This window comes from Caldisalinibacter kiritimatiensis, assembly GCF_000387765.1.
Taxonomy (GTDB): domain Bacteria; phylum Bacillota; class Clostridia; order Tissierellales; family Caldisalinibacteraceae; genus Caldisalinibacter; species Caldisalinibacter kiritimatiensis.
Map to the genome: position 1 here is coordinate 1 of NZ_ARZA01000268.1, position 46,106 is coordinate 46,106.

The following is a 46,106-nucleotide window of genomic DNA, read 5'->3' on the forward strand; positions in this document are numbered from 1 at the left end:
GGTTAATTATTTCACAACTTGTACTGAAGAGTCAATATTTATACTTATATATGAATATTTTTTAATATATTTAAAAAAACAGAAAGAGAATTTTCATAATTACAATCAAAACCTTAATAATTCTGAATTTTATCTAAATATAAAAAACATCCAAAATTTTGACATGCAAATATTTTCGGACGACAAATTATACCTCTATTAATAAAAAATATATAGGTGAGAGGAATGACAAATTGTTTGAATATTACAAAAGCATTACAAATTCAAAATTTACTTGCAATACTGACGTTTTTCCATTATACTATAGTGGAAGAAAAAATTACCGTTATAAGGAGGTCGTGTTAATGATTTTATTAAGATTTGTATTTAGTAATAGAAGCGAAAGTATCATTAAATTAAATAAATATAGTGCACGACCTGTGTCTTATAGGTGTAATATGTCTTTATAGAAGTTAATTTACTTAGTATATAAGCCATAGGTATGTGTGCGTATCTATGGCTTTTTTATATGATATTATTTTATAGAGTTGGAAAATAAACTTTTATTGTTCATTGTAAAAGCCATAGGTATGTATACCTATGGCTTTTTTAATTAACTTTTTATTAAAAAATTATAGGGAGGTATTTAAATGTTAAATGTTATTCAGAAGAAACTAAATAGGCAAAGAGAGGAGCTGATAGTTAATGATTTTGGATGAAGGAGTAAAGTATAGGATTTAAATAATAGTTTAATATGAAAGCGAGGGAAAGGTTATGAATCCTTTAAGATTATTATGGAAATTTATGAAGGGAAATAGACTTATATATTTAGGAGCAGTAATAAGTATAGGTTTAGCTATATTCTTTTCAATACTAAATCCTTTAGTATTAAGGGTTACAATAGATTCTATTATAGGAAATGAACCATTAGATGTACCAGAGTGGATAGAGAATATTATCTACAATTTAGGAGGAAAAACAGTTTTAATGCATAATCTTTGGATTTGTGCTGCTTGTTTAGTATTTTTAACGCTTTTGCGTGGAGTGTTTCTATATTACAAAGGAAAATGGTCAGCTAAAGCATCAGAATCAATTACGAAAAATATAAGAGAAACTTTATATAATCATATTCAGCATTTACCATATGATTATCATGTGAAAGCTGAAACTGGAGACTTGATTCAAAGATGTACTTCTGATGTAGATACAATAAGACGCTTTCTAGCAGTACAGCTTGTTGAAATAGGTAGAGCAATATTTATGATTTCAATTGCATCGATTATTATGTTTTCACTAAATGTTAAAATGGCCTTTATAGCATTAACTGTTGTACCAATAATATTTGTATTTTCAGCTGTATTTTTTATGAAGGTTCAGAAGGCTTTTAAGATTTCAGATGAAGCAGAGGCAAGAATGTCAACAGTACTTCAAGAAAACTTTAATGGTGTAAGAGTAGTTAGAGCTTTTGGTAGACAGAAGTATGAAATTGACAAATTTGATGAAAGAAATAGTGAATATAAGAAAGTAACATATAGACTAATAAAACTTTTAGCATATTACTGGTCTTTATCAGATGTATTATGTTTATCTCAGATAGGATTAGTAGTTGTTCTAGGAACATATTGGGCAGCTACAGGAACTATTACTATGGGAACTTTAGTAGTATTTACTTCTTATGAAGGAATGCTACTTTGGCCAGTTAGACAATTAGGTCGTATTTTATCTGATTTAGGAAAGATGATGGTTTCATTAAGACGTATTGATGAGATATTGAGTGAACCTGTAGAAAAGCCTAAAAAATGCGAAATTAAGCCTAACATTGAAGGAAACATTAGTTTTAAAAATGTATCTTTTGAATATGAAGAAGGTAGACCTGTTCTTAAGAATATATCTTTTGATGTTAAGAAGGGGCAAACTGTTGCGCTAATGGGCCAAACAGGTTCAGGTAAATCTTCTTTGATTCATTTATTAGCAAGATTATACGACTATCAAAGTGGTTCTATAAAGATTGATGGAGTTGAATTAAAAAATATCGATAAAAAATGGATTAGAAAAAACATAGGTATAGTGTTACAGGAACCATTTTTGTTTTCACGTACTATAAAAGAGAACATTAGTTTAGCAAGACATGAAGCAGATGAAACCGAGGTCATTGAAGCAGCTCGAGTTGCTGCAATTCATGATGTAATATTAGATTATGATAAAGGATATGAAACTCCAGTTGGAGAACGAGGGGTGACATTATCGGGAGGACAAAAACAGAGAATAGCAATAGCTAGAACAATTATAAACGATAGTCCTATTTTAATATTTGATGATTCATTAAGTGCAGTTGATACTGAAACAGATGCAGCTATTAGAAAAGCTTTAAAAGAGCGTAAAAAAGATGTTACTACCTTTATTATTTCTCATAGAGTTTCTACATTGTCTGAAGCTGATTTAATAATCGTTTTAGATAAAGGTAAGATTGTACAATCAGGAACTCACGATGAGTTAATTGAACAACCAGGGTTATATAAAAGAGTATGGGCTATACAAAATGCCTTAGAAGAAGATTTTGAGCAAGAATTGAATAATATTGTGTAATAAAAAATTCCTAACCATTGATGTATTAATACATCAATGGTTAGGACTATAGAAAGTTATAAGTGAGAGGAATGATAATTATGAATTCATATAAAGAACAAGAATTCAGTAAAAACTTTGATTTTAGTTTGTGGAGAAGATTATTTAAATATATGAAACCATATAAGAAATTATTGGGACTATTAGCGTTTGTAATGATTGGAGTTGCAGGGATAGATGTAGTGTTTCCATGGATGACTAAATATGCTATTGACAACTTTGTAGTTAATCAAAGCTTAGAAGGATTAGGTAGATATAGTTTAATATATGGTTTATTAGTGGTATTACAGTCATTCAATATATGGTTGTTTATTTCTTTAGCAGGAAAAGTAGAAATGGGATTAGCATATGATATTAGAAAGATAGGTTTCAAAAGACTCCAAGAACTTTCTTTTTCTTATTATGACCGTACTCCTGTAGGCTGGTTGATGGCTCGAATGACCTCAGATATTCGTAGGCTTAGTGAAGTAATATCCTGGGGACTAGTAGATACTGCATGGGGTTTAACCATGATGATAGGTTTTGCGGCTGTAATGTTTTATTATAATTGGAAATTGACACTGTTATCCTTATCGGTGGTACCAATTCTTATGATAATAAGTATATACTTTCAAAAGAAAATATTGAAAGCATATAGACAAGTAAGAAAAACTAATTCTAAGATAACAGCATCATTTAGTGAAGGGATTTCTGGTGCTAAAACCACTAAAACATTAGTAAGAGAAGAAGAAAATTTAAAAGAGTTTGAGCAGATAACAGGAAAAATGAAATATTCGTCTGTGAGAGCCGCTATATTTTCTGCGTTGTTTCTACCTATAGTAATGACATTAGGTAGTATAGGTACAGGTTTAGCTTTATGGTTTGGAGGAAAAGGTGTTTTGATGGAAACTATAAGTTATGGTACTTTAGTTTTATTCTTGTCCTATACAGTTCAGTTTTTTGAGCCTGTACGTGAATTAGCACGAATTTTTGCAGAATTACAGGCAGCTCAAGCATCAGCGGAAAGAGTTTTATCAATGATTGAAACAGAACCGGATATTATGGATACCGAGGACGTAATTGAAAAATATGGCGATGCCTTCTATCCCAAGAAAGAAAATTGGCCAGAAATGAAGGGAAATGTAACATTTAAAAATGTAAGCTTTGAATATAAAGAGGGAGAAAAGGTACTAGATAATTTTAATTTAGAGGTTAAGGCTGGTGAAACTATAGCTTTAGTTGGTGAAACAGGTTCAGGAAAAAGTACCATTGTAAATTTAGCTTGTAGATTTTATGAGCCAACTAGTGGGAAAATACTAATAGATGGAGTTGATTATAAAGAAAGGCCATTGGCGTGGCTTCATCATAGTCTAGGATATGTATTGCAGACTCCTCATCTTTTTAGTGGAACGATTAAAGAAAATATACGTTATGGTAAATTGGATGCAACGGAAATGGATATAATTAGAGCAGCTAAGTTAGTAAATTCCCATGATTTTATAATGAATCTTGAAAAGGGATACGATACAGAGGTTGGTGAAGGTGGGGGTAAGCTGTCCACTGGGGAGAAGCAGCTTATTTCCTTTGCTAGAGCAGTAGTAGCTAACCCTAAAATATTTGTTCTTGACGAGGCCACTTCATCTATAGATACAGAAACAGAGAAAAAAATTCAACACGCTATACAGAAGGTATTAGAAGGAAGAACTAGTTTTATAATTGCCCATAGATTGTCAACAATAGTGTCCGCTGATAGAATATTAGTTATAAGAAAGGGGAAAGTTGTTGAAGAAGGAACTCATCAGCAATTGCTAAAAAAGAGGGGATATTACTACAGACTTTATACTAACCAATTCAAAGAAGAAAAGCAAACAGAAATTCTCATGTAATAAAAGAGTTGTTAGCCTTGAGCTAACAACCTTTTTTAAGTTTTATATAATGCATTAACATATTTTATTTGGATATACTACTTTAGAGGTGATATCAGATGGGTAGAATTATAGGTTTTGGTTTTATATTAGTAGGTTTATTAGGTCTATTATTACCTATATTGCCAGGATGGCTCATTTTGTTATTAGGATTTAACTTATTTTTTAGAAAAAGAATAACTTTAAAGTAGATGGGTTACTAAGGGTGAGTATATGGAAGTATTAAGTTATGTACCAGGACGAATAAGAATTAAAGAAGATAAATTATATAAAAATGAAGAAAAGGCACAATTAATCGAATTTTGTTTAAAAGATATATCGGGAATAAAAAAGTGTAATGTAAATCCAATACTAGGAACTATAGTGGTTAAATATGATGTTAATAAAATGAAACCTAATATATTAAATAGAAAAATAAAAAAGCTTTTAAATGCTAATACCCCTTATTTAGAATATATTAATGAACACTATAAGGAGTACATAGAAGAAGAAGCTAAACTAAAGCGTGCAAAGAAGAAAATGTTAGTTTTTGGAGGTATTTATATACTATATAAAATAAAGCAGTTCTTCTTTGGAAAGTTTTATTTAAGCAGAAGTTTTCCTGTATTAACTATGGCTTCCATTATAACTATTACAAAAGGTTACCCAACAATCAGGAATATTTACAATAAATTGGGGCAATATTTTCCTACGAATTCAGATAAATTACTTGTATTAGTAGGTGCATCTTTTACATTGATGAGAGAAGGAAATAAGGGTACTATGCTCTTATTCTTAAAAGCATTTACAGATGCTCTACAATCATATACAGAATTAGAATATAAGAAACAGTTACTAAGAAATAATCCAAATCCAGCTAAATTAGTATGGTATTGTTATGAAGATAAAGAGTATTTAATTCCTTTAAAGGCACTAGAAAAAGGGGATACTGTAGTATTTAATGAAAATGAAGTGATTCCAGTAGTTGGAGGAATTATAGAAGGAAATGCATTAGTTAATTATATGTACTATACTGGACAGCCGGAGGTAAGGTACTTACGAAAAAATGATAAAGTTTATGAAGGTATGGTTATAACTTCAGGAAAAATAAAGATAAGAATTAATAAAGTACCAGAAATAAGACCAAAACCCGATTTAGCTTTAAAGGAACTTGATTTAAAACAAAGATTATCTAAATATAGGAAAAGACAAATATATAGAGCAACTACAATGGCTGCAGCAAGCTATTTAATAACTGGAACTATCTTAAGTCCATTGTCAGTATTATTAGTTATGAGTCCATCTGCGTCAAAAGTAGCTTTTAATGCAGGAATGAGTAATACATTAAAACTTTTGTTAAAGCACAAAATTATATTGAGAAATATAAATACGATTGAAAGAATAATTAATGCAAAATCTATTGTATTTGACAAAACAGGGACTTTAACTAAAGGTAGGTTAAGAATTTCTAAAGTAGATGTTTATGATGAAAGATATACTGAAGAGCAATTGTTGGAAATCTGTGCATCCTGTGAATCAAATATACATCATCCAGTAGCATATACTTTGACTAGTGATGTAAAAGATAACAATAGTTCAGAAGATATTATATATATACCTTCTAAAGGAGTTATTTCTAACTATAAAGGACATAGAGTCGTAATAGGAAATGAGAGTTTAATCAAGGAAGAGAATATAGAATTAAGTAAAGATGTAACAGATGAAAACGGTAATATATATTATTTACCTATTTATGTAGCAATAGATAACAAATTATGTGGAAAAATAAGTATGATAGAGGAATTAGAAAATAATGCTTTAGAAGTAGTTAATGGTTTAAGAAAAAGAAGAATATACGATATATCTATAATAAGTGGTGACCTACAAGATAATGTATCCTATATAGGAGATAAATTAAATATTTCAAACTGTCATGGAGAATTTTCAATACAGGATAAACAAGAATACATAAAACAGAAGAAAAGGCATGGACCAGTTTTAATGGTCGGAGATGGTGTAAATGATACATATGCAATGAAGGTAGCTGATGTGAGTATATCCTATAATACTCAATCGTCTGAGCAAGCAGTGCAGCAGTCTGACTGTATATTAGCTGAAAAGGAAATGAAACTTATTCTAGATTTACTTGATTTAACTCAAAAGAGCTATTCTAGAATTGAAAGAAACATAATTTTTAGCCAAAGCTACAATTTTATATTTGGTATATTAAGTATGCTAGGATATATAAATCCATTTAAAGCTAAGACAATAAATACAATGAATTCCATTATATCTATGATTAATAGTGGAAAAATAAATAAATTAAAAACTAAAAATAGGGAAAATTAATAAAAGAGAGGTGTATTCGATGAGAAATCCTTTTAAACCATTTACTGGTGAAAGTTTATTGGTAGCATTGGGATTAACTTTGATAACTTCTTTAGTATTACCTATAATAAAAGAGCTTGTAACTTCTGATGAAAAAAGAGAAAAAGGTATGTTTAATTTAGATGAAAAAAATGAAGAACATTTTTTAATTGATAAAAGTGAACTTAATAGTTAACAACAAAAAGTGTCCAATTCTAGGACACTTTTGTTGTTAAAGAAGATATATTATATTTAGTATTCAAAAAGAGTTAAAATGATATTAATTACTAACTAATAGATTGACGAAGCTGATTTTACTAATATTACTATGTCATTAATTATAAATAGGACTCAAGATGCATATATATTAGATATAACTTAACATCATATTAATTACATTCAGGTATAAATATATTAGAATGTAGTTAATAGTACAAGTACTTTTATAACTAAATGATTGACGTTAGGAGGCGTAAATTTGAAAAAAATTTATGTTTTAGACACGAGTGTTTTACTTGATGACCCTAACGCTATATATGCATTTGAAGACAACGAGGTTGTTATCCCTACTGTAGTGTTAGAGGAAATTGACAGCAAAAAAAGGCTTGGAGATGACTTAGGAAGAAATGCCCGGAGAATATCAAGAACACTAGATAAGTTCAGAGAGTATGGAAACCTAAACAAAGGAATTCATCTTGAGACCGGGGGAACATTAAGAATTGAGATAAATCATAGAAATTTGAAGCAGGTTAGGCACTATTTTCACGAAGTGAATAATGATAATTTAATTTTAGCAGTAGCATTGAATTTGCAATTAGAAGAAAAAGAAAAGGAAAGTCCTAAAGAAGTGATTTTGGTAAGCAAAGACATCCTTGTAAGAATAAAAGCAGATACATTAGGGGTTGCTGCACAAGACTATCTTTCTGATAAAATAGTTCGTTTTGATGATATGTATAGAGGTTATGAAATAATTAATGTACCTACTTTGATTATAGATAAATTTTACAATGATGGATTTCTTGATACTACTATTTCTCCTTTCAATAAGTATATATTTTATCCTCACCAATTTCTAATCTTAAAGGATGAATTGGGCTCATCTAAATCTGCAATTGTATACTATGATTCACACATGAGAAAATTATTCCCACTACATTCAGGAGACAAGGCTATATGGGGTATATATCCAAGAAATGCACAGCAAAAAATGGCTTTAGAGCTTTTGTTAGATGACAATATTCCTCTTGTAACTCTTACAGGAAGAGCAGGTACAGGAAAAACATTATTAGCTTTAGTGGCTGGATTATATAAAACTGAGGAGTTAAGTTTATATAGAAAACTTTTAGTTGCAAGACCAGTTGTGCCATTAGGGAAAGATATAGGATATTTACCAGGCGATAAAGAAGAAAAGTTAAGACCATGGATGCAGCCAATTTATGATAATTTAGAATTTATTTTTAATAAACACGAGGGTAATGATATAGAGGATATTGTTGCTGGAATAAGGGGGTTAGAAGTAGAAGCACTAACATTTATTAGAGGTAGGTCAATACCAAATGAATTTATTATTATAGATGAAGCGCAAAATTTAACTAAGCATGAAGTCAAAACTATAGTTTCAAGGGTTGGAGAAAATAGTAAAATTGTATTAGTAGGAGACCCAGAGCAGATAGATCATCCATATTTGGATTCAACTAACAATGGTTTAACATATGTAATAGAAAAGTTTAAAGATTACGAGGAAGCAGGTCATGTGATGTTTGAAAAAGGAGAAAGGTCTAGACTTGCTGAACTAGCAGCTAAAATTTTATAAAAATGTTTTTGATAACGGCGAGAAATTCTCGCCGTTAATTTAGTTTCAAGTCACTATCTATTGTATTGCTAAGTTGCTAATATCTAGTAGCTAATAGCTGGAGGTGACGAAGTCGTCTTTTTTTGTTTAACAAGTTGAGCTGCTTGTTCTTTAATATAATCTAATCTTCCAATGTAACTAGACATAAATAATATGAATGACCAATCAACTAAGTTAAGTGGACTAGTTCCAAAGAATCCTCTTAATCCAGGAATATATATAGTTGCTAACAGTAAAGCTGATGAAATAGCTACAGATGGTAAAACATAATTATTTTTTGCTAATGGAGCTGTTCTACAGTCAAATACATGAAACATTTGACAGCTTACTAAGTTTGCATAAGCTAATGTACGAGCACGCATGAGATTACCTGTTAATAAATATGTGGTAGTATAAGCGAGTAAAGTACTTACACCCATCATAAAGCCTCTAGCTAGTATTTTATTTGATAAACCTCTATCGAATATACTTTTATTTGCATCTCTAGGTTTGTCATTCATTATATCTTCATCAGGTGGATCTACTCCAAGTGATAAAGCAGGTATACCTTCAGTAATCAGATTTACCATTAGAATTTGACTAGCAATAAGTGGAGTTGGTAATCCCATTAAAGATGCAACAAAGATTGCTAAAACTTCGCCAATGTTTCCTGATAGAACATATCTCATAAATTTTTTTACATTGTTGCTTATACCTCTACCTTCTTCTATTGCACTTACAATAGTTATAAAGTTATCATCAGCAAGTATCATAGATGAAGATTCTCTTGTTACATTAGTACCATTTTGGCCCATAGCTATTCCTACATCAGATTCTTTGATAGCAGGAGCATCATTAACCCCGTCTCCAGTCATTGCAACTATATGACCTTTTTGCTTTAATGCCTTTACTATTCGTAGTTTTTGATGAGGTGATGTTCTAGCAAAAATGGATACTTTGTTAATTATTTTTGACAATTCTTCATCCGATAATTTATCTAGTTCCTGACCTGTAAGAATTATATCACCTTTATCAAGTAAGTTTATTTCTTTGCCAATTGCTTCTGCAGTTTTCTTATGGTCACCTGTAATCATAACAACTTTAACTCCAGCTTTTTTACATTTTTTAATAGCTGTGTCAACTAAAGGTCTAGGAGGGTCAATTATACCAGCTAATCCTACGAATATTAAATCACTTTCGATTACACTATCATCATCTACATAGTGTGCCATATCTTTATAAGCAAATCCTATGACTCTGAGAGCACGACTTGCCATTTCATCAATTGACTCGTTAAGTTTATCAATGTCTTTTTGAGTTAAATTTCTTACATTGTCACCATCAAATATTTTAGTACATTTTGATAAAACAACATCAGGAGCACCTTTCATATTTACAGTATGCTTCCCAAGTTCATCTGTACAAACAACAGTCATTTTCTTTATTTCTGAGTCAAAGGTTATTTCTTTTACTCTAGTATAACAGTCGAAATCCTCAATTTTTATATCGCTTTTTAAAACAGTAGATAACAATGCTTTTTCTGTAGGTGTTCCTAAAATTTCAGTAGTACTATCATCTTTTTTATTGTATGATGCATTATTACAAAGTGTACTTATAGTTAATAGTTTATTAAGGGGTTTTATTTTACTGGGTTGTATGATTGTATTATTGTACATGAACTTACCATTAGTTGAACTTCTTTCGTTTGTTATCTTAAATCTTTTGTTTAAAGTATATATGTCAGTAACAGTCATTTCTCCTGTTGTAAGAGTACCAGTTTTGTCAGTACATATAACATCTACGCAACTTAAAGATTCAACTGATGGAAGTTTTTTAATTATAGCTTTTCTCTTTGCCATCCTTTGAACGCCAAAGGCTAGTGAAATAGTCAAAATAGTAGTTAAACCTTCAGGAATTGCTCCAATAGCTAAACTAACTCCAGTTCTTAACATGTGAAACAATGGTTGACCACCTATAATTCCACTAACCATGATACCACAGCATATTCCCAGACATCCCCAAGTAATAAACTTAGCAAGTCTTTCTAAGTCTTTTTGTAATGGAGTAAGTTCTGTTTTGCTATTATTTATCATTTTAGCAATGGTACCCATTTCTGTATTGGAACCTGTTTGCACAACTACAGCCATTCCTGTTCCTTTAACTACAGTTGTGCCCATATATACCATATTTTTTCTGTCGGCTAATGGAACAGGAGAAGTATAGTTAACTTTATGTGATTTAGAAACAGGTTCTGATTCTCCAGTTAATGACGCTTCATCAACATTAAGCTCACAGCTTTCTATTAATCTACAGTCAGCAGGTACAATATCTCCTGATTCTAGCTTAATAATATCACCAGGAACAAGTTTTTTAGAAGGGATTTTTTGTAAGTTTCCATCCCTCATTACTTTAGAAGTTGAAGCTGAATACTCTTTAAGGGCTTCTATAGATTTTTCTGCTTTATAATTTTGCCATACACCTAATATTGCCTCCACTACAACAATAACTATTATTGTTGCTGCGTCTCCTATTTGTCCTAGAAATGCAGAAACAGCACTTGCACCAAGTAAAAGCTTGATAATAAAACCATCAAATTGCTCAAGGAACATAGAAATTAATGACTTTTTTTGCTTTTTTTCAAATTCATTAAATCCAATTTGTTGCAAAATAGTAGCAGCTTGTTTAGAAGATAAACCATTTTTTATATCTGTATTTAATATATCTGTGATTTGTTGAGAACTCATTAAATGCCATTTATCTTTTATATTCTTGACATTTTCAGTTTTTATAGTTAATGCTTTATAATGAGGATTCAATTTATTAATGCTACTTTCATACCATTGTTTTGATAAAATATTTTTAGTTTTAACAAATTCATTGGTAGATAAAGGTTTAGTTGAAGACATATCCTCTGATACAGAAATAAATCGCTTAGTTTTCTTAGAATTTTCATATGATAATTTTTTGTAATTATTAAGAAAATAATAGAGCTTTTTTTCTAAAGCTGAATAAGATATTTTTTTAGTATCATATATAACCAATAGCGATTTGCTATATATATTTGTATCAGCTTTATATACTCCATCTATATTTCTTAAATAATTACTTAATCTTTTAGCAAATAATGAGTTTTTATAAAGGGGCTTAACTTTATATCGGATTCTGCCTGGAATTCCAGCTGCTAAGGATATTTTAGTGTTATTTTTTAGGTCACTTACTACCATTTATGCTCCTCCTTTGTGTCTTTTCAAAAACTTATTACTATAGTATGAATATTTGAATTATTTATTATTCAAGAAAATTTACACAGATTTAACAATAGTTTAATAAACATCCAACATTAAAAAAATAACATTAAAAGTGTATGTAAAATTAGTACAAGTAGGTGTTTATATGCTAAATTATGTTGATTTGAATTACACAATTGAAAAAGTTATTAAGTTTATAGAAAGTGAAATAAACAGTTACTTTGTGGATTTAGAGAAAAATATTAATAATTGGTTAGAAAATAAAGCTAATATTTATGATATTAGAAAAGAACAGCTAATAAGTAAGATAGTGTATGAAAATCAATTTGAAGCTTTTCTAGAAGAATTAAAGAGAAAAGTAAGACAAGCTATAGCTATAAACATAGATAATTTTTACTTTGATATAGATATTAATAAAATAGTGGACATTAAGTGGAATAAATCTTTGCAAAGAAGCTATTATCATACACACTTTTTGTCGGGACAAGCTGAGAAAAATATAGACAAGCTTCTAGATAAGTTTTTTTATGATAGAATATCTAATAAAGTATTGAAGTACTTAACATCTAAAGGTTCACTTGGGGAACAAATTTTTTATTGTACAGGAATATCTTCAAAACAAATTAATGAACGACATAAAGAACAGATTAATAAACGAATAATAGGTATTATTACAAATATAAGATATAGATTGATAAGAGAAGTTGAAAAACAGATATATGAAAATATTAATAACGTTAAGGAAAAAACTGCATAGAATATTTCAATTTAACTTTGGGTACTCTTAATTGAGTACTCAAAGTTTTTTTTGTATATTTATTTGAAGTTTGCTCATACTATTTTTTGTTAAATGTATGTTAAACAACAAAAAAACTAAAGGTTTAGGAGGGGTTATCAGTGGAGCCTTTGGGTATTGTATATGGGGTCTTGACCTTTTATGGAATTAAAGGATTAAAAAAGCCTATGAGAAAAGCAGCGGTTTTTACAACTAGTCAATTATTTAAAGCGCTAGATAAGACAAAGGAGACTGCTTACAACGTAAAGGAAGGATTTGAAGATATTATAGCTGAAGCTCATTATGAAAATATGAAAAGGAATAAAAGTATTATGAGTGATTATTTTGAAGAAGGGGGTGAAGAGTAATGAAAACTTTGTTAAGAATACTATTAGTTGGAGCAGTTTTTGTATTTACTTCTAATCTTTTAAATATAATTATGACAATATAATTAATGTTTTTAGAGGAAGTGTAACTCTATGGAAACAGATACAATAAGAACAGTATTTCATATACCAGGTAGACTGAGAATAAAAATAAATGATATTTATAAAAATCATCAACTAAGTGAACATATTTTAGAGGAAATTGTAAAACTAAGACAAGTATATAGAGTTGAAGCGAATGTTTATACATCTAATATTTTGATTATTTATGATTGCAGAGAGTTTTCAGTTAAAGAATTAATAAATATAGTACAAAAAGCTGTTGAGTATAAGAACTTAATACAAAGAGCACATACAACATTTAAAGCAAAATTAAATAAAAAAATAAATAAGGTTAGTAAAATTAGATATAAGTTTATAATGGTAGGTAGCTTTCTTACTTTTGTATTGCTCGGAGAAGGGAGTTTAGCTTTAACTGTAATAAGCTTAGGATATTTAGGAAAGCTTATAGATAAATTACTAGCAAGAAATTTAGATAAGAAAGTAAGATTACATAATAAAAATAATAGGCTAGAAAATTTAGAGGAATTCAAAGGAATTGATTATTACAGTTTTGATAAAATGGATTCACAAAAAAGGGTTGAAAAAATTAACAAGTTTTTTGTTCCAGTAGCTATTTCAGCAGGAGCTATAACTTACTTGTTAAATAAAAATCTTTTATCTTTAATTTCTATTTTAATTTTAACTTACTATAATCCAGTGCATTTAGCTACAATATTAACAAGTATTACGACATTTCACAGCAACTTGAAAAATAAGGTATTGATAAAAAAAATGGATGCAATTGAAAAACTGTCGAATGTTGAGAGTGTAATTTTAGACCAAGATATTGCAAATGAAAAAATATTTGAGGACTTAGTTGAAGATTTAAGATATAGAGGAATTTTAGATATTAAAGTAGTAACAAGTGATGCTCAAGAATACGACTCTAAAAAAATAGGAGTTAAATGTGTAAAACGAAATGATTTAGTAAAATTGATTAATAACTCACGAAAAAATTCTATAGCTTATATCCATGAAGGAGAAAGAGAAGATTTTAATATAGGAAGTTGTCTTGACATAAGAGTAAGTTCCACAGAAAATATTAAGTACTTAAGAAATACAGATGCAGATGTAATAATTAACTCTAATAATTCAAATAGAATAGGAGAAACTATTGATGAAGCTAAATTTACTATGGAGAACATATATCAAAGTCAGATTGTATCAATTTGGACAAATATCGCTGGTGTTATTTTATCAATAGCTGGAGTATTAACACCTATTTGGACCTGGATATTGTCTAACTTAAATAAGAGTTTTATATATTATAACTCGGGAAGACTTCTAAAGTATAAAGCACATTATGTTTAGGTAGGTGATAGGATTGGAAGAAAAAGAAGTAATAGAGGAAAAATTAAAAGAAGCTTACAGTATTTTAATTAATAATCTAGATGAAAGCTTTCAATATATAAGTTCTCATCCAGATGAAAAGAAAGAAACAATAAAAATATGGAGTAATTTTATAAGACAATTTATGAGAGATGCTATAAAATTAAGCGAAAAAAATAATGAAAAGGATTTAATTAAAACAGTTACTAAAGCTATAATGTTTGGAAGATAGGAGGGAAATAATGAAAATATTAAAGCCATTTGGAACACAAAGTTTTGTTATAGGTGTAGGGATTGCAGCTCTTAGTTACTTGTTTGGTCCTACAATTAAGAAAGGGGCAAGAGAAGTAACAGTAAAGGGTATGCAAGGTGCATTATTAGCAGGAGAAGCTGCTTCAAATGCTGTAGATGAAGGTAAGAAAAAGATGTCTAATGTAATTAATAACATGAAAAAACCAATGGATAAAAATGAAGGAATAGAACTTAAAAATTCACATATTGTTCAACAGCTAGTAAATGAATTGCAAGCAGAAAGACAGCAAAATAGAGAAATGTTTGAAAGTTTAATGAATACTGTGAAAGATTTACAGAATGAAATGTCATCCTTGAAGGAAGATAACGATATAGAAGAAGATAATGAATTAAATTAAAATTGATTATAACTAACATAATAAAAAGCGGTCTATCATAGTAGACCGCTTTAAGACTTATTTTGTTCCGAATAGTCTATCTCCGGCATCTCCTAGGCCTGGAACAATGTATCCGTGTTCATTTAATTTTTCATCTATTGCAGCTGTATAAATATCTACGTCAGGATGTTCATTAGTTACGACTTCAAGACCTTGTTTTGAGCAAACTAAGCACATTAATCTAATATTTTTAGCTCCTCTTTTCTTAAGTAAAGTAATGGCATCTGATGATGAACCTCCAGTAGCTAACATCGGTTCTGTAATAATTACTTCTCTTTCAGCTATGTCTTGAGGCAACTTACAATAGTACTCTACTGGTTTTAAAGTTTCTTCATTTCTGTAAAGCCCTATATGTCCAACCTTAGCTGCTGGAATAAGTTTTAACATTCCATCTACCATTCCTAGGCCAGCTCTTAAAATTGGTACTATGGCAACTTTTTTACCAGTTAACATTTTCCCAGTTGCTTTACATATTGGCGTTTCAATCTCAACATTTTCTAGCTGGAAGTCTCGAGTTACTTCATAACCCATAAGCATTGCTATTTCGTTAACAAGCTCTCTAAAATCTTTAGCTCCAGTCTTCTTATCCCTTAATAAGGTAAGTTTGTGTTGAATTAGTGGATGGTCTATTAAAGTCACTTTACTCATATAATATCTTCCTCCTTAAATTATAATACCGCCCGAAGCCAAAATGACTCTTTATTATTATCTATTATTAAATATATATTGTCAACTTTCTATCTTGTGAGAAAATAATATAATTAATTCAATAATAACCACATATAAGAAAAGCTTTAAAATATATTAAACATAACTTGAAATGAGAATTATTATCATGTATATTTTAATTGAGAAGAATTTTCAATTATATGAATGTTAATGGCTATCATATATAACTCTTGTTTTCTCTCAAAGGTTTTAAAGTCCTGCTGAGAGTATATTTTATAAGAGAAATTGAGAATTGTTATCAATACATTTAGAGGAGGCTTAAAAATGTCATCAAAATGTTGTTCTATGAATAGAAAATGGTATCAAAAATTATTTAATGTGTTGCTAGGTATTTCAGAGCACGACGGAGAAGTTGTTCAAAACACTGAAGGTTTAGAAAAAATAGCTCTTGTAGGTAGCCCTAATGTAGGCAAAAGTGTTTTATTTAATATATTAACTGGTGCTTATGTAACTGTATCTAATTACCCTGGAACTACTGTTGAAGTTTCTAGAGGTAGAGGGAGAATTGGTAATGAGGAATATGAAATAATTGATACACCTGGACTTTATTCTCTTATGTGTATAACAGAAGAAGAAAAAGTTACTAGAGATTTATTATTTAGAGAAAGGCCAAAGGCTGTAATACATGTTATTGATGCTAAAAACATACAAAGAATGTTACCATTGACAATGCAATTAATAGAAGGTGGTATGCCAGTAATATTAGTACTTAATATAATGGATGAAGCTGAAAGAATGGGACTTAAAATAAATATTGAACAATTAGAGAGAGAGTTAGGTATACCTGTAATATCAACTATTGCAGCATTGAATAAAGGAATAGAACAACTAAAAGAGAGGGTAGATAAATATGTCAAAGCAGCTTAGCGTATCAAATAGCTTTAATATTACCTATGACGATATTATTGAGAATTCAATAAGAAAAATTGTTAACATTTTAACTGGTGAATATATGCTTTCAAAAAGAGCTGTAGCTCTTTTATTATTACAAGAAGACGAAGATATAATTGAAAAAGTAAAAAAAGAAGAAGGAATTAATTATAATAAAATAAATGATATTATAGAGGCAACAAAACAACATTATGATAGGCCTCTCAACTATGTAATATCTGTATGGAGACAAAAATCTATTGAAAAGTTGACAAATAGAGTTGTTACTAAGGAAGAGAAAGGTAGTAAAAATATTTCTGATGTACTTAATCGCCTAACTATGAATCCGATAACTGGAATACCTATATTATTGCTAGTTGTTTATTTTGGATTATATAAATTTGTAGGTGTTTTTGGTGCAGGAACAGTTGTGGATTTTTTAGAAGCTAATATTTTTGAAGGGTATATCAATCCATGGATAAACAATACAGTTAATACATTTATTCCTTGGAAATGGCTTCAGGATTTATTAGCTAATGATTATGGTATCTTAACATTAGGTTTTAGATATGCAATTGCTATAGTATTACCAATAGTAGGTGCATTTTTCTTTATGTTTTCTATTATCGAAGACAGTGGTTATTTACCAAGATTAGCAATGTTGGTTGATAGAGTATTTAAAAAGATAGGATTAAATGGACGAGCTGTTATACCTATGGTTTTAGGTTTCGGATGCGATACTATGGCTACAATGGTAAGTAGAACATTAGAAACGAAAAGAGAAAGAATAATTTCAACCTTATTATTAGCTTTAGCAATTCCATGTTCAGCACAGTTGGGAGTTATATTATCACTATTATCAGGCATTCCTAAAGCATTATTGGTATGGATGTTATTTATGGTAGTAGTATTTTTATTCATTGGATATTTAACAGCAAAAGTAATGCCTGGAAAAAAACCAAGCTTTTATATGGAAGTACCACCTCTTAGATTACCTAAGCTAACGAATGTACTTTCTAAAACTTATGCTAGAATGCAGTGGTATTTGATAGAGGTAATTCCTTTATTTGTGTTTGCAAGTGTGTTAATATGGTTTGGACATATAACTGGATTATTTCAATTATTAATAAGTTTGATAGAGCCTTTAGTTAATTTAATAGGCCTACCAAGTGAAACTGCTGAAGTATTTTTATTTGGATTCTTTAGAAGAGATTACGGAGCAGCGGGATTATTTGACTTACAAAAGACAGGGGTTTTATCTCCTAGACAATTAGTAGTAGCAGCGGCTACATTAACTTTATTTGTTCCTTGTGTTGCACAATTTGCTATGATGATAAAAGAAAGAGGAGCTAAAACTGCTTTTGCTATGGGATTATTTATTCTTGTATTTTCATTTGCAGCAGGCTTTGTTCTTAATTGGTTGCTTATTAGTTTAGGAGTGTTATTATGATAAAGTGTAGTTTTTGTGGTTATGAATTTAATGAAGATGAAGCTGCGAAAGGATGTAAAAGTTGTCCGATGAGTAAGGCTTGTAATAAATATAAATGTCCTAATTGTGGTTTTGAAATACCGAAGGAACCTAAATTTATTCAATTAATCAAGAAGTGGGGTAGAAAAAATGGTAAGAACTGATAGAGTAAATATAACAGAGTTAAAAAAAGGAGAAGAAGGGGTTATTGCTGAGTTAAATACTAACGATAAAAGCATCTTAAGAAAACTTATGTCAATGGGAATTTTGCCAGGAATGAACGTAAAAATTATACAAACATTTCCTTCGTATGTTTTTCAGGTAGGTTATACTCAAGTGGCTGTTGATAAAGAAATAGCATCAGTTATTTTAGTAACAAAATAAATATTAAAACGAATTAATGTTAGTACCCAAAAGGTGGCCATATTATGGCCCCTTTTTTATTCTTCTTTTTTATTCTTTTAGTATTTCGTAAATAGCTTTTATCTTTTTTAGTTGATTTTTTAAATTGATATTATCTTCGATTTGTGTTTCATCTATTTTTTTAGAAATGGTTTCTATAATTATATCTATATTATCAGATTCAGAGACTTGTTCATTTGAGTTAATTTTATGTTTGTTTATAGCCTCATTTATTTCTTTCATTAAGTTAAATGAATTTTCCAAGGTCTGTAATATATATTGATTCTTAATTTCTAAGTTATTACTAGCTCTTTTTAATATACTTAATCTTTTCTCTATTTCTTTAAGCATTTCATCTATGTACTTTCTATTTTTCTGCTTATTGTCTACCATTTAATCACTCCTAAATCGTTGCTATTAATATATTACTTTTTTATGTATGTACATGTGACTATTATTAATCATTTGCCAAGTATTTGAAATTGAAATCAAATTTTTTAAACTTTGGATAAAATATAATTTCCGCTATGTGTTTGAAAAAAGTTAACCTTGAGAATCATTTTTAAAAATAGAAGAATTTTTTACATTATTTTGGTAGAAATTTTTATTAAATTTATTGTAAAATAATAAAGAGCATATGAAAACAATATAACATTATAGTAATTTTAACCTATTACTTGCATGATTTGTTTGTAGTATAATCGTCCTAGAGGTGATAGAAATGTTTTCTAAAGATTATAGTATTGATATTGACTACAGTATATTATTAAAAAACAAAGTACCATTACTTGTTCAAGATAATACATGGAAACAATTATTTAGAAATGTTAATGATAAAAATTTGATTACGTGTAAAGAACAGTTAGAAAGCCTTTTGAAGGAACAGGAATTTACAAATAAAGATTTGCGTGCATTAAAGATAAAAAAGAAAAAACTTATGGATAAGATTTTAGAAATATCTCATCAAGCTAATAGTGAAAAGAAAAATGAGAGATTAGATATTTTACAAGAATGTAAACAAAGGTTATTAGAGATGAATGATGAGCTAGATGAATTAACTTTTAAAACAGAGACATTGCCCAAAAAAATAAGAGAAGCCAATTTTCAGCTTCTAAAGGCAACGATAAAGTATGCTTATAAAGAACTTAGAACTAAGCAAAAAAATCTTACGTCAGTGACACAAGAAATAGAGTCTTTAAAAAATGAACTTAGAGGGTTAATAGAGCAAAAGCACGATTACGAAGAAAGTATAAACTTAACTTACAAATTCTTACACGGCATATTAGGAAGCAAGGAAATGGAGCGGTTGGACAATAATCTACTCTAAGGAATATGAAAAATTAATAGATTTATGATATCATATATACATAGTTTAAGTTATAAGGAGAAGATTTTGATGGGCATGAAAGCTTTAATGCTTCTGATTTTAATAATTACTGGAGCAGAGATATTTTTTGAAGTGTTTACAAAGTTGGTCAAATACATTTTTTCATTATTTAAAAAAGAAATAAAAATTGGAGAAAAATTTTTTGGGATTATAAAATTAATTGTAGTAGCATTTTTTTTAGTTTCTGTTATTTATTTTCTTATTGAATTTGTAAAAGTTTTAGCCGATTGGTTTGGTATACCTATTAATAAAAGTATATTTGATTTTTTCTAATATAAATTAGGCCTTAGAAATAAGGCTTATTTGTTCTTTGTGGGGAAAATGGTATAAGGTTAACTAAGAGCTTTAAAATAAGAGGTGGAATAATGATAATAGGGAATGGAATAGATATAATAGAAACGGATAGAATCAAAAAAATTCTGAAAAGACAGAAAAGTTTTATAAATAGAATATATAGTGATAAAGAGAAAAAATATATCAAGTCTAGAAAAGAAAACATACATACAATAGCAGGCATGTTTGCAGCCAAAGAAGCGGTAAGTAAGTCATTAGGAAGCGGAATTAGGGATTTTAAGTGGAAAGATATAGAAATATTGCATGATTCCTTTGGAAAACCATATGTTGAACTTAACGGTAACGCTAAAAAGTTAGCTGAAGAAAAAGGGATTGAAAATATACATATATCTATAACTCACATTGAAAAATATGCATTAGCATTTGCAATATGTGATAATAATAAGGTGATAAACAAACACAACCAGATAAAACAAGAAGACAAAAATAAATTTTTTAATTTAAAACCAATAGATGATAGACTTGTTAAGTCGATAATACCAGAAAGAAAGAATCAAAGTCATAAGGGGACGTATGGAAGAGTTAGTGTGCTTGCTGGATGCAAAGGCATGTTAGGAGCATCATATTTAACATCTATGGCTTCGTTGAGAAGTGGTAGTGGATTAGTATATACACTAGTTCCCAATTCTCTTTATGAAATAATGGAGATTAAGGCTACTGAAACAATTATAAAACCAGTTGAAGATTTAAACAAAGGTTATTTTAATAGTGCAAGTTTTGATGAAATACAAGATGTTGCTTCTATAGCAGATGTGATAGCATTAGGACCTGGCTTGGGTGTAGACGAAGAAAGAATAAAGCTGGTAAATAAACTACTTGCAAGCTTTAACAAACCAATAGTATTAGATGCAGATGGGATAAATTGTGTATCAAAAATGACACAGGTTTTAGAAAAAAGAAAATATCCTACGATTATAACTCCTCATCCAGGGGAACTTTCAAGGTTATTAAATATAAGCATACAAGAAATACAAGATAATAGAGTTAAATATGCTAGGTTGACATCTAAAAAGTATGGAGTAATAACTGTTCTTAAAGGTGCCAATACAATTGTAGCTAGTAAAGAAGGAGAAATTTTCATCAATATGACAGGGAATCCAGGAATGGCAACGGCAGGTAGTGGAGATGTTTTAACAGGAGTAATTTCAAGTTTTATAGGTCAAGGAATAGAACCTTTAAAAGCTGCAATTGCAGGGGTATATATTCATGGATTAGCAGGGGATTTGGCATCATACGAAAAAGGGCAATATGGAATAATAGCTACTGATATTTTAGAGAAAATACCATACTCTATTAAAAAATTGGTCGGAAAGTAATAAAGTTTTTTAGATATATAATAATTATTAATTTGAAAAAAAGGGGATGAATTATAGTAAATGAGAAAAATTTTGGTTGGTTTAATGATTTTTACTATTTTGTTAACAGTTGCATGTGAAGAACCAACCGATGAAGAAATTTTCTATAAAATGCAAAAGAAGCTCAGTAAGATGGAATCATACAGTACTATAGCAAATATCACTGTTGTGGGCAACAAAAGTGAAAAAACCTATAAACTAAGACACATATTTAAAAGACCTAATCGATATATTATTCAAGTAATAGAACCAGAGGAAAGTGGAGGGTGTATTACTGTATATGATGGTAAACAGGCTTGGATATACCATCCTCAAATAAATCAATCAATGCTTATAAAAGATTTTAAAGGTTCAGCTGAGCAAAATATCTTCATTGGATACTTTTTAAAGCTGTTTGTAACAAATGAAGATATACGGATATCTGCCGAAAACATTAAAGATGCTCAATATTTGACTTTAACTGCTGATATACCAGGGAATAATAAATATAGATATAAGGAGAAGCTTTGGGTTGATAAAGAAACCTTTACTCCTTATCAGCTGATAATTTACGATAAAGATGGCAAAGCTTCAGTTAAGGTTAAGTATAGTAACTTTAAGCATAATGTAGATATTAAGGATGAAGAGTTTAATATTGAGGCTACAAAAAAAATATTAAACAATATATAATGCACTGAACTAAGGGGGAGTTGGAAAGTGAAGTCATTACAAAACATAAGGCCTGTTTGGGCTGAGATAAATCTTGACAATTTGGCACATAATATTAGGGAAGTAAGGAGAGTAACTAAGGAAGATACTTTGATTACAGCTGTAGTAAAAGCTGATGGCTATGGACATGGTGCAGCTATAGCAGCAAAAACTTTTTTAAATAATGGAGCTGATAGGCTAGCGGTAGCAACACTTTCTGAAGCTTTGGAACTAAGAAAAGAAGGTATTAATGCTCCAATATTAATTTTAGGCTATACTCCAGATTCTCAGTTTGAAAAGGTAATAGAAAATGATATAACTCAGACGATTTACACTTATGAACAGGGGATAAATATTTCTAAAGCAGCACATAAAGTAGGTAAAGTAGGAAAAATTCATGTTAAAATTGATACAGGAATGAGTAGATTAGGTTTTGTACCTAATAAGTCTTCAGTTGAAGATATTGTTAAAATAGCAAAATTATCTGGAATAAAAATAGAAGGTATATTTTCACATTTTGCAAAGGCTGATGAAAGAGATAAATCAGCAACAAATGAGCAATACAAAAAATTTAAGTGGATAATTCAAGAGCTTGAAAGCAAAAATATTAATATACCGATAAAGCATATATCTAATAGTGCAGCAATAATAGATTTACCACAGTATAATTTAGATATGGTAAGAGCTGGTATAATGCTATATGGCTTATATCCATCCAACGAAGTAAATAAAAAAGCGGTTCGATTAAAGCCGGCTATGACTTTAAAGGCTAAAATTTCACATATTAAAGAAGTAGAAAAGGGAACTGGTATTAGTTACGGACATGTTTATATTACTGAAAAAGAAAGTAAAATTGGAACTTTACCAATAGGATATGCAGATGGTTATACAAGAATACTTACCAATAAAGCAGAAGTAGGAATAAAAGGTTATAAAGTGCCAGTAATAGGTAGAATTTGTATGGACCAGTGCATGATAGACGTTTCATCGATTAAAGATATTAAAGTAGGGGATGAAGTAATACTTTTTGGGGATGGATATAATAATAGTCCACATATTGATGAAGTAGCAGAAAAACTTGAAACTATAAACTATGAAATTGTATGTATGGTAAGTAGACGAGTACCGAGGGTTTATATAAAACAAGGGGATATAGTACATATCAAAGATTATCTTGAGGAGTAAAAAATTCACAAAAGATGGATATTCTCTATTTATTGACACATATACAAAATATATATATAATCTAGTATATACTACGGTATATAAGAATATAATAGTTATAGATATCATATTTATTATATATGAAACAGTATTATTATCACCTGGAGGTGCTCTGATGGCCGAAACTAAGAGGATAATGATTAGTTTACCTGATACTTTGTTAAGAGAAATTGACGGAATTGTTGATATGGAAAAGAAAAATAGAAGTGAGTTTATAAGGGAGGCCATGAAACTTTATATAAGAGAAAGAAAAAAAGTACAACTTCGTGAAAAAATGAAATCTGGATATAAAGAAATGAGTAAAATAAATTTAGGATTAGCAGAGATGGGAATAGATGAAGATATAGAAGAGTTATATAACTACGAATCTAAGTTGACGGGGTGTGAATAATTTGATTGTGAAGAGAGGAGATATATTTTATGCAGATTTAAGCCCCGTTATAGGTTCAGAACAAGGTGGAGTAAGACCAGTATTAGTCATACAGAATGATATAGGAAATAAATATAGTCCTACTGTTATTGTATCTGCTATTACATCTCAGATTAATAAAGCTAAATTACCTACTCACATAGAAATAAGCGCTTTAGATTATGGTCTACCTAAGGATTCAGTTGTGCTTTTAGAGCAGATACGAACTATAGATAAGAAGCGGTTAAGAGAAAAAGTGGGGCATTTCGATGAAGAAATGATGGAAAACGTTAACGAGTGCTTAAAAATAAGCTTAGGGCTTATAGATTTTTAAGAAAAAGGCATGGAAACCTCCAGGCCTTTATTTTTATGTAGGTAAGTATATTTACTGTATAGCTTGTAATTAAGTTAAATATAGGTATGAAAGGTAGAAAAATATTTATAGAATTATTATCGAACAACGAAAAGTCTAATCCTTTTTGATGCTCTCCTAAGACCTAAGAGCCGAGAACTAAGAACTGAATAAATGCTACTAACTACTAACAACGAACTACTAACTAACAAATCGATGAAGCCGACTTTGTTTTTTTAGCTTTCACTCTAGTATTAACTATTACGTACTTATAGCTTAAAAGTAGCTTACTGCCTTTTTACTGTCGAAATTATTTCCAGGGAAATATAAAAATGTTTATATTACGACAGGAAAATTTAAATTTAAGTCGAATATATCTAGTAGTGTATAATAAAACTAGGAGGGTAAGTAATATGAAAAGAATTTGGCAAAATAAGAAGGCTATCTCTTTGGTATTTATCGGCGCAATATTAGTACTATCATACGGTATAGCATTAGCAGATGTAACTGAACCAGGTTCTGAAAGTGACCCATTAGTTACTTTAAGTTATGTTGAGAAAAGAATAGAACAATTAAAATATTATATTGAACAGAGAATTACTGAAGTTACTGAAATAACAGCAACGAATTCAGATCAAATTAATAGCATTTTAGAGGAAAATGAGCAATTAAAAGATAGAATTGATAAGTTAGAAGAAAAGCTTCAACAGGAGAATACAACTTCACATTCAGATTGTGCTTCAGTTGGTTTAGAGGTAGTTGAGTTGAGAAATGGACAAAAGCTAATAGGACAAGCTGGTACTGAGATAATTTTGAGAGGTGGAAAAGCTAAAGCTATTGCAGGAGAACTTGGAGGATTATCAGATGTTACAGGAGCTATAGACATAAAAATGGACCAAGATATACCTCCAAACCACTTACTTATAATTCCAAGAAGTGATGGCAGAGGGGTATATGTAGAAGAATATGCAATATTTATGGTTAGAGGTAAGTATGAAATTAAATAATATAAAATTAGAAGGCAGGTAAAAACTGCCTTCTTTTATGATAGAAAGAAAAAAGCTAATATGTTATAATTATATAGGTTTATTGATAAAGCTATAATAAAAGATTGAAGGGAGGAACTGCTCACAAGAGCAAAATTTAAATGAAGATACTTCACTTGATTAGTGGCGGAGATACAGGCGGAGCTAAAACTCATGTATTATCTTTAGTAAAAGAATTGAGTAAATATTTACAAGTAAAGCTTGTGTGTTTTATTGAAGACGAATTCTACAGAGAAGGTAAACAATTAGGTATAGATATTGAAGTAATAAAACAGGACAAAAGATATGACCTTTCTATTATTAAGCAATTAAAAAATAAAATATATGAAGAAAATTATGATATAGTTCATTGTCATGGAGCAAGAGCTAATTTTGTAGGGGTTTTATTGAAAAGACTTATTAATAAACCCTTTATAACAACTATTCATAGCGACTATAGGTTAGATTTTAAAGACAGCTTTTATAAAAGGATAGTTTATACATCGATAAACTCCATGTCCCTAAGATTTTTTGATTACTATATTGCGATTTCAAGTAATTTTAAGAATATGCTGATAAATAGAGGGTTTAAGGAAAAGAAGATATTTACTGTATATAATGGTATTGATTTAAAAAACGAATTAATGATAACATCAAAAGAAGAGTTTTTAGGTAATTATAATATTGGATATAAAAATAAAAAGATAGTTGGTATTATGGGAAGATTAGATTTAGTAAAAAACCATGAAGTTTTTTTGCAAGCAGCATATAGTATATTAAAAAATAGAGATGATGTTATTTTTTTAATAGCTGGTGATGGATACGAAAGAGAAAGGTTAATTAAAATGAGTAGAGACTTAGGAATAGAAAATAAAGTACATTTTTTAGGTTTTGTGAAAGAACCTTATTCTTTTTTCAATGCAATTGATATAAATGTTCTCACTTCAAAGAGTGAAAGTTTTCCTTATGTTATTTTAGAAGGTGCTAGGTTAAAAAAACCAGTGATTAGTACGAATGTTGGAGGAATAGGGGATTTAGTTGAGCACGGTGTAAATGGATATCTATTTAATATAGGTAGTGCTAAAGAATTAACAAAATATTTAAATTTAATGGTAGAAAACATAACAGAAGCTAGGCAAATGGGTGAGAAATTATATAAAAAAGTTGAAGAAGAATTTTCATTAGAAAACATGGCTTCAAATCATTATGATATATATAAAAACATTAAGAAACAGGAGGTAATAAAATGAAATTAATAGATGACAAAGGAAAAGTATTTGGTATCATCAATGTTATAGATTTAACTGTATTACTAATATTAATATTATTAGTAGTAGGCGGTGGATATAAGGTATTAAATTCCCAACCCCAAGTAGTTAACAAAAGCGAAAATGTAGTAGTTAAAGTTGAAATTTCAGGTGTGAGAAAGCCAACTGTAGATGGAATAAAAGTTGGGGATTTCTTATATCACTATGATAGAGGAAATCTTTTTGGTAAGATAGTAGATAAAAAAGTTGAAAACTATAAAGAAGAAGTTCCTACTAGTGACGGAAAAATAGTATTAGCAGATGTACCAAATAAGTATAGAGTTATTCTTACCGTAGAATCTAGCGCTACAATTACAGACCAGGTTACAATAATAGGTGGAGAGCATACAAGAATAGGTACTCAGTATAGACTTAAAAACAAAAACGTTGCAGTATTTTCTACAGTTTTAGGAATAGAAGTTAAGTAGTATTAGGAGATGATTATATGCACGAAAGCTTAACTTTAAATTTTATAATAAAGCTTTGGAGATACACAGAAAGATGTTATAAAAGAAGCTTAATAAATAGAGTTTTATATAGAATATATAGTATATTTATGTTTTTATTAAGGGGTTCATTGATATTTAATTTTCTAACTAAAGATAAAAGTGTGATTGAAAACAGCTTTGTATACAAAGTTTATGAATATGTAGTTGATTTATCAAAAAATTTAATTGATCTAATAAGGAAAATCATAAAAAAATACATGAAATATAGTTTTGTATATAAACTAGTCCATAGCATCTCTAAAATACAGATATATACTATTAGAATCATAAAAGGTAGTTGGTTTACTAAATTTCTAGATTATATATTTAATGTAGATAAAATGGAAGGACAACAAACATTCAATTTAAACCTAGGAATACTAGCTGCAATAATTATACTACCTTTTGCACCTAAAATAATATCTTTATTATTTATAGCATTTGTAGTATTTACATTTTTTATTAAGTTACTATATAAAGAAGATTACTTTTTAAGAAAAAGTTTTGTAGATATACCCATATTACTATTGGCTATTGTATTTATAATAACAACTATTACTTCGTATAACCTACAAGGAAGTTTGAGAGATTTAGTAATTCACATAATAGCTATAAGTTTTATATATGTAATAGTTAATAGTATAAAAACAGAGAATCAGTTAAATGCTATTTTGACCACAACGGTATTTACTGCAACTATAGTAGCATTATATGGGCTATATCAGTACAAGGTAGGAGTAAAGGTAGATGATGCTTGGGTTGACGTAGCTAATAATCCTGATTTAAAGACAAGAGTATTTTCGGTTTTTGGTAATCCTAATATTTTAGCTGAATATTTAATTATGATTACACCAATTTCACTATCATTATTTTGGGTAACAAAGAAAATATTTAAGAAGATAGTATTTTTAGCAACAACGCTGATATTAATAGCTACTTTAATATTTACATTTTCAAGAGGTGGTTGGCTCGGCTTCGCTTTCGGTATATTTGTGTTTGTAATATTAGTTGAGAAAAAACTATTGATTTCGTTGATTCCAGCTGGATTACTTTCGATATTTATCATGCCGAGCGCTATTATTAATCGAATATTAACAATAGGTAACTTAAGAGATTCTTCCAATGCATATAGAATAAAAGTGTGGGATATAACCCTTGACATTATTAGAGACAATTGGGTTTCAGGGGTTGGATTTGGATACATCCCTTTTAAAGAAACTTATGTTAAGTATATAAGAACGATGAATGTTTATCATGCTCACAATACGTATTTGGAAACATTAGCAGAAGTTGGAATCGGAGGATTTATTATATTTATAATAATGTTGTTTATCATATATAAATATTCTTTGATGAGTTATAGAAAAACCGACAATAAGTACTTGAAGGTAATTACTGCTGGATTATTGGCAAGTTTGTCTTCAATACTGTTTCATGGATTAGTAGAAAATATACTTTATTTACCAAGGATAATTATAACATTTTGGACCATCATTTCTTTCATTTTAGTTATTTTAAATATATCTAGCAAAGAAAACCGAGTCACTTAATATTTGACAAAAGGGGTAAATGTATGGGAGAAAATAAAAGAGTCACAATTTCAGGATACTATGGTTTTGATAATAGTGGTGATGATGCAATTTTAAAAGCAATTGTAAAAGATTTAAAAAACAAATCAAATAATATTACTATAACTGCACTTTCAAAGAATGCATCTAGCACAAAGCAAACATATAACATACAAGCAGTAGACAGATTTAACATCATAAATGTAATAAATGAATTATATAGTACAGATATGCTCATTAGTGGCGGCGGGAGCTTGTTACAGGATGTAACAAGCACTAGGGCTATAATTTATTATCTTACAGTTATTTTCATTGCAAAGCTATTTAAAAAGCCTGTAATGGTTTATGCAAACGGAATAGGGCCAATTAAAAAAAGAGTAAATAAATATCTAACAAAGAAATTATTAAATAAAGTGGATTTAATAACACTTAGAGATTATAAGTCTAAAGAAACTCTGGAAAAATTAGGAGTTAAGAATAAGAATATTTATGTTACTTCAGACCCTGTATTTACATTAGAACATTCAAGTGAAGAAAGAATAAAACATATCTTCAACATAGAAGGAATTCCATTAGATAAGCCTTTAATAGGCGTCAATGTAAGGTGTTGGAAAGATGATAAGAATATTAAGAAAGTAATATCAAAAACGATAGACTATTTAACAAGGAATTTGAACATTAATGTTGTAATTATACCTATGCATTATCCGGATGATTTAGAAATAGGAGAAGATATTATTGAGTTAATTCAGGATAATTGTTATATATTAAGAAATAAATATAGTGTTGAAGATATGATGGGTATAATTGGGAAATTAGATTTGATAATTGCTATGAGGCTTCACTCTTTAATATATGCAGCAACGCAGGCTATTCCAATGATAGGTTTGGTATATGACCCTAAGGTTGAAGGTTTTTTGAATTTACTTGGAATAGATACTAAAATTGATATAAACAATTTAGAGCTAGTTGAATTGTGTACAATGATTGATGAAATATGGAAAAATAGGAGTCAATTTAAGAGTAGATTAAATGAAGTAAGAGATAAACTAAAAGCAAAGGCATATGATAATGTAAGTATGGCTTTAGACTTACTCAAAAGTAGGTGATAAAATGGTACAAAGCATAAAAATAATGGGAGTTAGAGTGGATAAAGTAACATTAAATTCTGCTGAAAGAGAAGCGAAAGGATATTTAAAACAAAATGATACGAATGTTATATATACTCCTAATACAGAAATAGTAATGGCTGCCAAAAAAGATAACAAACTAAAGAGAATATTGAATGATGGAGATTTAATAGTTCCCGACGGTATTGGATTAGTATATGCATCGAGAATTAAGAAAAAGCCTCTCGCAGAGCGGGTAACAGGATATGATTTATCTATTAAATTACTTGAGATAGCAAATAAGAACGGCTATAAGTTATTTTTATTAGGAGGAAAACAAGGAGTAGCTAAAGAGGCTAGTGAAAAAATAAAGAAAAAATATCCTAATATAAAAATAGCTGGTTATCATCATGGTTATTTTAAAGGAACTCATATAGGGTATAAAGGACATGATGAGGAAAAGAAAGTTATAGAGCAAATAAATAGCGTAAATCCAGATATTTTGTTTGTAGGTTTTGGAGCACCTAAGCAAGAAATATGGATTCATAATAACAAGCATGATTTAAATACTAAACTAATAATTGGTAATGGCGGAACGCTTGATGTATTAGCAGGTAGAGTCAAAAGAGCTCCGATGATATATCAAAAACTTGGATTAGAGTGGCTATACAGATTAATTAAGGAGCCAAGAAGAGTTAAAAGACAAGCAGTATTACCGTTATTTGCATTAAAAGTACTTTTTTCAAAAAATAATATTGTTGAATAAACTATAAAGTAAAAATAAACTCAGGAGAGGAGGAGGTAAAAATGCTAGATATCAATAAAAGGTGGTATAATTATTTAATTGAATATTTGGGTATAACAATAGGAACAGTGATTATGGCAATTTCATTGAATATGTTATTAGAGCCAAATACTATTGCTCCTGGTGGAGTAACAGGTTTAGCTATAGTAATAAAGAAAATACTTAACATTCCTATTGATATTACAAACTTAGCTATTAATATTCCTTTATTTATAGCTGGAGTTTTAATTTTAGGAAAAGCCTTTGGAGCTAAAACTCTTTATGCTACATTTGCATTATCTTTTTTCATAAGGATATTGCCACAATCCAACTTAACAGAAGATTTACTTTTAGCTGCAGTTTTTGGTGGTGTACTTATAGGATTGGGGTTAGGTATAGTTTTTAAATTTGGAGGTACTACTGGAGGTACAGATTTAGCAGGAGCAATATTAAATAAATACTTTCCAGGTCTTAGTACAGCAACTCTAATGATGATAATAGACCTTTGTGTGGTTGTAATTGCAGGTGTAGTTGATAAGAAAATAGAAACTTCACTTTATTCGATTATAGCTTTATATATTTTAGTTAAAGTAATAGATTTGATTTTAGAAGGTTTAGGTTATGCTAAAGCATTTTTAATAATTTCTAATACTCCAGAGGAATTAGGGGAAATTATATTAGATGAGTTAAAAAGAGGTGTAACGGTACTTAGAGGAAAAGGAATGTATACTGGCAAGGATAGGGACGTTTTATTATGTGTAGTAAACAGGTCACAAATCACAAAATTAAAGGAGATAGTACATGAAGTAGATGAAAAGGCTTTTGTTATGATTACTGATATACATGAGGTTTTAGGTGAAGGATTTAAAGAAATAAAAAGTACTTAGGAGGGAAAAGAATGGAAAAGCATCAAGAACTTAAAAAGATTGCAAACACATTGAGAAAAGACATAATCAAAATGATAAATGCTGCTAGTTCAGGTCATCCAGGAGGGTCATTATCAGCTTGTGAAATAGTAACAGCATTATATTTTAAAGAAATGAAAATAGACCCTCAAAATCCTAATTGGGAAGATAGAGACAGGTTTGTTTTATCTAAAGGCCATGGAGCACCTGTTTTATATGCAGCATTAGCAGAAAAGGGATATTTTCAAAAGGAAGAATTAATGAAGTTGAGAAAAGTTGGAGAAATGCTTCAAGGACATCCAGATATGAAGGGAACACCTGGTGTTGATATGTCAACAGGTTCTTTAGGACAGGGATTGGCAGTAGCAAATGGAATGGCTTTAGCTGGTAAATTAGACAACAAAGATTATAGAGTGTATGTACTTTTAGGTGATGGGGAAGTACAGGAAGGTATGATATGGGAAGCAGCAATGTTTGCAGCTCATAACAGATTAAATAACTTAACTGTATTCTTAGACCATAATGGTTTACAAATAGATGGAAAAAATAGAGAAGTTATGAACATTGAACCTATTGACAAAAAGTGGGAAGCTTTTGGATGGCATGTAATAAAAATTGATGGACATAACTTTGAAGAGATTTTTAAAGCTATAGAAGAAAGTAAGGGTGTAAAAGACAGACCTACTATAATTATTGCTAATACAGTTAAAGGTAAAGGCGTATCATTTATGGAAAATAAAGTAGGTTGGCATGGAAGCGCACCAAACGATGAAGAAACTGAAAAGGCTTTAGATGAGCTTGGAGGTGAAGCATAATGACAAAGAAAATAGCAACAAGAGAAGCGTATGGAGAAGCTTTAAAAGAATTGGGAAAAAACAATAAAGACATAGTAGTATTAGATGCAGATTTATCAAAATCAACAAAAACAGCTAAATTTAAAGAGGAGTATCCAGAGAGATTTATTAATGTAGGTATAGCTGAGCAAAACTTAATAGGTACTGCAGCTGGATTAGCTACAGCTGGTAAAATACCGTTTGCTAGTTCATTTGCAATGTTTGCTACTGGTAGAGCATTTGAAATAATTAGGAATTCAGTAGCTTATCCTAAATTAAATGTTAAAATAGCTGCCACTCATGCAGGCATAACTGTAGGAGAAGATGGTGCTTCACATCAAGCATTAGAGGATATTAGTATAATGAGAACAATCCCTAATATGGTTGTGATAAATCCTGCTGATGCAGTTGAAGCGAAAGAAGCAGTTTTAAAAGCAGCAGAATATAATGGACCTGTTTATATTAGATTAGGCAGAAGCAAAGTACCGGTAATACATGATGAAAATAACTATGAATTTGAGATAGGTAAAGGAATATTATTAGAAGACGGAAAAGATGCAACAATAATCGCTACTGGAGTTATGGTAGCAGAGGCACTAGAAGCAAGGAATAAATTAGCTGAAGAAGGAATTGATGTAAGGGTAATAGATATCCACACAATTAAGCCAATAGACAAAGAAATAATTATAAATGCTGCTAAAGAAACAGGAGCAATTGTAACAGCAGAAGAACATAACATCATAGGTGGGTTAGGAAGTGCAGTGGCTGAAGTACTTGCAGAAAATCAACCAGTACCTATGGAAAGAGTAGGAGTTAAAGATGTTTTCGGTCAATCAGGTAAAGGTGATGAGTTATTAGAAGTATATGGACTTACAGCTGAAAAGCTAGTAAAAGCAGTTAAGAATGTTATAAAAAGAAAGTAGATTAAAGGGTGGGAACTTAATCCCACTCTTTTTTATTGTCTAAGAAAGCATATTTACATTATAGGTTGTAATTAAGTTGAATATAAGTTTTAAATGAAGACAGAATATTTGTAAAATTATTATCCAAAAGCTAAAGGCAAACAGCGAATAGCCTAATTCTTTCTAATATCCTCCTGAGAACTAAGAACAGAATCAAATGCTACTAACTATTAACAACGGACTACTAACTAACAAATCGACTTTAGCCGATTTTGTTCTTAAATCTATCATAAAAATGTAAATACCAGAATACTATTATATAAGAAATGTTTATATTGATATATGAATAGGTAAAGGGGGTATTAGGTGAAAAAGATATGGGTACTTATAGTAATAGCAGTAATAGTTTTAGGAATAATATTTATTCCCAAACTATTATTTAATGAGGGGGATAAAACGGTGAATTTTACAGAAGTAAGTAAAAACCAAATACCGAGTAAATTACAAGAAGTACTTCCTTCATATAAAACTGAAGAAAGAGCTTTAGCGTGTAAAGTTAAAGATGAGATATATATAATAGTGACGAGGGGCGAAAAGAGAACAGAAGGATATTCTGTTGCTGTAGAAAAAATAGAGAAATTAGAAAAAGATAATGAAACACATCTTATAGTATATGCTGTTTATGAGGACCCCAAACCCGATGAGATAGTAGCACAGGTGATAACATATCCTTATACTGTTGTAAAGACAGATTTAAAAGAGTTACCTGACAAAGTTAAGCTTAAGACTAGATATAAAGAATAATCATTTCAAACATCAGCATTTTGCTGGTGTTTTTGGTTTTTTGACCAATATTTACATAAAGGAAAATAAATATTATAGAAGAATTTATAAGGGTGCGGAAAAACATAAGAGGAGGAGAAGGATGAAAAAATTTGGGAAAAAACTATTAAGTGGTATATTAGCAGTTTCTATTATAGGTACATCTACTAGTGCATTTGCTTGGGATTATAAAGTACAACAAGGGGATACATTTTGGAAAATAAGTCAGAAATATGACGTAGATATTAATAAGCTTATGGAAGTGAATAATGCTAACGAAAGTACAATTCTTTATGTTGGTCAACAGATTGAAATACCTGAAACTCAAAACTTTTTTTATTATGAAGTACAAGCTGGTGATACATCTTGGATTATAAGTGAAAAATTTAATGTTTCATTAAATGAGCTATTAAAAATAAATAACTTAAATCAGTATTCAGTAATATATATAGATCAAAAACTAAAAATACCATCTGTATGCTCTACAGAAGACAGGCCAACAAATAATATACCAGAACAACCTGAATCATATATGACATATAAAACCCATATTGTAAAGAAAGGAGACGATTTTTGGAAGTTAAGTGTACAATATGGAATACCTATGTATGAATTAATGAAAGTTAATAATGCTAATGAAAATACTATTTTATACATAGGACAAGAGATAAAAATACCTGTATACAACGTAGCTGAAATGGAAACATTAGGAGACCAGTATGGCGAATACCTAGATTGGTGGAATGGGGTGCAATATGTTATACCAATTGGAGCTACTATTAAAGTTATTGACTTTTATACAGGAAAGTCATTTATGGCAAAGCGAACAGCAGGAGCTAACCATGCAGATGTAGAAACATTGACAGCTGAAGACACTGAAAAATTAAAGGAAATATGGGGTGGAAGCTTTAGTTGGTTAAGAAGACCAGTAATAGTAGAGTATAATGGTAGACGCATAGCGGGAAGTGCATCAGGAATGCCACATGCAGGAAATGATAATGCTGAAGGCGGTGTTTATACTAGCTGGAGAAGTGAAGGTTATGGTCCAGGTTTAAATTTAGACTTTATAAAGAACAATAATATGGATGGACATTTTGATATTCATTTTCTAAATAGTACAAGACACAAGGATGGAGAAGTGGATGAAAAGCATCAACATAATATAAAAATATCTGCTGGAATTATAGATTAGAATATGTCCCAAAAAGTCTAAAACAAACAAATTTAGACTTTTTGGGATTTATTATTTATGGTAATTATTGTAATTTGCAATAATTCACAGGAAAGAAAGAATGTTTATAGAATAATATAAAATAAGGAATTAAATAAGTGGATTTTAGTGTTTTGCTTTTGAGGGGAGTGTCTATAATGAGAAAAGATTTAAAAATTCCGTTTGATAAACTAAAGAAAAAGTGTAATATTGAGATTCTTAATTTTAATACAACAGCCCAATTGTCAATGTCTAGAGAAATTATCGGACAAGAAAGAGCTATGAAAGCGTTGAGGTTTGGATTATCAGTAAAGAGAAAAGGATACAATATATTTGTTTCTGGAGTTACAGGTACTGGTAGAAACAGTTATACTTATTCAGTTGCTAAAGAATTTGCTAGAGAGAAGCATGCACCAGATGATTTATGCTATGTATATAACTTTGAAAAACCTGAAAATCCTAAATTGATAAGCTTAAATTCGGGTAAAGGAATTGTATTTAAAAAGAAAATAGAGTATATGGTGCGTAAGATTAAAAGGGACTTGCCAAAAGCTTTTACATCTAAAGAATATGAAAATAAAAAAAATCTTATTTATAGCCAATATGATAAAAAGATTAAAGAGATAATTGAAAACTTAAATGAGATAGCAAAGGAATATGGATTTATGTTTAAAGAAAATGATGGAAATTTAGTTAGTATTCCCCTTGTAAATGGACATCCGATGACAGAAAAAGAAATTATAGATTTAACAGAAGAAGAAATTTCTGAAATTAAGGAAAATTCGAACAAATTGAGCAGAGAGACTTTTGATTACTTTAAAAAAATTAGACAACTAGAAGAACAGTCTAGAAATAGGATAAAACAATTAAAGGAAGAAATAGCTTTAAAAGTTGTAGATACACATGTTATGCCAATAATAGATGAATTTGAAGACAACAAACAAATAAAAAAGTATTTATATGAAGTAGAAGATGATATTATAAAAAATATTAATGAATTTTTAGATAATGAAAAAACTGACCAGGCTAAACTTCTTTTAACTAAAGGGAAAATAAGTAAGGATTTCTTTAAAAGATATGAAGTTAATTTGTTTATAGATAATAGTGACAAGAAAGGTGCACCTGTAATAAAAGAGACAAATCCTGACTATTATAATTTACTTGGTCAAATAGAATACGTAAATGAATTAGGGGTTAATAAGACAGACCATACTAGAATAAAACCAGGAGCTATTCATTTGGCTAATGGAGGGTATCTAATAATACAAGCAAAGGATATACTAACCAGTCCATACGCATGGCATGGGCTAAAAAGAGCTTTAAATACAGGGAAAGCTAAAATAGAGAATATAGGCAAAGGTCAAGGAAATATGATTGTAGAATCTATAAAACCAGAGCCTATACCTATAGATTTAAAAGTGATGATTATAGGTGATTATCATACTTATCAGCTACTCTATAATTATGATAATGATTTTAAAAAGCTTTTTAGGATAAGAGCTGATTTTGATATAGAGATGGAGAGAAATAAACAAAATATAAATAAGCTAGCATCTTTTATAGCATGTCATTGTAAGGATGAAAAATTAAAGGCATTTGATAAATCAGCGGTGGGAAAAATAGTTGAATTTAGCTCTAGGCTAGCAGAAGATAAGAGAAAATTAACTGCTAGATTCAATGAGATAGTGGAAATTTTATATGAAGCAGATGCTTGGGCGGATTTTAAAGGAGATTCAATTGTAACAGAAGAACATGTAAAAAAAGCTATACAAGAAAAAGTTTATAGAAATAATAAGTATGAGCAGAAATTACATGAGTTATTTAAAGATGAAACTATATTGATACAAACTTCGGGTTATGAAGTAGGGCAAATAAATGGATTAGCAGTAATTAACACAGGACAATATACTTTTGGAAAACCAAACAAAATAACAGTATCGACATTTGTAGGTAAAGATGGAATAATAAATATAGAAAGGGAAGTAAAGCAAAGTGGAAAATTACATGATAAAGGCGTTCTAATATTGAGTGGATATTTAGGAGAAAAATATGCCAATAATAAACCATTATCTTTATCAGCAAGCATAACCTTCGAGCAGTCCTATAGTGTAATCGATGGAGATAGTGCATCAAGTACCGAATTATATGCATTAATATCAAGTTTAGCAGAAGTGCCAATAAATCAAGCTATAGCAGTTACAGGTTCAGTAAACCAAAAAGGTGTTATTCAACCTATTGGTGGTGTTAATGAGAAGATTGAAGGATATTTTAAAGTATGTAAAGAAAAAGGATTTTCGGGTGGAGAAGGAGTAATGATACCACATCAAAATATGAACAATCTTATGTTAAATGATGAAGTAATAGAAGCAGTAAAAGAGGGAAAATTTTCAATATACGTAGTAAAAACTATTGATGAAGGAATAGAAATATTAACTGGTATGCCAGCAGGAATAAAGGATAGATATGGAAATTATCCTAAGGGTACTATTAATAATTTAGTGCAAAAGAAATTAAACAGTTTTGCTAGAATATATAAAGATTTTAATTGATAAGAGGCGAAGCCACTTTTATTTGTGCAAATTATTAAAAATGACATAGATTTTTTGTTGAACTTGCCAATAGAAATTTAAGTAATAGTATTATAAACTATTACATGTAAACATTTACAAGGAGTTATAGACGAAAGGAAAACGGTTTAAAAAAGTAAAGGGGGAATTTAAATGGCAGGTTTAACTTTTAAAAATATGTATAAAATATATCCAGGAGGAGTAACAGCAGTAAAAGATTTCAATCTTGAAATTAAAGATAAAGAATTTATTGTACTTGTAGGTCCTTCAGGATGTGGTAAATCTACAACACTTAGAATGGTAGCTGGTTTAGAAGAAATTTCTAAAGGCGAATTGTATATAGGTGATAAATTAGTTAATGATGTAGCACCTAAAGATAGAGATATTGCTATGGTTTTCCAAAACTATGCTCTTTATCCTCATATGTCAGTTTATGATAACATGGCTTTTGGTCTTAAATTGAGAAAGGTTCCTAAAGCAGAAATTGATAAAAAGGTAAAAGAAGCAGCTAAAATACTAGGAATAGAAAATTTACTTGACAGAAAGCCTAAGGCGTTATCAGGTGGACAAAGACAAAGGGTTGCACTAGGTAGAGCAATAGTAAGACAACCAAAGGTTTTCTTAATGGATGAGCCTTTATCAAACTTAGATGCAAAACTAAGAGTTCAAACTAGAACTGAAATCACAAAATTACATAAAAAACTTCAAACAACATTTATATATGTAACACACGATCAAACAGAAGCTATGACAATGGGAGATAGAATAGTAGTAATGAAAGATGGAGTTATACAACAGGCAGCTACACCACAAGAAGTATATGAAAAGCCAGCGAATGTTTTCGTAGCAGGATTTATAGGTAGTCCACAGATGAACTTCATTGATGCAATAATAGAAGGTAATGATATTAATGATTGTAAATTAGCTTTTGGAAATGTTAAGGTTAGCTTACCTGAAGGAAAAGCTAAGATAGTTAAGCAAAAAGGCTATTTCGGTAAAGAAGTAATCTTAGGAATTAGACCAGAAGATATTCATGATGAAAAAGTATTCATTGAGTCTTCAAGAGATAGTGTAGTGAAGGCTCACGTAGAAGTAACAGAAATGATGGGTTCAGAAACATATCTATACATCACTATAGAAGGTAATAGTGCTATTGCTAGAGTAGACTCAAGAAGTCAAGCTAAGCATGGAGATAATATAGAGCTAGCATTTGATAAAAATAAAATACATTTATTTGATAAAGAAACAGAGATGGCTATACTATAATATTACAAAATCAAGAAAAATAGAGGAATATGGAGAAAAAAGCAGAAGGAATAATGAGAGGATTATTCCTTCTGTTTTTTTATGTCATAAAAAGTTTTATAATATAGTTAGGTGATATTATGTTAACAGAAAAACAATTAAAAGATATTTCTAACAGATTAAGTTATATTTTAGGATGCAACGTACGTTTAATACATGAGCAGAAAAGCGATAACCTTATATTAGAAGATTCAGAAAATCTAGGAGATAAGCACAATATATGCAACTTGAAACTAGGTGGTATAACTTATATTATGGTTGTTGAGGACGAAGAACCTTTAACTAATAGAGAACTTAATTTGATAAAAAAATTTATAACTGAAATTGTTGAAGATGTAAAGTACTTAGCTCCTAATATAACTGAAAAGGATGTTATAAGAATTCTTACTAAGACAACAGATGAAAAAACTGTCGAAGATATTATGAAGCATCTTGGTTTTAATATGAACGAAGATATAAGTGTTATTCTTGTAAAAATGTTAAGTAATAGTATGGCTTCTCAAGTAGCATCAATTGTAAAGCATATATCTACAAATCATCTTGCGAGTGTGGTAATAAGTGAAGATATACTCGCTGTAATATATCAAAAAAATAATAAAGAAGATATAGATTTGGAGAAAAAAATAGTCGATGCAGTTGAAAGTGAATTATTACAAAATATAAAGATTGGTGTAAGTTCTTTGAAGGAACCTATTAAAGTTAAAGAAGCTTATCTAGAAAGCTTTGAAGCTCTTAATATAGGATTAGAACACCAATTACCTAATAAAATTTATAATTATAGAGAATTATTAGTTTATAGATTGATATCGAAAGTTTCGGAAAATACAGTGCTTAAATTATATAAAGAAGCTATGGAGCTAGGCTTACATAAGTTATCTAATGAGGAAATTAAAACAGCAAATATTTTCTTAAATAGTAATTTGAATATTAGTGAAGCAGCAAGAAAGTTATATGTCCATAGAAATACTTTGAATTATCGTCTTGATAAAATACAAAAAGATACAGGATTTGATATCAGAGTATTTAATGATGCTATTAAATTTAAAACTTTACTCGTAATTTATATGTATATGAATAATAAAGTAAAATAGTATAAATTACCTAATTTAAATTGATAATTTTTAAAGGAATTAGCTATATAGTGTCGAAGTATAATAAATGTTTGATGAATTATGAAGCTTATTGTATTAATAATTACTGTAGTGTAGATAGTTATTATCATTGTAATTAGACAGGAGTGATTTTGTGATAGAGCTTATGAACGTAACAAAAGAGTATAATAATGGCGTTAAAGCTTTAAATAATATAAGTATTAATATTGATAAAGGAGAATTTGTTTTTTTAGTTGGACCTAGTGGTGCGGGAAAATCTACTTTTATAAAGCTTTTGTTAAAAGAAGTTGAACCTTCATCAGGAAGAATTATTTTAAATGGTCAAGATATAACTAAGGTAAAAAGCAGAATGATTCCACATATCAGAAGAAGTATTGGTGTGGTTTTTCAGGACTTTAGATTATTACCTAATAAGACAGTATATGAAAATGTAGCCTTTGCTATGGAAATCATAGGTGCTCCATATAAAAACATAAGAAGACAAGTTCCTATGGCTTTAAGTATGGTGGGACTTAGCAATAAAGCTGACAGTTATCCTAATCAATTATCGGGTGGAGAGCAGCAGAGAGTTTCAATTGCAAGGGCAATCGTAAATAATCCAGGCCTGCTTATCGCTGATGAACCTACAGGAAATTTAGACCCAGATACAGCATGGGAAGTTATGAAGATTATTAGAAGAATTAATAGAAGAGGGACAACTGTTTTAATGGCTACACATGCAAAGGACATAGTAGACGTTATGAAACAAAGAGTTATAGCATTAGAAAAAGGACAAGTTGTCAGAGATGAGCAGAGAGGTGTTTATGGTTATGAAGGGTAGAACGTTAAAATATATGATAAAGCAAGGTTTTATAGGAATGTGGAGAAATCGTATGATGAGTATTGCCTCTGTAGGCTCAGTATCTTCAGTATTAATTATTTTAGGGGTAATACTTATATTGATTCTTAATATAAATAATTTTTCGAATATGACTAAAGAAAAGTTTGATGAAATACAAGTTTATTTAAAAGACGATATAAGTAGTCATGAAATAGATGAAATTGGTGAAGATATCAGAGAAATAGATGGTGTAATTGCTGTTATATTCCAATCTAAGGAACATGCTTTAGATATAATGAAAGAACAGTGGGGAGAAGAAGGTAACTTATTAGAAGGATTAGAAGAAAATCCTCTACCTAATTCATATGTTATTCAATTAAAGGATATTAGTTATGCAGATACAGTAGTGAATAAGTTGCAAGGATATTCTGGTATAGAAGAAATTAAATATTACAAGGATATTGTTCAAAAGCTTATGACTGTAGCTAATTATATACAAGTAGGCGGATTAGCTTTAATAGGTGGATTGATGTTAATATCAGTATTTATTATTTCGAATACTATTAAATTAACAGTAACAGCACGAAAAAGGGAAATAAACATAATGAAATACGTTGGAGCCACTAATGGTTTTATTAGAGGTCCATTTATTATAGAAGGTATGTTATTAGGATTATTGGGTTCAGGATTATCAATACTTATAGTTAACTATGGATATAAATATTTATTTCAAACGTTAAATGAAAAATTATACGTGCTATTTACAATTTACTTAGTACCATATACAGCACTATTTAGCGATGTAGCAATAATATCACTAACCATTGGAGTAGGAATAGGAGTACTTGGAAGCATAATCTCTCTAAGAAAGTTTTTAAGAGTTTAGACAAGGAGGGTGGGCATTTGATACTGAAGAAAAGAACGTGTTATGTATTGTTAGTATTAATATTATTTATTAATAGTGTTGTAGTATATGCTGATAATAGTATTGAACAAGATAAAAAAAGATATGAGCAAACAAAGCAGAGAATAGACAAAGTAGAAGAAGAATTAAATGAGAAAAAAAGGGAATACAAGGATGTTACTAAACAAATTAAAAAATTAGATTTACAACTTGATGAAATAGATAAAGAGTTACAAAAACTTGAAGGACAGTTAAATAACTTAAATAACGATATTGAAGTAACAAAAAAAGAGTTATTAGAGGCAGAAAAAAATATTGAAGAAAAAAATGATATATTAAATAAAAGATTAAGAGTTATGTATAAAAATGGAACAGTTGGTTACTTGGAAGTTCTATTGGCATCTAAAGACTTAGAGGATTTACTTACTAGATTAGATATGATAAAGAGAATAGTTGAAAATGATGTAGAGTTATTGAAATATATGAAAGAACAAAGAGAGCAAATAAAGGAAAAAAAAGCACAGTTAGAGACTCAAAAGAAAATGTTATTATCAACTAAACAGACTATACAAAAAAAGAGAAAAGAAATTGAAGTTGTAAGTAGAGCTAAGCAGCAATTGATGAGAAGTTTAGCAAGTAATATAAAGGAACTTGAGAAACAGGAAGATGATTTACTAAATTTAGCTAAAAGGTTAGAAGAAGAAATAAGAAGAAAACAGATTGCACAGAAATATGCAGGTGGAAAGTTAACATGGCCTACACCAGGTTACTATAGAATAACTTCACCGTATGGTATGAGAGTACACCCTATTCTGAAGACTAAAAAGATGCACACAGGTATAGATATAGGCGTTCCATTAGGGGGCACTATAGTGGCAGCTAATGATGGTGTAGTTCGATATGCAGGATGGTATGGAGGATATGGAAAAGTAGTAATAATAGACCATGGTGGTGGAATTTCTACACTTTATGCTCATAATTCAAGGTTATTAGTGAAGAAAGGACAATCAGTAAAAAGAGGACAAGCTGTATCCAAGGCAGGTAGTACAGGATATTCTACAGGACCACATCTACACTTTGAGGTTAGAAAGAACGGTGCTTACACTAATCCAATGCCATGGTTAAAGAAGTAAAAGGCGACCACTTTTAGGTCGTCTTTATTATGTTCTTTTGCTTTAATTTGCAATTTATTGATTGAATTTTTGAAAAATATATATTAGGATGGTATAATGAGAACATAAATTTAATAAAATAGAATACTAAGACGTTAATATGAGGTGAAATACAGATGATATCAAAAAGAAAAGCTGCTATTGGAGCTATTATTTTAATTATTATAACTGGAATTACAACATTTGCATTTAGTAATATGATACAGATAACAATAGGAGATAAAGTATTTGTAACTAAGGAACAGAGAGACGAATGGGTTGAAATAAACAATAAATATAATAAATTGATGGCTTTAGAGGACATTATTGAAGAAAATTTTTTATATGAGGTTAATGAACAAACATTATTAGAAGGCGCTCTGAAAGGAATGTTTCAAGCTCTAGATGACCCATACTCTGTATATATGACAAAAGATGAATTTGCAGATTTTATGGAGCATACTAGAGGTACGTATAGTGGTATAGGAATTATTGTAGTTCCAGGCGAGGATAATTTAATTACAGTTGTATCGCCAATAGAAGGTACCCCAGGAGAAAGAGCAGGCATAAAAACAGGAGATAAGATTGTAAAAGTAAATGGGAAAGAATTTACAGCTGATAGAATGGATGAAGCTGTAAAAGTTATGAAGGGTAAACCAGGTACAAAAGTAGAAATCACTATTTTAAGAAAAAATAAAAATGGAGATAATAAGTTTTTAGACCTAGAAATAACTAGAGAGGAAATAAGGCAGAAAACAGTTAAAGCTAAAATGTTAGAAGGAAATATTGGATATATAAGATTAGTAGCTTTTGATGAAAAAACTTATGGAGAATTTAAAAATGAATTAGATTCCTTAGAAAAGAAGAATATGAAAGGAATAATAATAGATTTAAGAAATAATCCAGGTGGGCTTTTAGACCAATGTCAAAAAATAACTGATGAGCTTATGGGAGAAGGTATTATAGTTTATACAGAAACTAAAAAGGGAGAAAGAGAAGAATATAAATCTGATAAAGAAAAGATAGATGTACCATTAGTTTTACTTGTTAATGGAGGTAGTGCTAGTGCATCAGAGATACTAGCTGGTGCTATTAAAGATACAAATTCGGGGGTTTTAATAGGTACAAAAACTTTTGGAAAGGGTATAGTTCAAAGAATTATACCACTTAAAGATGGTTCAGGCTTTAAGTTGACTGTTTCAGAATATTTTACACCTAGTGGAGTTAACATTCATGGTGTAGGTATTGAGCCTGATATAGTTATTGAGTTACCAGATGATGTAATGAATTATGGTACTGAATATTTAGATGAAGATATACAATTACAAAAGGCAATTGAAGTAATAAAAAGTAAAATAAAATAAACTAACATAGCCATTGGATATGCTTAAATCTAATGGCTATGTTTATTGTTTAAAAATATATTTGATTTTAGATATTAACTAAAAAACTAATTATATAGTAGGTCCTAAATATAGGAGTGTTTAAAATGAAAACAATATTCGAAATTTTGAACCTATCTTTACTAACTTTATCTCAAATATTAATTAATCCTATCTATTGGGTAGTTATAGCAATTGTGTATGTTCAATATAAAAGAATAGGACAAATGGAAAAAAAGATATTAGGTACAAATAAAGAATCAAATTTAAAGAGGGTATTGAGTTCAACATTAGCTGGTGTTATAGGAGGTCTCATAGGAAGTATTATTATTTTAGCGATAGGTATAACGATAGATGCAGATGATTTTAAATACATGTTAATACTAGCAATATTATTAATGTTAATTCATCCTAGATTTATTTGTTTTTCCTATAGTGGAGGTATAGTGTCGATAGCTAGTTTAGTATTTGAATATCCTAAAATCAACGTTTCTAGTGTTATGGCAATTGTAGCAGTATTACATTTAGTTGAAAGTTTATTAATACTAAAAGATGGTGATAAGAGTAAGGTACCTATATTTATGAAAATGAATAATAAAATTGTTGGCGGCTTTAATATGATGAGGTTTTGGCCTATACCATTTATTGTTTTAATAATAACAGCACAATCCTTTGAAGGTTCAGCAGTAGCGATGCCAGATTGGTGGCCTCTTATTAGGCCTGATAATATAACTTCTAATAGTAACGATTTAATGTGCATTATGATACCAGTAATGGCTGCCTTAGGATATGGAGATATGGCTATATCTGATTATCCAGAAAGAAAAATTAAGGAATCATCTAGAAATCTAATTTTATTCAGTGTCATTCTTTTAATATTAGCTATAATTTCTTCTTATGTATATGTATTTAAATATATAGCTGCTTTGTTTTCACCATTAGCACATGAGTTTTTAATTCAATATGGTAGAAAAAAAGAAAAACAGGGAACTCCAGCATTTACCCCAAGTAATCAAGGGGTAAAGATTCTTGATGTACTTCCCGATAGTACAGCTGAGAAAATGGGCTTTAAGTCCGGTGATATAATCTTTAGAATAAATGGACAAGAAGTTAATAGTAAGTATGATATAAATAGCGTTTTATCTTATTTTCCACCTTATATATGGATAGACTATTATGACAGTAATGGTAAAATTAAAACTAAAGATTATACTGATTACAGGAATAAAATACGTAATTTAGGCTTACTCGTGGTACCTAGAGATTCTTCCTATGTTTTCGTTGTTAAAGAAGTTGATAGTTTAGGATTAAGATTAATAAAATGGATAAAAAATAAAATAAAAAGGAGGAGCTGATTATAGCTTCTCTTTTGTTTTATAAAGAATAAAACTACTAATATTTAGTCAGAAGTTTCGCATCTAAAAGATTTTAATGGGCGCTAGCCCTCAAGAATAGATTGTT

Annotated in this window: 44 protein-coding genes; 41 read left to right on the forward strand and 3 right to left on the reverse strand. The window is 29.6% G+C overall.

Going from position 1 to position 46,106, the window contains the following annotated elements; genetic code table 11:
* Nucleotides 1–753 precede the first annotated feature (753 nt).
* The 6 genes from L21TH_RS12045 to L21TH_RS12065 all read left to right on the forward strand — a co-directional run bounded on the left by L21TH_RS12045 (nt 754) and on the right by L21TH_RS12065 (nt 8,667).
* Nucleotides 754–2,565 (forward strand): ABC transporter ATP-binding protein, encoded by a 1,812-nt coding sequence (locus L21TH_RS12045; RefSeq protein WP_006316930.1) that lies wholly within the window; start codon nt 754–756, stop codon nt 2,563–2,565.
* Between the two features lie 80 nt (nt 2,566–2,645).
* Entirely contained in the window at nt 2,646–4,469 is a 1,824-nt protein-coding gene (locus L21TH_RS12050; RefSeq protein WP_006316931.1) for an ABC transporter ATP-binding protein, read from the forward strand.
* A 98-nt stretch (nt 4,470–4,567) separates the two neighbouring features.
* Nucleotides 4,568–4,699: a hypothetical protein gene (locus L21TH_RS15135; protein ID WP_006316932.1), complete on the forward strand. Its 132-nt coding sequence runs from the start codon at nt 4,568–4,570 to the stop codon at nt 4,697–4,699.
* 22 nt (nt 4,700–4,721) lie between these two features.
* Nucleotides 4,722–6,836 carry an HAD-IC family P-type ATPase gene (locus L21TH_RS12055; protein WP_006316933.1) on the forward strand — a complete coding sequence of 705 codons (2,115 nt, stop codon included), beginning with the start codon at nt 4,722–4,724 and terminating at the stop codon, nt 6,834–6,836.
* A 19-nt stretch (nt 6,837–6,855) separates the two neighbouring features.
* Nucleotides 6,856–7,050 (forward strand): hypothetical protein, encoded by a 195-nt coding sequence (locus L21TH_RS12060; RefSeq protein ID WP_006316934.1) that lies wholly within the window; start codon nt 6,856–6,858, stop codon nt 7,048–7,050.
* Nucleotides 7,051–7,332: 282 nt separating this feature from the next.
* Nucleotides 7,333–8,667 carry a PhoH family protein gene (locus L21TH_RS12065; protein ID WP_006316939.1) on the forward strand — a complete coding sequence of 445 codons (1,335 nt, stop codon included), beginning with the start codon at nt 7,333–7,335 and terminating at the stop codon, nt 8,665–8,667.
* 83 nt (nt 8,668–8,750) lie between these two features.
* On the opposite strand, the gene L21TH_RS12070 is transcribed toward L21TH_RS12065, so the two are convergent.
* On the reverse strand, nt 8,751–11,909 hold the full coding sequence (locus L21TH_RS12070) for a cation-translocating P-type ATPase (protein WP_006316940.1): 3,159 nt from the start codon (nt 11,907–11,909) through the stop codon (nt 8,751–8,753).
* A 169-nt stretch (nt 11,910–12,078) separates the two neighbouring features.
* Here L21TH_RS12070 and L21TH_RS12075 point away from each other — a divergent pair, with 169 nt between their 5' ends.
* From L21TH_RS12075 to L21TH_RS12095, 5 genes are all read left to right on the forward strand, one after another.
* Nucleotides 12,079–12,690, forward strand: coding sequence for a hypothetical protein (locus L21TH_RS12075; protein ID WP_006316941.1), 612 nt, complete (start codon nt 12,079–12,081; stop codon nt 12,688–12,690).
* Nucleotides 12,691–12,830: 140 nt separating this feature from the next.
* Nucleotides 12,831–13,076: a hypothetical protein gene (locus L21TH_RS12080; protein ID WP_006316943.1), complete on the forward strand. Its 246-nt coding sequence runs from the start codon at nt 12,831–12,833 to the stop codon at nt 13,074–13,076.
* A gap of 111 nt (nt 13,077–13,187) precedes the next feature.
* Nucleotides 13,188–14,507 carry an HMA2 domain-containing protein gene (locus tag L21TH_RS12085; protein ID WP_006316944.1) on the forward strand — a complete coding sequence of 440 codons (1,320 nt, stop codon included), beginning with the start codon at nt 13,188–13,190 and terminating at the stop codon, nt 14,505–14,507.
* A gap of 13 nt (nt 14,508–14,520) precedes the next feature.
* The gene (locus tag L21TH_RS12090) at nt 14,521–14,757 is read left to right on the forward strand and encodes a hypothetical protein (protein ID WP_006316945.1); all 237 of its coding nucleotides are present in this window, start codon (nt 14,521–14,523) and stop codon (nt 14,755–14,757) included.
* A 10-nt stretch (nt 14,758–14,767) separates the two neighbouring features.
* Nucleotides 14,768–15,175 carry a hypothetical protein gene (locus L21TH_RS12095; RefSeq protein ID WP_006316946.1) on the forward strand — a complete coding sequence of 136 codons (408 nt, stop codon included), beginning with the start codon at nt 14,768–14,770 and terminating at the stop codon, nt 15,173–15,175.
* A gap of 57 nt (nt 15,176–15,232) precedes the next feature.
* On the opposite strand, the gene upp is transcribed toward L21TH_RS12095, so the two are convergent.
* Nucleotides 15,233–15,862, reverse strand: a complete 630-nt coding sequence (gene upp, locus L21TH_RS12100; protein ID WP_006316947.1) for a uracil phosphoribosyltransferase — start codon at nt 15,860–15,862, stop codon at nt 15,233–15,235.
* A gap of 345 nt (nt 15,863–16,207) precedes the next feature.
* On the opposite strand from upp, the gene L21TH_RS14840 reads away from it, so the two are divergent.
* The 4 genes from L21TH_RS14840 to L21TH_RS12120 are packed head-to-tail and all read left to right on the forward strand — an operon-like array spanning nt 16,208 to nt 18,665.
* On the forward strand, nt 16,208–16,810 hold the full coding sequence (locus L21TH_RS14840) for a FeoB small GTPase domain-containing protein (RefSeq protein ID WP_006316948.1): 603 nt from the start codon (nt 16,208–16,210) through the stop codon (nt 16,808–16,810).
* Complete coding sequence (locus L21TH_RS12110; RefSeq protein WP_006316949.1) at nt 16,794–18,263, forward strand: ferrous iron transporter B; 1,470 nt, start codon at nt 16,794–16,796, stop codon at nt 18,261–18,263. Before L21TH_RS14840 ends, L21TH_RS12110 begins: the two co-directional genes overlap by 17 nt.
* The gene (locus tag L21TH_RS12115; RefSeq protein ID WP_006316951.1) at nt 18,260–18,445 is read left to right on the forward strand and encodes a hypothetical protein; all 186 of its coding nucleotides are present in this window, start codon (nt 18,260–18,262) and stop codon (nt 18,443–18,445) included. The genes L21TH_RS12110 and L21TH_RS12115 overlap by 4 nt, the downstream gene beginning before the upstream one ends.
* Nucleotides 18,432–18,665 (forward strand): FeoA family protein, encoded by a 234-nt coding sequence (locus tag L21TH_RS12120; RefSeq protein ID WP_006316953.1) that lies wholly within the window; start codon nt 18,432–18,434, stop codon nt 18,663–18,665. Before L21TH_RS12115 ends, L21TH_RS12120 begins: the two co-directional genes overlap by 14 nt.
* Nucleotides 18,666–18,734: 69 nt before the next feature.
* Here the strand turns inward: L21TH_RS12120 and L21TH_RS12125 are convergent, their stop codons facing one another.
* Complete coding sequence (locus L21TH_RS12125; protein WP_006316955.1) at nt 18,735–19,076, reverse strand: hypothetical protein; 342 nt, start codon at nt 19,074–19,076, stop codon at nt 18,735–18,737.
* A 328-nt stretch (nt 19,077–19,404) separates the two neighbouring features.
* Here L21TH_RS12125 and L21TH_RS13885 point away from each other — a divergent pair, with 328 nt between their 5' ends.
* The 26 genes from L21TH_RS13885 to L21TH_RS12255 all read left to right on the forward strand — a co-directional run bounded on the left by L21TH_RS13885 (nt 19,405) and on the right by L21TH_RS12255 (nt 46,000).
* Nucleotides 19,405–20,010: a hypothetical protein gene (locus tag L21TH_RS13885; protein WP_006316957.1), complete on the forward strand. Its 606-nt coding sequence runs from the start codon at nt 19,405–19,407 to the stop codon at nt 20,008–20,010.
* 69 nt (nt 20,011–20,079) lie between these two features.
* Entirely contained in the window at nt 20,080–20,343 is a 264-nt protein-coding gene (locus L21TH_RS12135) for a hypothetical protein (protein ID WP_006316958.1), read from the forward strand.
* A 92-nt stretch (nt 20,344–20,435) separates the two neighbouring features.
* Nucleotides 20,436–21,740, forward strand: a complete 1,305-nt coding sequence (locus L21TH_RS12140; RefSeq protein ID WP_006316959.1) for an NAD(P)H-hydrate dehydratase — start codon at nt 20,436–20,438, stop codon at nt 21,738–21,740.
* 60 nt (nt 21,741–21,800) lie between these two features.
* Nucleotides 21,801–22,448, forward strand: coding sequence for a LolA family protein (locus L21TH_RS13890; RefSeq protein ID WP_006316961.1), 648 nt, complete (start codon nt 21,801–21,803; stop codon nt 22,446–22,448).
* Between the two features lie 27 nt (nt 22,449–22,475).
* A complete protein-coding gene (gene alr, locus L21TH_RS12150) occupies nt 22,476–23,651 on the forward strand; it encodes an alanine racemase (protein ID WP_006316962.1) in 1,176 nt (391 codons plus the stop codon).
* Between the two features lie 154 nt (nt 23,652–23,805).
* The gene (locus L21TH_RS12155) at nt 23,806–24,081 is read left to right on the forward strand and encodes a CopG family ribbon-helix-helix protein (protein WP_006316963.1); all 276 of its coding nucleotides are present in this window, start codon (nt 23,806–23,808) and stop codon (nt 24,079–24,081) included.
* Between the two features lies 1 nt (nt 24,082).
* Nucleotides 24,083–24,433, forward strand: a complete 351-nt coding sequence (locus L21TH_RS12160; protein WP_006316964.1) for a type II toxin-antitoxin system PemK/MazF family toxin — start codon at nt 24,083–24,085, stop codon at nt 24,431–24,433.
* A 431-nt stretch (nt 24,434–24,864) separates the two neighbouring features.
* The gene (locus L21TH_RS13895; protein WP_006316965.1) at nt 24,865–25,458 is read left to right on the forward strand and encodes a hypothetical protein; all 594 of its coding nucleotides are present in this window, start codon (nt 24,865–24,867) and stop codon (nt 25,456–25,458) included.
* A gap of 140 nt (nt 25,459–25,598) precedes the next feature.
* Entirely contained in the window at nt 25,599–26,726 is a 1,128-nt protein-coding gene (locus L21TH_RS12170) for a glycosyltransferase family 4 protein (protein WP_006316966.1), read from the forward strand.
* Nucleotides 26,723–27,211 carry a DUF4330 domain-containing protein gene (locus tag L21TH_RS12175; RefSeq protein WP_006316967.1) on the forward strand — a complete coding sequence of 163 codons (489 nt, stop codon included), beginning with the start codon at nt 26,723–26,725 and terminating at the stop codon, nt 27,209–27,211. Before L21TH_RS12170 ends, L21TH_RS12175 begins: the two co-directional genes overlap by 4 nt.
* A gap of 17 nt (nt 27,212–27,228) precedes the next feature.
* Nucleotides 27,229–28,821 (forward strand): O-antigen ligase family protein, encoded by a 1,593-nt coding sequence (locus L21TH_RS13900; protein WP_006316968.1) that lies wholly within the window; start codon nt 27,229–27,231, stop codon nt 28,819–28,821.
* Nucleotides 28,822–28,844: 23 nt separating this feature from the next.
* Nucleotides 28,845–29,948, forward strand: coding sequence for a polysaccharide pyruvyl transferase CsaB (csaB, locus tag L21TH_RS12185; RefSeq protein WP_006316970.1), 1,104 nt, complete (start codon nt 28,845–28,847; stop codon nt 29,946–29,948).
* Between the two features lie 4 nt (nt 29,949–29,952).
* Complete coding sequence (locus tag L21TH_RS12190; protein ID WP_006316971.1) at nt 29,953–30,714, forward strand: WecB/TagA/CpsF family glycosyltransferase; 762 nt, start codon at nt 29,953–29,955, stop codon at nt 30,712–30,714.
* Nucleotides 30,715–30,755: 41 nt separating this feature from the next.
* Nucleotides 30,756–31,619 (forward strand): YitT family protein, encoded by an 864-nt coding sequence (locus tag L21TH_RS12195; RefSeq protein WP_006316973.1) that lies wholly within the window; start codon nt 30,756–30,758, stop codon nt 31,617–31,619.
* Nucleotides 31,620–31,630: 11 nt separating this feature from the next.
* Nucleotides 31,631–32,452: a transketolase gene (locus L21TH_RS12200; RefSeq protein WP_006316976.1), complete on the forward strand. Its 822-nt coding sequence runs from the start codon at nt 31,631–31,633 to the stop codon at nt 32,450–32,452.
* Entirely contained in the window at nt 32,452–33,393 is a 942-nt protein-coding gene (locus L21TH_RS12205; RefSeq protein ID WP_006316977.1) for a transketolase family protein, read from the forward strand. Before L21TH_RS12200 ends, L21TH_RS12205 begins: the two co-directional genes overlap by 1 nt.
* Nucleotides 33,394–33,738: 345 nt before the next feature.
* The gene (locus tag L21TH_RS12210; RefSeq protein ID WP_006316978.1) at nt 33,739–34,176 is read left to right on the forward strand and encodes a protease complex subunit PrcB family protein; all 438 of its coding nucleotides are present in this window, start codon (nt 33,739–33,741) and stop codon (nt 34,174–34,176) included.
* Between the two features lie 121 nt (nt 34,177–34,297).
* Entirely contained in the window at nt 34,298–35,386 is a 1,089-nt protein-coding gene (locus tag L21TH_RS12215) for a LysM peptidoglycan-binding domain-containing protein (protein ID WP_006316979.1), read from the forward strand.
* 176 nt (nt 35,387–35,562) lie between these two features.
* Complete coding sequence (locus L21TH_RS12220) at nt 35,563–37,953, forward strand: Lon protease family protein (protein WP_006316980.1); 2,391 nt, start codon at nt 35,563–35,565, stop codon at nt 37,951–37,953.
* A 171-nt stretch (nt 37,954–38,124) separates the two neighbouring features.
* Complete coding sequence (locus L21TH_RS12225; protein ID WP_006316982.1) at nt 38,125–39,237, forward strand: ABC transporter ATP-binding protein; 1,113 nt, start codon at nt 38,125–38,127, stop codon at nt 39,235–39,237.
* A 119-nt stretch (nt 39,238–39,356) separates the two neighbouring features.
* Nucleotides 39,357–40,367, forward strand: coding sequence for a PucR family transcriptional regulator (locus tag L21TH_RS13905; RefSeq protein WP_006316983.1), 1,011 nt, complete (start codon nt 39,357–39,359; stop codon nt 40,365–40,367).
* Nucleotides 40,368–40,521: 154 nt separating this feature from the next.
* The gene (ftsE, locus tag L21TH_RS12235) at nt 40,522–41,208 is read left to right on the forward strand and encodes a cell division ATP-binding protein FtsE (protein WP_006316984.1); all 687 of its coding nucleotides are present in this window, start codon (nt 40,522–40,524) and stop codon (nt 41,206–41,208) included.
* Complete coding sequence (gene ftsX / locus L21TH_RS12240) at nt 41,198–42,094, forward strand: permease-like cell division protein FtsX (protein ID WP_006316985.1); 897 nt, start codon at nt 41,198–41,200, stop codon at nt 42,092–42,094. The genes ftsE and ftsX overlap by 11 nt, the downstream gene beginning before the upstream one ends.
* A 17-nt stretch (nt 42,095–42,111) precedes the next feature.
* Complete coding sequence (locus L21TH_RS12245; protein ID WP_006316986.1) at nt 42,112–43,245, forward strand: murein hydrolase activator EnvC family protein; 1,134 nt, start codon at nt 42,112–42,114, stop codon at nt 43,243–43,245.
* Nucleotides 43,246–43,400: 155 nt separating this feature from the next.
* On the forward strand, nt 43,401–44,627 hold the full coding sequence (locus L21TH_RS12250) for a S41 family peptidase (RefSeq protein ID WP_006316987.1): 1,227 nt from the start codon (nt 43,401–43,403) through the stop codon (nt 44,625–44,627).
* A gap of 125 nt (nt 44,628–44,752) precedes the next feature.
* The gene (locus tag L21TH_RS12255) at nt 44,753–46,000 is read left to right on the forward strand and encodes a PDZ domain-containing protein (RefSeq protein ID WP_006316991.1); all 1,248 of its coding nucleotides are present in this window, start codon (nt 44,753–44,755) and stop codon (nt 45,998–46,000) included.
* The last annotated feature ends 106 nt before the right edge of the window (nt 46,001–46,106 follow it).

Coding starts and splice junctions, on each gene's coding strand:
- L21TH_RS12225 (WP_006316982.1), top strand. CDS start 38,125: ATGGCAGGTTTAACTTTTAAAAATATGTATAAAATATATCCAGGAGGA.
- L21TH_RS12120 (WP_006316953.1), top strand. CDS start 18,432: ATGGTAAGAACTGATAGAGTAAATATAACAGAGTTAAAAAAAGGAGAA.
- L21TH_RS12250 (WP_006316987.1), top strand. CDS start 43,401: ATGATATCAAAAAGAAAAGCTGCTATTGGAGCTATTATTTTAATTATT.
- L21TH_RS12085 (WP_006316944.1), top strand. CDS start 13,188: ATGGAAACAGATACAATAAGAACAGTATTTCATATACCAGGTAGACTG.
- L21TH_RS15135 (WP_006316932.1), top strand. CDS start 4,568: ATGGGTAGAATTATAGGTTTTGGTTTTATATTAGTAGGTTTATTAGGT.
- L21TH_RS12095 (WP_006316946.1), top strand. CDS start 14,768: ATGAAAATATTAAAGCCATTTGGAACACAAAGTTTTGTTATAGGTGTA.
- L21TH_RS13890 (WP_006316961.1), top strand. CDS start 21,801: ATGAGAAAAATTTTGGTTGGTTTAATGATTTTTACTATTTTGTTAACA.
- L21TH_RS12125 (WP_006316955.1), bottom strand. CDS start 19,076: ATGGTAGACAATAAGCAGAAAAATAGAAAGTACATAGATGAAATGCTT.
- L21TH_RS12050 (WP_006316931.1), top strand. CDS start 2,646: ATGAATTCATATAAAGAACAAGAATTCAGTAAAAACTTTGATTTTAGT.
- L21TH_RS12175 (WP_006316967.1), top strand. CDS start 26,723: ATGAAATTAATAGATGACAAAGGAAAAGTATTTGGTATCATCAATGTT.
- L21TH_RS12140 (WP_006316959.1), top strand. CDS start 20,436: ATGATAATAGGGAATGGAATAGATATAATAGAAACGGATAGAATCAAA.
- L21TH_RS12200 (WP_006316976.1), top strand. CDS start 31,631: ATGGAAAAGCATCAAGAACTTAAAAAGATTGCAAACACATTGAGAAAA.
- L21TH_RS12110 (WP_006316949.1), top strand. CDS start 16,794: ATGTCAAAGCAGCTTAGCGTATCAAATAGCTTTAATATTACCTATGAC.
- L21TH_RS12155 (WP_006316963.1), top strand. CDS start 23,806: ATGGCCGAAACTAAGAGGATAATGATTAGTTTACCTGATACTTTGTTA.
- L21TH_RS13885 (WP_006316957.1), top strand. CDS start 19,405: ATGTTTTCTAAAGATTATAGTATTGATATTGACTACAGTATATTATTA.
- L21TH_RS12220 (WP_006316980.1), top strand. CDS start 35,563: ATGAGAAAAGATTTAAAAATTCCGTTTGATAAACTAAAGAAAAAGTGT.
- L21TH_RS12255 (WP_006316991.1), top strand. CDS start 44,753: ATGAAAACAATATTCGAAATTTTGAACCTATCTTTACTAACTTTATCT.
- ftsX (WP_006316985.1), top strand. CDS start 41,198: ATGAAGGGTAGAACGTTAAAATATATGATAAAGCAAGGTTTTATAGGA.
- L21TH_RS12045 (WP_006316930.1), top strand. CDS start 754: ATGAATCCTTTAAGATTATTATGGAAATTTATGAAGGGAAATAGACTT.
- L21TH_RS14840 (WP_006316948.1), top strand. CDS start 16,208: ATGTCATCAAAATGTTGTTCTATGAATAGAAAATGGTATCAAAAATTA.
- L21TH_RS12205 (WP_006316977.1), top strand. CDS start 32,452: ATGACAAAGAAAATAGCAACAAGAGAAGCGTATGGAGAAGCTTTAAAA.
- L21TH_RS13900 (WP_006316968.1), top strand. CDS start 27,229: ATGCACGAAAGCTTAACTTTAAATTTTATAATAAAGCTTTGGAGATAC.
- L21TH_RS12070 (WP_006316940.1), bottom strand. CDS start 11,909: ATGGTAGTAAGTGACCTAAAAAATAACACTAAAATATCCTTAGCAGCT.
- csaB (WP_006316970.1), top strand. CDS start 28,845: ATGGGAGAAAATAAAAGAGTCACAATTTCAGGATACTATGGTTTTGAT.
- L21TH_RS12190 (WP_006316971.1), top strand. CDS start 29,953: ATGGTACAAAGCATAAAAATAATGGGAGTTAGAGTGGATAAAGTAACA.
- L21TH_RS13895 (WP_006316965.1), top strand. CDS start 24,865: ATGAAAAGAATTTGGCAAAATAAGAAGGCTATCTCTTTGGTATTTATC.
- L21TH_RS12055 (WP_006316933.1), top strand. CDS start 4,722: ATGGAAGTATTAAGTTATGTACCAGGACGAATAAGAATTAAAGAAGAT.
- L21TH_RS12195 (WP_006316973.1), top strand. CDS start 30,756: ATGCTAGATATCAATAAAAGGTGGTATAATTATTTAATTGAATATTTG.
- L21TH_RS12135 (WP_006316958.1), top strand. CDS start 20,080: ATGGGCATGAAAGCTTTAATGCTTCTGATTTTAATAATTACTGGAGCA.
- L21TH_RS12115 (WP_006316951.1), top strand. CDS start 18,260: ATGATAAAGTGTAGTTTTTGTGGTTATGAATTTAATGAAGATGAAGCT.
- L21TH_RS12060 (WP_006316934.1), top strand. CDS start 6,856: ATGAGAAATCCTTTTAAACCATTTACTGGTGAAAGTTTATTGGTAGCA.
- L21TH_RS13905 (WP_006316983.1), top strand. CDS start 39,357: ATGTTAACAGAAAAACAATTAAAAGATATTTCTAACAGATTAAGTTAT.
- L21TH_RS12215 (WP_006316979.1), top strand. CDS start 34,298: ATGAAAAAATTTGGGAAAAAACTATTAAGTGGTATATTAGCAGTTTCT.
- upp (WP_006316947.1), bottom strand. CDS start 15,862: ATGAGTAAAGTGACTTTAATAGACCATCCACTAATTCAACACAAACTT.
- L21TH_RS12075 (WP_006316941.1), top strand. CDS start 12,079: ATGCTAAATTATGTTGATTTGAATTACACAATTGAAAAAGTTATTAAG.
- L21TH_RS12170 (WP_006316966.1), top strand. CDS start 25,599: ATGAAGATACTTCACTTGATTAGTGGCGGAGATACAGGCGGAGCTAAA.